Consider the following 57,671-nt stretch of genomic DNA (forward strand, 5'->3'; position numbering starts at 1 on the left):
CCAAGGGATCGCGCCGGTTTTACGCCTGGTTTACCTCAACAGCCATCTATCGCAACCACTTGCAGGATTTGGAAGAGAATTGGTCAATGCCGCTAAAATCAAAGATTGGCATCCTTACCATTTCTACGCTCATGATGAGCTTGCCTTTTTTTATAGTCGACAACAGGCTTGTGCACCTATTCCTGCTCATCCTGCTGGCTGTCAAATACTATGTTTTCCTCGTTAAGATCAAAACAACCAAATAGCTGCACAACAGGGGCCGTTTTTTTTTTCGGCTGGACCTCCCGCGGTTCAGTCAGGCCAATAGCGGCCGCCAGACCGGAATACCTACGGTGACGGGGACGGCTTGCCAGCTCCCGCCAATCCGTGGCGTACCTGCTGCTGGTACGTGCATCCGGCAGGAAAAGAGTTAGCTAAGTGAAACAAGAGAGGGTTTTTCAGCCGGGTTGCTTGCTCCCGGCTTATTGTCGTGTTCGTTATAAAATTGTATCCATTGCAATACCTGATCTAAAACGGGGATGAAATTTCTCCCGATTTCAGTTAATGAATACTCTACTTTGGGCGGTATTTCTTTATATATTTCTCTATGTACGATTCCATCACGCTCAAGTTCTCTTAGCTGTTGGGTAAGTATCCCTTGGGAAATATCGGGAAGCAATCTATTCAGTTCATTAAATCGTTTCGTTCCATCACTTAAAAACAGCAAAATGACAAATTTCCATTTGCCGGCGATTAATTTCTGGGCCAACAGCATCTGCTTAACTGTGACCGGACACAGGCCTCTGATGGCTGCTCTGGACATACGAAAAAACCCTCCCGGTACTTTTTATATTAGTATATCATATAATTATTGGTACTTGTGGAATAATTGAGAATACTATATTATTCTAATAACACCGGCTTATATAATTTACTGCAATCTGTTTTATGAACAAAAGGAATTCAGCTGATTAGCAAAGAGCTAAAGGCTAAGTTTATCGTCCGGCGATAACTTAGCCTTTAGCTCTTTTGCTGCAGGGAAGGGAGGTGTTGTAATGAGTGAGCGAAAAACCGTATTGCATATTGAAGGCATGGCCTGCAACGGCTGCCGGGGGAAAGTCGAAAAAAGACTGGCCGCAATTCCCGGGGTGACGCATGTCACGGTTGAACTGGCAGCGAAACAGGCAACCATCATTGGCTCGGCTGAGCCGGCTGTAGTTGTGAAGGCCGTAGAAGAACTTGGGTTCACGGTCTTATGTGAACTATAGGGCAATCAGCGCTTGGCTAACGGGCAGGTAGTGTTGCTGCCGCCTGCGGGCAGAGGACAAGGCTGGCCTAGGCAAAAACGGGCAGCTGGCGGCAGTAAAACCGGTGTGTTTATCGTTAGGGAAAGGGGTAGAAAAATGAGGCGAAAACAGGCGAAACTGTTGTTTTATGGTACGTTAACGATTGCTTTGTCACTGGGGCCGCAAGGGCTAGCCCTGGCGGCAGAGGCTGCGGGGCTGCAGGCTGAACATCAGGTTGATGAGGCTGAGCCGGTGCCGATGACGGAATTGGAAGTTGAGGAAAAAAGAAAGCAGGAACTGGCCCTTGGTCAGCCGCCTGACGCGGAAGGTATAACCAATTATGTGGTCACCCGCAGTTCCACCGGCAGCAAAACAGAGGCGGAAACGAAGGATATCCCCCAGACGATTACCGCAATCGGGCAGAAAGTCATTGCGGAGCAGCACGCTCATACAGTGGCCGCAGTACTGTCAAATGTCGCCGGTGTGAATACGGGTACTGGGGTGTGGAATCCCCATGACAATTTAAATCCGTCCTTCTCTATTCGCGGTTTTGAAGCCAATAACTATTATTATGACGGTTTGTACGATCCGTTAGGTGTCGGCGGCTGGACCGGCAACCTGGATCGCGTGGAAGTGCTGAAGGGGCCCAGTTCATTGTTTTTTGGCGAGCTGCAGCCCGGCGGGGTTATTAATTATATTACCAAAAAACCTGTAACGGAGGAAACCTATTCCCTCGGGCTGGAGTATGGTTCCCGGGGCAGCAGAAGCGTAAATTTGGATGCCTCCGTTCCGCTTACACAGGATGGCAAATGGTTGTCGCGGACGATTATTTCGACAGACCGCCTGGCGCAATTTCAAAAAGATGTCAACAATAAGCATTTCAATGGCAGTCTGATTGTGCAGGGCCAGCCGCGCAGCGATACTACCTATACGTTCGAGGCCCAGTATAATCATTACGATATTGCCGGCGGCTATACCGGCAGTTTGCCCGTTATCGGCACCATTGCCGCGCCGTACGGCCTCGTCCCCTATGACGCAAATTATTATGATCCCAGCCAGCGTCATTATTTTATCGGGCGGGCGCTCAATGCCAGGGTGGATCACCAGTTGAATGATATTTGGACAATTACTTCGGCGCTGCGCTACAGCAGCACCCACAATGACCGGAGTTACATCGGCGATGAAAGCTGGGTTGACGGCGATTATACGAGCGGAAAAATTGCATCTTATTATAGCTGGAATATTTTTAAAGCCGACGCTTATGCGTGGGATACCACCGCCAATGCCAAATTTACGGCGGGAGGAGTAGATCACCATGTGGCCCTGGGATATGAATGGTCCCGGTACAAGCAAACCTGGCCAATATCGGCCGACGCAGAGCTTACCCCGGTGGATTACCTCAATCCGGTATTTGCTCCGCGGCCTGCGGTGGAGGCAAGCCCCTGGCGCTCAACGTCCAGGTACCGGCACAGCGTCTATGTGTCGGATACAGCCGCTGTTTCCAACCGGCTGAAGGTCGCCGGCGGAATCAGCCATTCATCCTATACGGAGACCGTTGACGGCAGTGGCGGCAGTGCATCGGCCACGACCTACCGCATCGGCTCAACCTATGAGTCGGCACCCGGGCTGACCTGGTTTATTGGCTATGGTACATCGTTTGATTATAACGCGTCACGAAACATCAGCGTTGGCGGACAAATTATCGGCGTGCAAGCCTTCCAACCGAAAAAAGGCCGCCAGCTGGAAGGCGGCGTCAAATACAATATTAGCGATCAGGCCAGTATGACTTTGTCCCGTTACAACATCCAACAGACAAACATCATTGTCAATCTGGGAACTACTGCCAATACTGATTACCAGTTAATTGGCGAACAGGAGAGCCGGGGCTATGAACTGGATCTTAGCTACCAGCTGCAACCGGGCTGGAATTTGTTGGCGGCATATGCCAAAAATGATTCAACGGTGACCAGGAATCCGCAGCGTCCGGCCTGGGTTGGCAAACAGTTCGTGGCCGTGCCCAGGCAAACATTCAAATTGTGGTCAACTTACGAAATACAGGCCGGCGCCTGGAAGGGCCTGGGCTTCGGCGGCGGTATAACCCATGTGAGCAAACGGCCTTTCAACAATCTTAACACAATCTGGGTTCCCGGCTACAACGTTATCGATGCGGTTGTCTTTTATAAACCCGCTGCCTGGAAATATTCGCTGAATGTATACAACCTGACCAATAAAAAGTATTATGCGGCCCAAACCGGCGTGTCGGTATATGCAGGTGCACCCCGCAGCTTTACCTTAAGAGCGGAGAGGTCTTTTTGATCTTACCCGGCAGGTGCGGGGGGCGATACTCCGCTCCCTGTGATTGCCGTATCCACAGGCGGTTCATAATCAGAAAATCTTGTAGGATGGAGCAGAAATACAATGGGAAAGCATCCATATGTTAAGGCAACCGGTATTTCTTTACTGATACATATAGTGCTGTTGGCCTGCCTTCCAATCGTGATCAAACCATTTACCCCGGTTGCGGCTGTTGCTCCTATTGCAGTTGAATTTATACCGGCAACGGTGGCAGATACCGGTGATACCTTGCAGCAATTCAGTGCGGCCGCTGCGGTGCCAAAAGAGCAGCGAGAGGAAACAAAACAAGTGATACGGGAACGGGAAAAGAAGCAACCGCCCGCCAAAACGCTGCCTGACCGGCAGCCGCCGGCGCAGATCAGTGAGACAACAGGCGCGGGCGCTGTGGTTTCCTGGCCTGAGGGCGACGGCAGCGAAGCCGTTGTGGGTGATAACGAGGGCAAGCAGGATGACAATCACAATCAGCCTGTAAGCAGGACCCAGGCCAGTCTCGTTTCCGGCTCCCGTCCTGCCTATCCGCGCGACGCCTGGAAGGCAGGCTGGGAGGGCGTGGTGGTTGTGCGTGTACTGGTCGGCGCCGACGGTTCCGTTTTAAGCACCTCAATTCGTCACGGCAGCGGCTATGTCTCGCTGGATACGGCGGCTGCGCAGGCGGTAGAAAAATGGCGGTTTTCGCCCGCGCGCAGAGGCGAGGCCCCGGTGGAAAGTTTTTACGATGTGAAGGTAAGATTCAGGCTTGCCGACGGCAAATAAACCGGCGGCAAGCACCCAGAGAGGATGAAAAAGAATGTTGGCAATATTGATCATGGGCGGCTGGGTTATGGTCCCGCTGGGGCTTTGCTCTATTGTGGCCGGGTCCGTTATCATTGAGAGACTTTTATATTTTAGAAAAATCGGCGCAGCCAAGCAGGCGGAAGAGGTGGTTGGACTCGCCGGCAAGGGGAAGCTGGATGACGCCAAGCTGCTGGTCAAAGGCGGGAACGTCCCGCTGCTGAGAGTGTTGGCGGCAGGGCTGGAGAACCGCCTGACGGCAGCGAACGCTATGGCGGCGGCGGCAATTATTGAAATTGCCAAAATGAAACGGGGCTTGCCGGTGCTGGACACAATTATCACCCTGTCGCCGTTGCTGGGATTGCTGGGTACGATTATCGGCATGATTAGCTCATTCCAGGTAATGGCAATTGGCGGCATGGGCCAGCCCCATGCTGTAACCGGCGGGGTGGCGGAGGCGCTCATTGCCACAGCGACCGGAATTAGCATTGCCATCGTAAGTTTAATTCCTTACAATTATTTTTTGTCCAAGGTTGAGGCAGAGACTGAGGTTATTGAGTACCAGGCAACTAAGCTGGAGGTAGCGCTGGAGAAATTGCCAGGCGGGAGTGAGCAATATGAAGATAGCAAGAAATTCGCCTAAAAAAGCCCGGATTGAAATTATTCCGATGATTGATACCATGTTTTTTTTGCTGGTTTTTTTTATGATTGCCACATTATCAATGACTGCGCAAAGCGGCCTGCCGGTCAATCTTCCTCAGGCCAGCGGCATGAAAGCGGATACCCAGCAGGTATTCACTATTACCCTGACTAAAGAAAACCGGCTTTTTTATGAACAAGACCCGGTCGCCTCACCGGCAGACGCCGCACTGCGCCTCACGCAGCAAAATAAAGGCCGGCCGGTATCTGTCGTTATTAATGCCGACCGCAGTGTGGAGCATGGGCGTGTCATTGAGTTGATGGCTGTTATCCGTCAAGCGGGTATCACCAAAATAGCCGTTGCAGTTACCCCCTCTAAATAAGAGCATGGCAAAGGTGGACAAATTATGTTGAATTTTTTCCGGCAGGCATGGAAGATTTCCCGGGGGTTCTGGCAGTCGGAGGAGAAATGGTCTGCCCGCCTCTTGGCGGCATCTGTTATTGCTCTGCAAATGCTGAACGTATATGTGATGGTCAAATATAATGTCTGGCAAAATCAATTTTACAGCACGATTCAGGAGCTGGACAGCGCGAAGTTTTTTCAGCTTTTTCTTTATTGGCCGGTATTTACACTCATTTTTCTGGTCGTTGATGTAAACAAACTTTATTTGCAGCAAATGCTGGAGGTCAGGTGGCGAACCTGGCTGACCAATCATTATCTGCAGGCATGGCTGAGCAAGCGTACGTATTATCTGCTGCAAATTTTAGATTATGATACGGATAATCCTGATCAGCGGATCAGCGAAGACGTGCGCCTGTTTGTCTCTTATGTGCTGGAATTATCGTTTGGCTTATTCAGATCCACCCTTACCCTGGCTTCCTTTATTGTTGTTTTGTGGAATTTGTCCGGAATCATCGATTTGACTGTCGGTCCGTATGTGCTCAGCATCCATGGCTATATGGTCTGGGTAGCGATTATTTATGCCGTAGCCGGTTCATGGCTGACAGCAGTCGTTGGCAATTCGCTGATCAAGCTGAATTTTGTTCAGCAGCGCTATGAGGCTGATTTCCGTTTTAGTTTAATCCGGTTGCGGGAAAATGGTGAGGGCATAGCTTTTTACAACGGCGAGCAGCGGGAGCAGGCCAATTTTTCCAACCGCTTTCAGTTGATTATTGAAAATTTTCAAGCCCTCATGTCTGGCCAGAGAAGACTTTCTTATGTGACTTTATTACACTGGCGGCTCTCTTTTTTACTTCCTTATCTCATCTCCGCGCCACGCATCTTCGAGGGGAAAATGCAATTGGGCGGCCTGTTTCAGACGGCCACGGCTTTTACACAGGTGGAACAGTCTTTGTCCTTTTTTATCGATAAGTTTTATTCCATGAATGAAGCCTCGCTGGCGCAGCTGCAGGCGGTGCTGAAGCGACTGAGCAGCTTTGCGGAGCATATAGACAATCTACACGCAACGGCAAGCGGCAATTCCATTGCGATTACTGCTGCCCCCGGCGGGCTGCTGGGTGTGGCTTGCTTGGATATTAAGCTGCCCACCGGCGAATTATTGTTAAAAAACCTGGAACTGCAGGTACAACCGGGGGACAGGCTGCTGATTACGGGCGCATCCGGGAGCGGAAAGAGCACTTTGATGAAAACGCTGGCCGGCATCTGGCCCTTCGGTCAAGGCAATATCCATATTCCGGCCGGGGAAAGCATGCTGTTTTTGCCGCAAAAGCCTTATTTGCCGTTGGGTACCCTGCGTGAAATACTTGCTTATCCAGCAGCGGCGGATTTGTTTGCAGAGGAAAAGCTCTGTGAAATTATGATAATGTGTAAACTGGGGGAATTTATTGATTGTCTTAATGAGGACGGTAATTGGTCCCAAATTCTTTCGCTGGGCGAACAGCAGCGTATCGCCTTTGCCAGGGCGATCCTGCAGCGTCCGCAATGGCTGTTTTTGGACGAGGCTACATCCGCCCTGGATGAAGAGACCGAAATGGCGATGCACCGCTTATTGCATGAACAACTGCCCGGAGCGACAATTATCAGCGTGGGGCACCGCAGTACACTTATGGAATATCACCACAGAACCCTGAATATTACAGAAGCCGGCAGTTGGAAGCTTTCTGCCTGATGTTTAGAACGAGGGCAACAGAGAGGACAACGGGGCCGTTTCCTTTGTCACTCCTTCTTGCTTGTCCCCTGATTTTAATAAATCAATTTTTTTAAAAATACTTGCATTTCTCTCTGCTATAGGTAATAACCCATCTTTGACAGTTGGGAGATAAAAATAGTCTGAAACGCCTTGTATATAAGGCGTTTCAGACTATTTTAAGAAGCAAAAAAATGCGTACCTTTTATTGTTTTTTTGTAGACTTAAAAATTTTTTTCATTTGCTTTGTACCTACAATCTCATAATCGGTACGGAAGCCAAAAGTCTCATGTAGAGCATCGGTAAAATCGGTTCTGGTATAAGTGGGAACATACCCTTCTCCAGGAACGCAATAAAAATTCATGGTCCGTAGCTGGCTAATGATTTCGGTGCTTGTAAAATTTTCTTTTACCCTTTTTTCCAGATATCTGTAGATTGTTAGTGCTAAAAAACAGGTTGTAAAATGTGCTTTAATCCGGTCATCCCGGCTAAGATATACCGGTCTTGCCCTGAAATCGGATTTTAACAGGCGAAAACATTCTTCTATTTCCCAACGCTTGTGATTGATCTTAGTAATAGCAGGAGCATCCTCTTCGAGATTTGTGCAGACGGCATAGAAGCCATCATAAGCTTCTTCGTTTGCGATGATTTCCTGATCGATAGTGTAGAATTCATTTTTGGCAATTTCACCTTCAGTTGTCACATTTGTCCTTGAGATAAAACGCTTACAATCAGTCTGGCGGTGTTTTTTTAATGAGGAAGGATTTGATTCAAGCAGTTTACAGGCGCGTTCTATCTGCCGGCTTCGGATACATCGCTGGTAGTTTTGGTATTTGAAAGAGAAAGTAACGATGAGCTTCTGCTCTAAACCGTCTTCTTTTATCCAGCGCTCCTTGTAGAAGGTGGCGTTCTGATAGTTTTCTTTGGCCTCTTCGGACTGAGCTATTTGGGAAATATCAAACGCTCCCCTTACCTGAGGCAGAGACCAGCCCTCTGTAGCTAAAGCCCACTGCTTGAGATGTTTTTTCAGCTTTCTCACAGACTGAGTGGTAATAAAGGCACGGTCTTTCTTGTCATTGAATTTGCGATTATCGATGGAAGAGAGTCCGGCATCCGTACAAACAATAAATTTAGCCAGAGAGAAATCCGTAAGAATCTTTTTTTCTAACGGCTGTAGGGTAAGTTGTTCATTAGTGTTGCCGCTGTGAATGCAAAAAGCAAGGGGAATGCCATCCCCATCCATAAACAGTCCCATTTCCACAATCGGATTGGGCCTGTTTTCTTTGGAAGGGCCATACTGTTTATCGCCACTTTCCTGCTCAATTTCAAAAAAATAGTTGGTACAGTCGTAGTAAAGAATTGTATCATTGCGTTTTGAGACAGCCAGGCTATTTTTGTAAAGCTCAGCTTGAATAAAATCGGATTCTTTGGCAATGACTTCAAGAGCACGGTAAACATGCTGGATTTCAAAATCAGGCTGTTCCAGAAGCGTCTTGGAAAGCTGGCAGGTATTGAGCTTAGAGGCAGGAAATAGAATTCTGCCATAAACCAGCCTTGAGAGAATCGAATCAAGGGGAAACGAAAATTTATAGCGTTCAGAAATAGAGCGGCAAATATGATGAAGGTTTAAGTCATGGTACAACTGTTGGAGAAAAAGATAGCCACCATTGAAGGATACCTGGTCCCCTTTAGGGATAAGCTTGGACTGGGATCGCTTTATAAAGATATGTCCAGCTGCTTCTTTTTCCTTTTTAGTTAATTTATCAATATACGCTTTTGCCCACACATAAGGATCCTGCCCATTGAGCTTTTCCCGGAGTTCTTTTTCCGTGCCAAGCTTTTCAACGGTAATGGTCTTTTCTTTTTTATCAACATAAACTGTTTTTGTGACATAAAGGGAGGCGGAATTTTTGGAACGTGATACTTTCAATCGCATAAGCAGACCCCCAAACTACTTATATTATACCACATCACGCTATATCACGCAATATATAAGTGGGGATTTTGACAAAAAAATAAGCCTAAATCAAGGCTTCCAGCGTTTTTGGTATTATTCAACTGTCAAAAACCCGAGGACAACGGGGCCGTTTCCTTTGTCACTCCTTCTTGCTTGTCCCCTGATTTTAATAAATCAATTTTTTTAAAAATACTTGCATTTCTCTCTGCTATAGGTAATAATAAAAGAAAATTTATATACTGATGTGCTGATTAGCCAAAAAGACTGAAGGCCTGAAAGATATTTCTTATGAAAAATATTCTTTCGGCTTTTTTTATACCCGGGCATACCGAAAACAGCCCCTGATATGTGCGTTAAAATATTGTCCTGCTGACCCACCTGAATCTACCTGATTAACAAAGTTTTTATAAACAATGCTTGGTACATCAAAATACCGGTAAACAGTACCGCTTTTAAACTCAATTTCGAGTATCTGAGTTTCTAAATGATAACGAAATCTCGCAACTGTTGTTGAGCTCGCAATGATCCAACTCATGACAGCTACTCCTTTTTTACTTCCGACCTCTCATCCAACCGAATAGACGGATGGCATTGTAGTCTTCCCGGTTACTCACTGTGCCATACCGCCTCATCTGCCGTAAGCCGTATACGCACAGGAAAACCGGGCCTATTTGGCGACAGCTGTTCTCTATAAAAAGACGCAAAGGCTAGCTGCCTTTGCGTCTTTAAAATCAATTCCGTATTAGATAGTCAAATGCGCCCAAGGCCGCATTCGCGCCAGACCCCATAGCAATAATAATCTGCTTATAAGGAGTGTTCGTGCAGTCACCCGCGGCAAATACCCCCGGCACATTGGTCGCGCCATGGCTGTCTACAATAATCTCGCCAAAGCGGTTGCATTCTATTGTATCCCGCAGCCAATCGGTATTCGGAATAAGCCCGATCAGGATAAATACCCCCTGTAGTTCCAGGTGATAGCTTTCTCCGGTACTGCGGTCCGTGTAGGAAAGGCCATCGACCTTTTCCCTGCCGGTGATTTCTTTTGTTTGCACATTTTTTACAACCGTCACATTCGGTAAACTGTACAAACGCTGCTGCAGGACAACATCCGCTTTCAGGTCCGGCATAAATTCGAGCACAGTCACATGCTCCACAATGCCGGCCAAATCAATCGCCGCCTCTACCCCGGAGTTGCCGCCGCCGATAACGGCCACCCGTTTTCCTTTAAACAATGGGCCATCACAATGAGGGCAGTAGGCCACCCCTTTATTCTTAAACTCAGTTTCTCCCGGTACGCCAATACTGCGCCAGCGGGCTCCTGTAGCAAGAATAACCGCTTTACTTTTTACGACAGCGCCAGTTTCCAGTTCAATTTCCACCAGTTCTTTCTTCGTCAAACGCCGGCCGCGCTGCCGCTTCATTACATCAACCTGATATTCTTTCACATGTTCCTCGAGATTAGCCGCCAGCTTAAGACCTTCGGTATATTTTATACTGATAAAGTTTTCAATGCCCAGGGTATCCTTAACCTGACCGCCGAACTGTTCGGCGACAATCCCGGTGCGAATTCCTTTCCTGGCCGCGTAAATAACCGCGCTGGCTCCGGCCGGGCCGCCGCCCACAACCAGAATATCAAAGGGCTCTTTTTCTGCCAATTCGGACACAGCAGAACCATCGCTGAGTTTGGCGAGTATTTCCTCGATCTCCATACGGCCGCTGCCAAAAAATTCACCATTAAGATAGACCGCAGGCACCGCCATAACATTTTTCGCCTGCACTTCCTCCTGAAAAACAGCACCATCCACCATGGTATGCGTAATGTCCGGATTAAGAACACTCATAAGGTTCAGAGCCTGGACAACCTCCGGGCAATTATGGCAGGTCAGGCTGATATAAGATTCAAAATGATACTTGCCTGTAAGCCCTTGAATCTGATCGATTATCTTTTGCTCCACCTTCGGCGCTCTGCCGCTGACCTGCAGCAAGGCCAGCACCAAAGAGGTAAACTCATGTCCCAGCGGAATACCGGCAAATGTTATGCCGTTGTCTTCTCCCGGGCGATTGATACTGAAACTGGGCGTTCTTGGCAGCTCTGTTTTCTCGACTGTGATCAGGGGCGACATAGAGGCTATCTCATCCACCAGGGCAATCAGGTCGCTGGATACATCATCGCTGCCTGCACTCACTTTAATTAGCACATTCGCTTCCAGCAACTGAAGATATTGAGCTAATTGTTCTTTTATATCCTGGTCTAACAACATTGCAGCCACCTATTAAATCTTTCCGACAAGATCCAGGCTTGGTTTAAGCGTTCTGGTTCCTTCCTGCCATTTAGCAGGGCAAACTTCGTTAGGATTTTTCCTGACATACTGGGCTGCTTTAATCTTGTTAAGCAAGGTGCTGGCGTCACGGCCGATGCCGCCGGCATTGATTTCGACCGCCTGCACGATGCCGTCAGGGTCAATGATGAATGTCCCGCGGTCAGCAAGGCCCTGCTCTTCAATCAGCACTTCAAAGTTTCTGGCCAGGGTATGCGAAGGATCGCCAATCATTATGTAGGTTATTTTTTGGATCGTTTCCGAACTGTCATGCCAGGCTTTGTGGGTAAAATGAGTATCTGTGGAAACAGAATATACTTCCACATTCAGCTCTCTTAAAGCAGCATACTGATTTTGCAAATCCTCAAGCTCTGTCGGGCATACGAACGTAAAATCCGCCGGATAGAAGCATACTATACTCCATTTACCCTTTAAATCCGCTTCCGTAACTTCGATAAACTTGCCATTGTGATAAGCCTGCGCTTTAAACGGTTTTACTTCAGTTCCAATTAATGACATAATCATCTACCTCCAAATGTAATTTTACTTTATAAATTATTGTTTAGCTAACCGTCAAACAATAATTATTATTTCTTGATTTATATTATCACATATGTTTATTAAACGTCAATAGGTTTATGAAAATTTTGTAAGTGAAAATCATACAGCAGAAAAATCAGGAATCCTCCATCATCAAGGCCTGAGCAATTCCGTCACCTGTTCGCAATCGGGCAGAGAGCGATTATCAGATAAACACTGCAAAACCTCCTGCAGCCAGTGCCGGCGCAAATTTGTGCCTATAAAAACGCAGCTTGCTCTGGCCGCCGGTTCGCTGTCCATACCGGTAATAGCGTACGTTCGGCTCACAACATCAAAACGCAACACCGCGCCGCCGCATGGCAGGAAGCCTTTAGCCCGCACAATTCTGCCAAATACGCCAAATACGACTGCTTCTAAAAACGCAATCAAGTGGGTCGGAGAAGCCAAAGAGATCTCTGTTAAAGCAACAGATTCCAACTCCATAATATCCGTGCTTTCCGCTTGGCAAACCTGCGTGGGATCCAGAAAGTCCGCTAATAAGGAGCTCCACCAGGCTTTGGGCTGGCTGGCATAAGGGGAAAGTATCAGCTCGGTGTTTATATTCCGGCTGCGGATTTCCTGCGCTAACCGCTGCCGGTCCCGGGAATCGGCCTGTTCCATTTTAGTGACCACAATCCTGGCCGCCGCCGCCAGTTGATCTGTATAAATTTCACTGTAATTTTGCAGACACTCATCAAAGGTATTGCCGTCTAACAGGGTAATCGGTTTGAGCAAAACAATTCTTTCATATTGAATTTTTTTAATGTTGGCAAGGATATTGCTCAGCTTCGCTACTCCGGTCGGCTCCACAACCAGAAATTCAGGGTCGAGAGCATTGGCGATGGTGAGGACGGCGGTGGCAAAATCCTGTTTCATAGTGCAGCAGACGCAGCCTTCCGTCAGCTCATAGATATTTAGAGTAGTGGCTGAGCGCAGCAGGGCCGTATCAATGTTTTCCTGTCCGTAATCGTTTTCCAATACAACAAAGCTATGGTTTGTTTTTTCGGCCAGCATTTTAATGAATGTTGTTTTTCCTGCTCCTAAAAATCCCGCAACAATTAGTATTTTCATGTAAAGTTCCCTTTTCCTGTTTACTATACGCCTCATGCCTGCCAGCAATAAAAACAGAACAGTCAGCACCTGGAGGAATTCCAAAGTACCGACTGTTATTTTTGCAGGGTTCAGTCTGTCAGTTTAACTACAGGTTTAATCAAATCCGCCGGTTTGTCCCTCATCAGGAAAAGGGCCTCCTCCAAATGGTTCCAGCCCGCAAAGACATGGCTGGAAAGCAGTGAAACATCCAGCCGGCCGGCGGCTACCAGCGCGCCCAGTTTCTCCATACGCAGACGTCCGCCGGGCATCAGCCCGCCGTTGATCTGCTTATGCCCCATGCCGACACCCCATTCTACGCGGGGAATATTGACATAGCTGCCGGAACCGAGATAATTGACATTGCCGATTTTGCCGCCGGGCTTCAAGCTCTTTATCGCGGCATCAAAGGTATCGACGCCGCCGCCCGCAATCACGATCTTATCAACGCCTTTACCGTTTGTCAGCGCCAGAACCTGTTCTTCAATAGTTCCGTCTTTGTAGCTGATAAACCTGGTTGCTCCGTATTCTTTAGCCGCCGCAATACAATTGGGGCGGGTGCCGACCGCAATAATTTCGGCCGCGCCGCGCAGAGCGGCAGCCGCCACAGACATCAGTCCGACCGGACCAATGCCAATTACCAGCACAATGTCGCCGAACTGGACGTCCGCCAGTTCGACGCCGTGGAAGCCCGTAGGCACCATATCGGATAACATGCAGGCATCGACGACGTTAATCTTGGCCGGCAGCTGCGCCAGATTGCCGTCGGCATCGTTCACATGGAAATACTCAGCAAAAACGCCGTCCTTAAAGTTAGAGAATTTCCATCCTGCCAGCATGCCGCCGGAATGCATCGAATAACCGGCCTGAGCCTCCAGGGAGTTCCAGTCAGGTGTGATTGCGGGCACCAAAACCCTGTCGCCGGGTTTAAAATCACGTACCAGCGAGCCGACTGCCGTAACTTCAGCGCAGCACTCATGGCCTAAAATCATGTTATGCCTTTCGCCAAGTGCACCTTCCCACAGCGTATGTATATCGGAAGTACATATGGCAACCGCCAATGGTTTGCAGATCGCATCCAGGGGGCCGCATTGAGGAGCATCTTTCTCAATCCAGCCAGATTCACCGATTTTTAACATCGCATAGCCTTTCATGATTACTTCCTCCTAAAAATAGTTTTTATTGCTAAATTCACTATTCTAAATTTAATTTATATTATATCAATAATGATAATTGTTATCAATATGATTTTTTAAAACGCGGGCAAGGGATTTCTGTTTCAAGCTTTCCAAACCGTGTTGGCGATAGTCCCGTTTATTTTAGCGGGGACTGCCAACTTGTCCTTTTTTTTCACTTTTTTAAAAAATATCAGTCTTAATAACTGCATGATCCAGTAAATATTGGATTGCCTTATTTGCTTTTAAATCAAACAAAACTTTCTCAACTAGCGGACCAAGGTTCTTTTGCGCATTTTTCGTATCCATGCCGATACTCGCAGCAAAGGTTTTAATACCAGTATTTAATTCTTCAGCACTCACCGCAAAATCTTTTGCCTCAACAAGCTTCTCTAAAATGCAAATTGACTTGGTAATAATTTTAGCATCTTCCCATATTTTCTGTTTGAGGTTATCCGCAGTGCTGTTAACCATTTGCAGATATAAATCAATACTGCCGCCTTGTGCTTGCAATTGGTTTGAAAGCTCCGCCAACATTGCCTGGGCTCGCGGCCTAATAACCAAATCAGAAACAGTAAACGGAGATTTCGCCAATAACGCGTTAATAACAGCTTGTTTTTTAGCATTTTCAGCCTGTTGGGAGGCCATTGCCAGCAATTTATTTTTACTGTCTAACCGTAATTCCGCCAGACTATTCAAATTTGCTATTTCCTGAGCGAATTGATCGTTCAGTTCTCTCAGTTGAATGTTTTCCACTTTGTTTACGGTCACTTTGAATGTGGCGTTTTTGCCAGCTATTTGAACAATCGCGTGTTCTCGGGGGAAGCTGATTTCAACGTTCAATTTGTCGCCTTTCCTGGCCCCTACCAATTTTTCTGCAAAACCAGGGAAAAAGTTGCCGGAGCCAAGGGTTAATTTAAAATCTTTCTCCTTTTCGCTCATGGCGGTGCCTTGTACTGAGTATTCATAATCAATCGTTACGGTGTCCCCCATAGCTACCGCTTCATTCGCTTTATCGACTATTCTTTTATTGCGGAAACACAAGTTTTGCAGATACATATCAATGGCCTTTGCCGTTACTTCAGCAGCCTTTGGTACTTTGACCTCCAAGCCTTCCAGTTTTCCAAGGGCAATTTCAGGCTTAACCGGTACGCGGACTTTAACACTAACAGGTTTTCCTTTTTCTATATAACCGACTTCAATATCAGGTTCACCGGCAATGTTTAGGGCAAAATGCTTAATTGCCGCATAATATTCATTAGGAACAACAAACGCAAGCGCATCAGCCAAAAAGATTTCCGCTCCAAACTTTGATTCTAAAATCGTTCGGGGCGCCGCCCCGTTCCTAAAGCCAGGAATGTTATATTTAACAACATTTTTTTTGTATGACTTTTCAAGGCCTGCTTCCATTGTCGCTGCTGCAATTACGAGTTTCAAATGGGCTTCGCCGTACTCTACCTTTTCTAAAGTTGTATTCATGTATTATTCCTCCTTTAAAAATAGATTCCTATGATGTAAGCAATTATGGGGACATCATTTAGATATTGGCAAGCCCTTCATAGGACACCTAGCTGTGTCCTATGAAGGGCCGGGGTCTTAAGAAAAGCTTGTTTTAAAGTCCTTAATCTTAATAGAAGAACTCAATTTTAGATATATACGATTTGCCAAGGTCGCTTACGCCGCCAGTAAGCTTGCTATCCTTAATTTTGAGGTCTTGCATTCCAATCGTCCAGGTTACATTTTTAGCTATCGTGCTAGCCAGGGCTATAGATATACCTTTGATATTGTCAGTGCCTTTAATATAGGTTGGATACGTTGTCGTCCTTGTTGTAGCACTTACAGCTTGGCCGTCAAAGCCGCCAATACCGTACGGAACGGCGCCGGCCTCAACGCTGCGGTACGAAATCGACCAGCCAAAGTCGTTGACTTTCCTATAGTCTGTTAAAGGTTTGGCCTCAAAATAGGCCGGCGGCATTTTGGTGGCGTTCGTAAGTTCTACCGCCCAGCCCTTAGGACTATCGGCCAGGTGCGCTCCATTAACACCGTTAAGCTTAGTGGCAACATAGTCACTTATAAGCAGCAGTTTGTCACCCAGCTTGACATCAAAGCCTACAGCCCAGCCTTGCGAGCTTTTAAAACTATCACCGGTAGTGATATTCATAGAGCCGGCTACGGTGTTGCCGCTGGTGCCGGCAATATCAGACCAGTAATAACCGCTGGTTAGATTAAGCCTGTTGCTGGCTTGAAAAGTAAGTTGTGCTGCTGTAACGGTTTCAGCATCTCCGGCAGCGCTGTCTTTGAAAGCGTTTGCTGCAGTGCCATTACCAACGACATTATTAACTGAGCCGGTGAACCGGGTAGTACCGATGGTTTTGTCCAAACGTACGCCGTCAACACCAATCGCTTTGCCAAACAGGCCATGTGTAAAGGAATCATAGAAATAACGGCCCAAACGTATACGATCAAAGCCCAGCGTATCTTTGGCGGTCACTGCAGCGATATCGAGGGTCACTGCATTGCCGTCGGCAGCACCGTAATTACCCATTTTGCTAGTGGCATTCAACCGGGCTGTTATGGATATGTTCTCATTAATATTGCCATTAATCTTAATGCGTTGCCGAAACTCAAATCTATCAGAACCTTTAAGTTTTTCCATACCGGGGGCATTGGCTTCATTGCCCATAAAACGCAGCCGCGTTTCTCCGCTTATCCAAGTATTCGTTTTCGTTTCTACTTTCACTACCCTAACGCCCAGCTTGTTAAGTTCGCTGGCAAATTCAGCCGACAGCTTATCAATTACCTGCTGGTCGGCGTCGTTAGCTGCCTCATATTTGTCAATTGCTTTCGCCACAATAACAGCCATTTCGTAACGGGTAATCGTTTTGTCCCCTTTATAGTGACTGTCGTCGTAGCCTGTAACAATCCCGGCGTGGGCCAGTTTCGTTACGGCAGCATAGGCCCAGTGGTTGGGCGGAACATCATTAAAGGACTGGGCCAGCGCTGCTTGAGCGGTGCCGGGGGTCAAGGTAGTTCCGCTCAGGGTAATGGCCATAAGTGCCGCTGGTATGATGGCTAGCCATTTTTTTATTTGTTTCTGGTTTGTCATAAATAGCTCTCCCCTATTCCTACTATTTAACTTCTAGTTTTCTCCCGGTGAGTTTGCTCTTTTCCTCAATTCGAATTTTTGGACTTTGCCTGTTGCCGTACGGGGAAGCGCAGTTAAGAATTCGTAATAATCAGGAATTTTAAAATCAGCAATTCGCTCCGCCAACCACGCTTTTATTGATTCTGCGGTCATAGCTCCCTGCACTTTGGGAACTATAAACGCTTTTAGTCTCTCGCCAAGCAGCTTGTCAGGAACGCCGATAACAGCAACCTCAGCGATTAGTTGATTGGCTTCTAATACGTTCTCTATCTCCCGGGGATAGATATTCTCCCCACCACGAACAACCATATCTCCCTTACGGTCTGTCACAAATAGATAGCCTTCATTATCAAAATAGCCTACATCGCCAGTGTGTAAAAAGCCACCCGTCATAGCCCTTGCATATTCTTCAGGCTTATTTAGGTACCCTGACATTACATTGTCGCCTTTTATACAGATTTCACCAATTTGGTTATTGGGCAGTATATTACCATGGTCGTCTATTATCTCAATTTGCTGTTCAGGATAAGACATGCCGCACGATCCTTCCTTATAGCGGCCCAGGGGCGGCTCAACACAGCAGCCTCCACCGCCCTCGGTGAGGCCATAGCCCACCAAGAGATCAATATTATACAGTTCTTTAAGCCGTTTGCGCGTTTCAAGCGAAAGGGGACCGGCACCAGTATTGGCGTACTTAATCTTTACTTTGGATAAATCAACACCTTTTACATCAATCCGATTGAGAATATAGTCCAGCATGGTAGGAACAGCCATAATAATTGTTACCCCATATTTAATAACGGTTGGCCAGAAATCGTTAACAGAAAATTGGCGGATACAGAGAGCTTGCCCAGCATAGCTCATAGGGTAGGTAAACACACATAATGGGCAACAGTGATACATCGGCAGAATAAGCAGCATAACGTCATTGCCGGTTACGATTCCGCTTCTGTTTTGATCCCGGCATAACGACAGTCCGGCCTTATTGGCAAGTAATACGCCCTTAGGTCTTCCGGTCGTACCAGATGAATACAATAACAAAAATATATCCTCAGGCTTTTGCTTAACCAAGCACTCATCGGTCGAAAACTTATTTAAAATACCGACAAGAGTATCCTGTGCTATTGTTGGCTCATACTTATTTCCAGTCACTGCCTCGACGATAATTGGCTTAGTTCCAGCTTCCTTTACTCCTTTAAAAAATTCCGTCATGTAATCACTGCCAACAAAAGCTGCCTTTGGTTTTGCATCATCCAAAATATAAGAAATTTCCGGGCCTCTGAGCATGGTGGGGATACACATTGCAATTGCGCCGAGCTTATGAGCCCCCCACATGGCATAGTATATTGCGGGAGAATTCGCTATCATAACAGCGATGATATCTCCTTTTTTTACCCCCTGTTCTTGGAGATAGTTCGCAACCCTATTGGCCTGATCATTGGTATCTTTGTAAGTTAATGTCTGGTCGTAGTAATATACATGCGGAGCATTTGGAGTTTCATTTGCGCGTACAGTAAGCATTTGGGCAATACTCTCAAATTCCAGTTGCCGTCCTTTAAGATAAGGCTGTTGCTCTAATGGAATAAATGGTATTTTAGGTCGAATATTCATGATTTAGCCTCCATGATATCGTTTTACTTCATGTAAGCTACTCTTGTTAGAGCTTGGTTCAAAATTCTCATTGAGCCACGCTTGCGGGGGTGTTTTTGCCTTTTTTCTCCAGCAGTCTGTAGATAAAGGCTACGGCAATACCGATAATATTTAAGACCATCCCAATATAAAAGGCCTGCGTATAGATTCCATTACTGGCCTTTGCGACATTTGCGGCAATCATTGGCCCCAAATAAGCGGCAATGCCGAAGGCAACAAAGGTTACGCCATAGTTTACGCCGATGTTTTTCGTCCCATATTTTTCAGCTACAAGCGAGGGGAAAACGGCCTGAGCCCCGCCAAAACAGGCGCCGACTCCCGCACCGGCAACGCCGAACATAAAACTTGAAGTTGTGTTAGTCAGGAGGAAAAGCATACTGGCTGAGATCGCAAACATAATCGCCACCGTATTGGGTCGTCCAATTTTATCTGATATAAAGCCAAAACAAACTCGTCCAGCCATGTTAAACAAGGCAATTAAACTGACGTAAAAGGCTGCGGTTTGAGGATCTAACTTAAACATTGTCTGACCGATTGGTGAAGCATGAGCTAGAATCATAAGACCGGCCATTGCGGCTATGGCAAACATACAGGCCATAACATACCATAGAGGATCTTGCAGCATTTGTTGCCAATTCTTATCGTTGCCCCCCGGTTTACCTGCCGAAACCGGTGGTATCCAGCCCTCAGGCTTATAGCCGGCTGGAGCACCTTTGATAATTAGGGAGCACAGCATAATAATTACCAGGAAGGCGGCACCAAGAATTTTAAAAGTGTTAAGTACTCCGTAACCGATAATTAGTGAACTGGCAAGCGGAGCGACAATCATGGCTCCGGAACCATACCCGGCTGCAGCCAAACCAACAGCAAGTCCCCTTTTATCCGGGAAGAACTTGTTCGTGTTGGCGACATTGCCGGAATAAACGATGCCGGCGCCAACTGCGGCGACAACTGAAAATGTAAAATACAGGGCTTCCGGACTTGAAATAAATCCTGTCATAAATAAGCCTATACCCCACAGGACACCACCAAGAACGATATTAAATTTTGCTCCTTTGCGGTCTTGCAGCATGCCGCCGCAAATCATGACAATTGGGCCTGTGGCAAAGGTGATTGTAAAGGCTAAAGCAAGCGTTGTCCCGCTCCATCCAAATAGTTTCGCCAAGGGCAGGGCAAACACACTCCAGGCGTATTGGGCGCCGATGCAAATGTTAACGATTATAGTTGCAACGAGAATTAACCAGCGGTTATAGTTTGTTTTCATACCTTTCCTCCCATTATTCGTTTTGGTAATCGGACAGGCCGGGTTTAAGACTACCCGTTCTTGTCTACGCTGCTTTACTTGGTACTACTAACACCTCCTTGTGATCGAGAAAAACATTATGGCATTGGAGTGCTGAATATTTTCCTCAGGGATTTTTAGCAGCGGCAATATGGCTGGCCGCCTGCCATGTTGCCTAATATTAAATTTATGCAATATGCGTGCCATTAGGAAACACCCGTTATTTCTTATGCCTAATCAGTAGTGGGACACAATTCTTAAATTGTGAACTTAGATGTCCCAATTTGAATTGGTTAACTTACTGCCAATAAAACGTCATTACAATAGGGAATAGAGCCGTTTTGACAAAAAAATAATACCGCAATACGGTATTATTTTTTTAAAGCGTTGCGATAATTTCAGAACAGACACCAGGTATCATTGGTCAGAAGCGATTGTGCACTGGGTAGTAATGGCGGCTAAAATCAGGCTGGTGTCCGAACTGAACCCCGTGAGGAGCTGTTGTTCTATATCTGAAATTTTGCTACTGCCATCTGTAAGTCTTCTGCTAGCTTCGCTAAAGCTTGACTGGAACTTGCGATTTCCTCCATGGAAGCTAATTGTTCTTCTGCCGCAGCCGCTACTCCCTGCGCCTCACCTGCCGACTTTTTGCCCAAATCATCCATCTTTTTAACCGAATTTACAATAGTCTGGCTGCCTAAGGCCATTTGCTGCATGGCTGCTGAAATATCTTGCACTTGGTCTGATACCCCTGTGACCAAACCGGCAATTTCCCTAAAGGCAGAGCCGGCTGTGTTGACAACTTCAGCCCCTATTTTGACTTCCCGTGTGCCGCTGTCCATCGCCCCAACCGCCCTATCGGTATCTGCTTGGATTTCCCCAATAAGCTCAGCAATTTTTTTAGCCGCCGCCTGGGATTGTTCAGCCAATTTTCGAACTTCCTCGGCCACTACCGCAAACCCACGGCCTTGTTCGCCTGCCCTGGCCGCTTCAATAGCCGCGTTCAGAGCCAGAAGATTGGTCTGTCCTGCTATACCGGAGATAGTATCAACAATTTGACCAATTTCTTGGGACCGTTCACCCAGCTTTGTTACAACCTGAGAAGAAGCGTTAACTGTATCTTCAATTTGACTCATCTGCTGTACTGCTTGCTCTACAGCTTTATCACCGTCTTTTGCCCTTTGGACCGCCTGGGCCGAGTGAGCGGCTGCCTGGTTGGCATTAGCGGCAATTTGCTGAATACCGGTCGCTATCTGTTCCACAACAGCGCTGGTGTCATCGGCGGCAGCTGATTGCTCGCCGGCTCCCGCAGCAATATTAGTAATTGCTGCGGTAATCTGACCGGCCGCCTGAGCTGATTGCTCTGAACCAGCTGTGAGCTCCTGGGAAGAAGCCGCTACCTGCTCTGTAGCGCTACGAATTTTTTGAATAAGATTACGCAGGTTTCCGGCCATTTGTTGGAAACTGCGGCTTAGCCGGCCGATCTCATCGTTAGCGTTACTATCCAGTGTTATATCTGAAATATCACCTAAAGCAATTCTGTGAGCGGCAGTTTCCAGTTCACGCAGGGGCCTTGTCATACTGCGCGCGCGCCAGGCAATAATTAAACCCGTCAAAACCAGAACTACTATAATTGTCACCAGCGAAATTACCATTAACGACGCAACTGCTTTTGTCACTTCAGCAGTAGGAACTTTCACCGCCAGCGACCAGCCTGTCCTCGGTACAGGCGCGTACGCCACGGTGGTGGCAATACCTCTGTCATTGTATTCGGCCAGCCCTTTTTCCCCTTTGACCATACGTTCAAAAGCAGCCTTTATTGCAGAACTTGCCTCTTTACTTTCAAAAACATTAGCCTTTTGAGCCATTTCCTGGTTCGGATGAAGAATGATTAAGCCATTTTCCTGCACCATAAAACCGTAGCCGGTCTCTCCCGCCTTAATCTCAAGCACCTTTTGGTTAATATCCGCTATACTGATCGCGCCAAACAGTACACCGTTAGTTTTCCCCTCCCCCCTGACCGGCACTGCTAGTACGATCTCCAAATCGCCAGCGGGAGATATAATCGGATCAGATACGCTGGGTTCACCTCTCATCGCCTTTTGAAACCAGCCCTTTGCCCCAAAATCAAGCTTAAATCCTTTCGCATCAATTGCTTGGCCATTTCCTGCTACATACCCTATAGTAGCAAACTTAACCATATTTTTTTTGACTTGTACAAAAAAAGGGGCCATCTCTTCCAGATTGCCACTTTGAACTACCGGCGCCTTTGCTATCCCGTCCAGATGATAAATCCCTTTCTCCAGCCAATCACCAATACTAAGTGCGGAATATTCCGCTAGAGTTTCCATGTTTTCTGTAATTTCTCCGGTAATAATTGTACGCGCTCGCCAGTAGTTGCAGCCACTCAAAACACTCATTGCTGCCAGAAAAATAACGAGAATAGTAACCGTTAGTTTCGTTTGAATACTTTTCATCTTAACCTCCTGTTAATTATGGAAAAGCCTTGTTTTATGCCTCATCCCCGGACTGTCAGACGCTTTAGTTGTACTATCCATGCGAACAAGTTATACTTCCAACTGGATAAAAAGAACCTTTTCTAAAGCGCTGTCTTAGTCAAATCCTCCCTTCCACCGCGCCGATATTCGGCTTTTCGCATAATTCAAGTTGCAATTATTGTGCCATGATCCCAACCCCCATAATAGGTTTACTTTATTCTTCGCCGGGACATAATTCTTCAATTATGGCATAGCTTGTCTCAATTTGATTAGGCAGCGCAGCCCATCAACCCCGTATCGGACTTTCACCGGCAAGCACTTGCTACCATAGTGGGCGCACTGGAAAAAACCTCAGAGGTTCGTCCTCTGAGGTTTTTTCTAGTAATGATTATACTAAGCGGCCTGTAATTTGAACCACAGACTGTAATTATAATTCATCATTGGGCTGCAATCCGTATTGCTTTATTTTCCTATAAAGAGTGGACTTACTAAGACCTAATATTTTCGCTGCATAGCGAACATGGTTATTGGAATTATCGAGAGCTTTTTTAATGACCTCTTTTTCCATTTCTTTGACGGAAAGATTAACTGTCAGCGCCTCATTACCGGTTATTGATTCTATTTCCTCTACCGTTGTTTCGATTACCTCTTTTGCCGGCAGGACAGGAGTGGGAGAAGCGTTTACTATTTCATCCGGAAGATGTTCAGGATAGATAATACCGTCAGTGTTCATGCACACCGCATAGGAGATTGCGTTACTTAACTGGCGAATGTTCCCGGGCCAGTTATACTGCAATAATATATATTTCGCCGCGTTGCTTAAAATAGGTTTATCGATAGACTCCGCATTAGAGTAAGTAGTAATAAAGTGATCCATCAGTTGAACAACGTCTGAGCCTCGTTCCCTTAATGGTGGTATATTGAGCTTAAATACGGATATACGGTAGTATAAATCCTCCCGGAATAATTCTTTCTTAACTAGTTCTAACAGATTTTTATTCGAAGCGGCAACCAAGCGGAAATCAACAGGAATGTAGCGGGTACCGCCCAAGCGCATAATCATTTTATCTTCCAATACCCTAAGCAGGACGGCCTGAAGCGCTACAGGCATATCGCCAATTTCATCAAGAAAGAGCGTACCGCCGCTGGCTTGTTCAATTTTCCCGGGTTTGCCGATGCGTTCGGCGCCGGTAAATGCCCCTGGCTCATAACCAAATAATTCGCTTTCGATTAGATTTTTGGGAATTGCCGCACAGTTTACGGCTATAAAGGGGCCATCCGGCCTGCTCTCATTATGGATTGCCTGGGCAAAGACCTCTTTGCCTGTTCCGCTTTCCCCTTGTATAAGTACATTAAAATTGTAGCGGGCAAATCTTTTTGCCAAACTTTTTAATTTTAAGGATTGGGGAGAAGTGCCTACTATGTTTTCAAACGTAAATCTCGTTGTAAAACCATTGCCTGAATACCCTTTAAGTGTTTGGTTAACTGGTTTAAGCGTTATTAAGTAACCTATATTATTATTATTATAATTCTTTATTGGCTGGATCAGGCCCGAAAATAATTTTTGCTTTGTTTTTTTAATACTAATATTAGTATTTATACTGGGTTTTTCGGTCTCGAAAATAGACTGGACAAAAGGCTTGTTTTCAATAATGTCGCTAATCTGTGAACCTACAAGTTCTTGGGGAAGATGCTTGAATATTGCATCGGCAGCTTCGTTAGCTTTTGTAATCACCCCGCACTCGTTAAGCATAATCATAGCATCTTCTGTGCCTGTAAGCGCAATATGAAACAATTCCTTATTTACTGAAAGCTGAAACTCCTTCTGTATTGTTTCCGCCATAATAACAGCAAGGCCCAGTGAATATGGATTTTGACGGTCAAAGCGCGGGCTGCATATAGTCAGCGTTCCTTCCAGATTGCTGTTCGCGTCAAAAATAGGCGCAGATGAGGCAGAAATATTATTAAATATTCGGCAGAAATGTTCGGGTCCGCAAAGCTGAATGGGAGTCCTAAAATGTATACACAGATCATGCGCACAGGTTCCGATAGTTTCCGCTGTCCAAATTGTACCCGGACTAATGCGGAACTTATTTTTCCCCAAAGCGTGAACAACACGAAGAATAAGGCCATTTTCATCGCTTAGGAAAATATAGGACTCAATAAGGGACAGCATATTTTCCAATTGGGAGATATAGGGGCTTGCGGCTTGAATCAAAAAGTTTTTTTCTTTAATTCGGTTTTCGAAAGAAACTGCATCCATAAGGGGCGGATTACTATAAACTAAAGGGTCAAGACCATTTTCACTTGATCTTATCCATGACTCTACTATTTCCGGCCGAACCAGGCTAACTTGAGCTGGCGTAATTTTTTTTTGGAGCAAATCCATTTTCTGCTGCTTAATATTCTCTATAAGAATATTATTCTCGGCATTAATGCGTTGAGCATTGATATTATTTAAATTTTGTATAATGGGGCTGATTAAATATTCCAGAGGTTGCATAATGACGCTCCCTTTCTTACCTGTACTTTTCTCCTGGTTTCCTTATCCCCCTATCCATTGGCAAAATTGTCGTATTTATTTCAGTTTTCTTTCTATTTTATCGCTGGAGTGGCTGCAAATAAAAAATCAGCTTTGCCAAATTCAGCTTCCTTTCAACAGGGAGTACTTGAAAAATAACCTGGCAGTTCCTCCGGTCCGCAACTGCCAGGTTAAGCCGTCCGCCCTTTGTGTTGCTTCCAACCGGTATTCTTGGTAATAAACCGTATGTCTCTAAACGACACAACACAACTCCAAGCAGGCCGGCTTGTGCATGTATGGCTTGCAGAATCGAGATGCAAAAAAGCAAAGGAAGTCCCCCGGAAGGACTTCCTTTGCTCAAAGGCAGGCATGAAAATTACTTCTCACACCCTTACGGTCATCACTTCCCCCTGAACTGGAAATGATGACTCGGAACTCGCTCTTCATCTATAATGTTCTATTTTTCATTATGGGATAAAATACTGCTTTGTTTGATAATTCTATTCTACGGGCCAAGTCAGGCTATTGTCAAGATATTATTAATCAATTTGGGACACGGGTATGTCACAATTAAGAAATTATGTCCCAGCCTAGCTAAATAAGGCGCATATTTTTGGGGTTTGACCTATGGCACAATACTTGCATCAAATTATATAGTAAGCCGCACGGTTCGCATTGCTATTTGGCTTAGGTGTATTCCCGGTTATTATCAATAAAAATTAACTAGATAAGGGGTGGTTCATGTCAGTGAAGCGTGGTTTTGTTTTGAGGAAAAAATAAAATAGAGAGGACATGATGAAAATGAATCGTTGGGAAAAGCTTGAGCACAAGCCAGCGCCATTGTTCGCCCCTGCTTTTGGACCACTTGCGGGAATAAGGGTATTGCTCAATGGAACGGTTGTGGCGGCTCCCTTCTGTGCTACGATGATGAGTGACTTTGGCGCCGAGGTAATTGCGCTTGAACGGCCCAAAGTAGGCGGCGATCCTGCCCGCCATCAGCGACCGCAGATTGCGGAAGGAAACAAGCATATCGGTGGCGGCTGGGTGCAAAACTCCAGAAACAAACTAAGTTTCGCACTGGAGACCAACCTGAATATACCGGAATCCAGAGAAATCTTTTTGTCCCTGATTAAGAATTCTGATGTTTGGATTGAAAATATGGTTTGGATTGACAAGCTGGGTATCTCCGACGAAATGCTAATGGAGGTCAACCCCAAATTAGTTATCTGCCACATTAGCGGTTACGGGACTTCTGGCTTTGGCGGTGATCAAAGACAAATAAACCGACCCGGCTATGACCCCTTGGGGCAATCTGAATCCGGGTGGGCTTTGCTGCAGGGTTATCCTGACCGTGAGCCCTACTATGCGCAGCAGTATATAGGCGACTACCTGACAGGTTTAATCGCAGTCAATGGCATCCTGATGGCTTATATGAATGCGCAAAAAACCGGCAAGGGCCAAAGCATCGATGCTAGCTTGACTGAAAGCTGGATGAGGCTGATGGATGACAACTTTGTACTCTGGACCACTAGCCAAACCCTCAAACACAGACAGGGGATTATGCAAACCGCTTTCCAGCCGGCCGGTGTTTTTGAATGTGGAGACGGAGGCTATATTAATCTTGGTTCCTATGGCAAAACAGCTTACAATAACGTATTAAAAGGCTTTGGCATCGACTCGGAGAAATACTCCTACGAAGAATGCAGCAGCTCACCTGAAGCAGTTGCCAGTCCGTTGGGCCGTGAATTGGATGGTATTTTCAAAAAATTCTTCAAGGAACATACGGCCCAGGAAGCAATAAACATCTGCATTGACAACAAGATCTCAGCAGCACATATTAAAACCGCTGAGGAAGTTTACAATGAACCCCACTGGCACCTGAGAGGTGACTGGGTAAAATACACCGATCAGACGCTAAACAAGGACGTTGAAGCCTTTGGTATTATACCCAAGCTCTCAGAAACCCCGGGGCAGGTATGGCGTGGCGCCCCGGCCCTGGGCCAGGATACTAGCAGGGTACTTACCGAACTTCTTGGCTACAACGAAAACGAAATTGAAGCCTTAAAAGGCAAGGGGGTAATTGATTAAAGCATTGTTTTTAAAAAACAGCTAATAGCAGCGTACAGCAATGAAGGGTTGGCAGCGGCATAGTCGCTCCAACCCCGTTTCTTTATTCTATATTATACTGCAGTAGACAAACATGGCTAAAAATTCGCAAGCATAATTAATTTGGGACACATGGTTTCACAAATAAAAATGTTTGTCCCAAAGCCCAGTTTGACTGGCGAAAACCGGGGTTTTATCGTTTGGCACAATACTTGCAACATTAAAAAGAATGTAGAATGCATACTGCTCTTTTGTCGACTGTGTAAGCCTGTGAAATCAAGAGATTTCCACAGAAAATCATGTAACTTATAGAGAGGAGTGAAATAGCATGTGTTTTAGACCGCCTGAAATAAAAAAGCCGATAATATGTCCGGCCTGTGGGGCGAGGAACCCAGGGATCAATACAAAATGCAAGAAATGCGACAAGCCACTACCTGTTGAGTCTAAATAAAGGAATACTTGGCATCAGCCGGGGAACCCCCCGCTGAGGTTAGTGGGAGAGTGAGTATTTAAAGGAGGTGACCCAAAGCGCGCAGGATAGTCACACAGGAATTATTTAAAACCTAAATTTTCAAAGGAGGAAGCTATATGTCCGGAAAAGAATGGCAGTGGCAGGAAGGCGAATATACGGTAACCCGTTCTACTCATTGGTCAGGACCGGGTTGTCATGATGGATGCGGCCTTCTGTATTACACAAAAGATAACAAATTAGTAAAGGTCGAGGGCGACCTTGATAATCCCTATAACATGGGCAGACTATGTATGCGTTGCCTGAATCAGGTTGAAGCCTATAATAGTCCCCAACGTCTGAAATGGCCTTTAAAGCGGGCAGGTGAGCGCGGCGAAAACAAATGGGAACGCATTTCCTGGGACGAAGCTTACGATATTATCGTTGAAAAAGTCAAAGGTATTCAAGCAGAATTTGGTGGAAAATCAATCATCGGCATGGAAGGTACTGGCAGAAATATTATCTGGCAGGTACCTTATCTGACCTATGCTGCATTTGGCAGTCCAAACTATGTGCTGGGATTCCTAAGCGGCGATTCCTGCTATCTGCCCCGAGCTGCGCAGCAGGCTGTTATGAATAGTGACTTCTTCGTTTGTGATACTGCACAATTTTTTGAAGAGCGCTATAATAACCCCGAGTTTAAGTGCCCGGAAGTGATCGTTATCTGGGGTAATAATCCTATCATCAGTAATGGCGATGGATTCTTTGGCCACTGGATTGTTGATGAAATGAGAATGGGAGCTAAACTCATCGTTGTCGACCCTCGTTTGACGTGGTTGGCAGCCAGAGCCGACTACTGGCTGCAGTTAAGACCGGGAACTGACTGTGCGCTGGCGATGGGTATGCTGAATGTCATTATCAACGAAGATCTTTATGATCATGACTTTGTTGAAAACTGGTGTTCAGGATTTGAAGAATTACAAGAACGGGTTCAGGAATATCCGACTGACAAGGTTGCTGAAATTACCTGGGTTCCTAAGGAAATTATCGAAGCTGCCGCCCGGCGTTACGCTACTGCCAAACCGGCAGCTATCCAATGGGGTCTGGCTATTGACCAGCAAGTTACCGGTATTGCGACCGCCCAGGCCGTTAACAGCTTATGGGCGATAACCGGAAATACAGATGTTCCGGGTGGTAACGTCATTGCCAAGAGCGGGTTCAATGTTGATGATGGATATAGCTGCGGTTACGGCTGGCTGCCTAAAGATGTCCAGGAAGCGCGCTTTGGGAATGAGAAAAATCCTCTTAAAAAATATGGTTTGGCTTCAACCGCCCATGGGGATACAGTCCTCGAAGCCATTGAAAATGGCGGCCAGCCCTACCCGGTTAAGATGTTGTGGCTGCAAACCACCAATACCTTTGCCAACATGGCATCTGAGGCACCAAGAGTATATGAAGCAATGAAAAAAGTCGAATTCAATGTAGTCGTTGATCTCTTTATGACCCCGACTGCAGTTGCTTGTGCAGATATCGTCTTACCTGCAGGCATGAGTGCAGAACGCGATAGTTTCAGAGCATGGTTTGCACCGCTGCGTGCTATCACCAAGTTAACGCAGTATGAGGAATGCAAATCCGACGAGCAGATTATTCTTGACCTTGGTAAACGTCTGCACCCCGCAGCGTTCCCGTGGGAAACTGTGGCAGACTGGATAAACTGGAAAATGGGCAATGACAAAGACAAATATCCGGATGCCTTCAAGTATGAATGGTCCGAAGAAGGTAAAAAGTTCCGGGAAAGAGGTAATACGAAAGGTCTTACTTATTCGGAACTTAAGGAAAAGGTTTATATTTACCCCGAATGGCAGTACAAGAAATATGAAAAAGGCCTTCTGCGCCGTGATCGGCAGCCTGGTTTTAATACTGCGGACGGCAAGGTCCAATTGTATATTGACCTGTTTGACGCATTTGACGTTGATCCGCTGCCGGCTCATGTTGAACCCCCGGAAAGTCCCTACTCAGATCCTGAACTATATAAAGAGTATCCGTTAATTCTAACTTCAGGTGCACGTTCATGGGAATTCTTCCACTCTGAACATCGGCAGCAGCCGACTATGAGAATGTTCCATCCTCAGCCCTTGGTAGAAATTCACCCTGATACTGCTAAAAACTTGGGTATTCAAGAAGGAGACTGGGTGTGGATCGAAAGCAAGCGTGGCAGGTGCAAACAAATCGCCACATTAAAGGCTGCTATTGACCCCAGAGTAGTAAGTGCTGAGCATGGTTGGTGGTTCCCGGAAAAAGAAGGCGCCGAACCGAGCCTCTTTGGAACATTTGATTCCAATATTAATAACCTCACCTCCCAGTGCCAGAACGGGCCTACCGGTTATGGAGCACCCAACAAAAACTTGCTTTGCCGGATTTATAAAGCGACGGAAGAAAATAGCAAAATAATGCCCAGTGAGCAAGTCACCAGAAGAGGAGGATGGGAATATGTCAGAGCTCAACTGCCAGAATAAAGAGACTAAAGGAAAAGCCGCCGCCTTTCCCGAAGCCAGAGAAGGCTTGGAACGCCTGCTAAAATCAGAGGATACCTCTGGTTACGGCCTGTTAATTGACTACGAATATTGCACAGGCTGCCACGCTTGCGAAGTTGCATGCATTAAAGAGTTAAATCTTGGTCTTAATCAGTATGGCATCAGGCTGCTGGAAGATGGACCCCGGAAGCTGGCGGATGACAAATGGGATTTGAATTATATTCCGTTCCCAACATCGCTATGCGATCTGTGTAAGGACCGAACCGCTGAGGGCAAGATACCCAGTTGCGTGCAGCATTGCCAGGCGCTGGTAATGAGTTACGGCCCTGTTACGAAACTAACTGAGAAAATGGCCAGAAAGCCCAAAATGGTATTGTTTACACCTAAATAAGGTCTGGCTGGGGTATATGCTAGTGGTTTACCCGGAGACAAAGAGGATTTTCCCCTTTGTCTTCTTCAGGTAATCATTGTAATTTGTAATTAAGGAGGAATGGAAATGCAAATTACTGAAGAAGACATCATGAATGCCAAAAAGGCTTTCGAAACTAAGGAAGAACTTGCTGATGAGGCAACCGCAATCCTTTATGCCAAGGCCTTAACACGAAACAGCAAAAAATTTCCTGAATTACCGCAAAAAGTTAAGTATGTTGCGTTAAAGCAAGAATCAGGTAAGTATATTGTCGACTGGAGATCAACAGAAACCTGTTCTGCGGAAGGCAGGCCTTAAGAAATCAGCTAACCATTTGCCTGATATCGAACAAAAGGCAAGCTACAACCTTAGTAAAATCACAATGTCATTAACTTAAGGAAACCAAAAAGAAGAATCATAGATAAGGTGAAATCTCAGCCTTCCTACGTTTCTTTCTTTTTGGTTTTTTAGAGTAGTAACTAGGCTGTATTTTAATCCGGGCACCAATCTAATTCGCAAGGAGGGATGTGCTGAATGGGCACGTGCTTAAGCTGTAGCGAATGTGGAAGATGTAAAAATATCAATAGTAAAATTATAAAATGTCCAAATTGTGGTCGCGCTAATCTTAAGGATGAGAAGATTTGTAAAAGATGTGCCGTAGCACTTGAACCTAATAAGGTTTTAAAATAATTCTGTGTAGAGCCACTAAACAGTACCATTTTAAAACTACTCTAATACCTCTATTTACACAAAACATGTTATAGCTATGGATCGCTGGATCTTATAAAATCCTTGCCGCTTGGTTGAGATCACGCAAAAGATCCTGGCAGTCTTCGAGTCCGGCGTGGAAGCGTAAAATATAACCATCGGGCAGGGGTGTAACTTCGCGCTTGGCATGCACCGGCAATACAAGCGACAAATGCCCGCCCCAGCTTTCAGCAACCCAGAACAGGTTCAGGGCATCGACAAAAGCCTCGACCTGCTTTGCCGGCAGATCTGGCCGGAAAACGACGCTAAAAAGACTATTGCCTTGGCCGAAATAACGCAGAAAACGTTCGTGATAAGGTGAGGTAGCCAAAGTCGGCGACAGGACGCCGGTGACAAACGGCTGTTGCAAAAACCATTCGATCAGCCGCGCTGCGGTGCCGGCGTGTTGATTGAGACGTTCTTCGGTCGAATCAATTCTGTGATAAAGTCGCGAACAAGTCGTTGGTGCAACCGCGCCATTACCGGTTGCGCGCAATTCAGCGGCGATGATCCGCAGATCTTGTGGGTGCTTGGCAATAACAATCCCCGATGGCGTATCACCATATCCACCTTCGTATTTTGTCGTCGCTTGCACAGCAATGTCGATGCCATGTTCAAGAGGTTGAAAACGGACGTGGCTTGCCCAGGTATTGTCCATAACAGTACGTAACTTGGCATTTTGCGCTATAGCTATCATGCCATCGATGTCGGGGATTTCGAAAGTACCGCTGCCCGGGGCCTCGATATAGACAAGCAAGTCTTCGCGTAATGGATACTCGCTACGCGCTTTTAATAAGAGCGGGCGAAATTCATCGGCCGAAGCCCCTGCTGGATAACGGATTTGCTTTATGCGCCGCCGGTTCAGAAACCGGAGCATGGGCCCGTATACATTATCAGGAATAAGAACCGCTTGCGGGGAAAACGCGTCTACAGTTGTTGCAATCGCGGCTAAGCCCGATGGACAGATGACGGCTCCATGACCTTTATGCAAGGCCGCAATTTTTCTACACACAGCGTCAGCTTCAGGGGTCAGCGGCACGCCATATTCCGCGCCGCCATAAGGTGCTCTGCCGCATTTGTCTGCTGTGCGATAGGTCTCAAGCTTGGGAAACAAAACGGAACTCTGCCCCCAGGAACCGGTTTGCGAAAAGCGGGCTGCATCGCCAAGGCCAGCTGGATTTGGATGTCCGCAAACCGCATAGGGATCGGCAACAGGATCATGTAGAAGTCGTGTTTTTGGCGAACAGAGCGCAAGAAACGCACGTCTTGCTTCGCATTTGATTGAAGCTTCTAGTATTTTGCCTTCCACAGGAATTCTCCTCCAAAGTTTATCGTATAAAGCCATAGTTCTTTAAGGTAATATCTAATATTCGCTATAATGAGAATAGAGATAAACACCAACGGCAAAAAATACACCGCCCAGGCCGGTCAGAATCAGAGCCGCTTCCCATGCCTCGCCGCTCCAGGCGTTTGCCCGCAGCAGGGTATTGATCGCGCCGATCGGGAACCAGCCGGCTAAAAAGCTCAGCCAGGCGGGCAGGTTTTGTATGGGAAAAAACGAGCCGCCAAAAAAGGTCATCGGGGTAATAAAGAAGCTGTTCACCAGTGAGATATCATCAACCTGTCTGACCAGCATGCCCACAACCAGTCCCAGCGAGCTGAAGCAGAAGCCGCCCAGCAAAACACCGGCGAACCAGGTGCTGCTCTTGATGCCGATACCAAAGGAAATAAAGCCGACAACCAGAATCAAGCTGCCAAAGATGGCGGCACGGCTCATGCCGGCCAGGACAACACCCCAGGCGGCGGCAACATGGGATACAGGGCTGAGAACCAGACTGTGAAAATGGCGAAAATACAAGCGTCCGGCGCTGATTGAGGAAGCAGTCTGCTGAAAGCCGTTAGTCATGACTGTCATGCCAATAATGCCGCTGGCGAGAAAGGGCAGATAGCCGCCCTCAACGCTCACTCTGCCGTCAAGCCCCAGGCCAAACGCAAAGAAATAGATAAACGGTGAAATAATGGAGGGAAAAACATAACCCATGCGGCCGATCTTTTTCCATAGCAGCAACATCTCCCTACAGTATACCGCGTACCAGCCCATCAGTCGATTTCCCCTTTCGCCAATTGAATAAACAATGCTTCCAGCGCTTCTTCATTACTGGCAGCGCCGCCATAGCGCCGCTGAATTTCCTCAGGCGTTGCCACCAGCGCCAGCCGTCCGGCCTTGAGGAGAGCGATATGCGCGCAAAGCCTGGCCGCTTCTTCCATATAGTGAGTCGTCAGCAGCATTGTCTTGCCCGCTGCCGCCAATTCCTGAATGATCTGCCAGATCTCCTGCCTGACATCGGGATCTAGTCCTACTGTCGGCTCGTCCAACAGCAGCAGCTGCGGTTTGGGCAGCAGCGCTCTGGCGATCAGGACGCGGCGCATCATGCCGCCCGACAGCCTTCCTACCCGCTTCTGCCGCATTCCCTGCAGCGAAAACGCGGCAATGGTCTCCTCCACCCGCTCGTGCAAAGATTCCAGACCGAACAAACGGCCATAGACAGTTAAGGCCTCGGTTACAGTCAGTTCCCGTTCCAGATTGGATTCCTGCGGCACAATGCCGACAAGCCGCCGCAGCTGCGGTGTCTGCAGCGCGGCATTAATGCCGAAGATAGTCACCGCACCGGCAGTCGGCCGCACCAGTCCGGCGACAATTTTCATCAGCGTGGTTTTACCCGCGCCGTTTGGGCCCAACAGGCCGAAAATCTGCCCGGCATCCACATTCAAGCAAATATTATCAAGCAGTGTGTGTTCACGATAGCGCTTGGTCACTCCTGCCAGGCTCAGGGCGCAGGCGGAATCAGTAGTAAAGGCTTTCATCGGTTTCTGTTGCAATGTCGTTCTCTCCAATATACTTTTATTATCATTGGCAGCCGTATCCGACTGACTGGTCCATGGCGTCCTGGATGTGCCGGACATAAGCATCCTGGATTGCCGGGTTTTCGCCCAGACCATTTAGCTTTACCTCCACGTCAAAACCGGCGGCAGCCAGAACGGATTTGGCCGAGCCTTTTTCGTCGCCGTCCATATCATTACGGACATGGTTGCCGGCTACCAGCATAAACGGCTGCAGCCTCACTTTCCTGATACCGGCGCTCCGCAATTGCCCAACTACCCGCTGCAGCGAGGGAAACCCTTCCACCGCATAAATAAACACGTTCTGCTTGCCGGCATCCTGCAATTTTAGCTGCAGGGCAGCGTAAGCCGCGTTGGCAGGATGACGACCGCCATGTCCCATAAAGACTACCGCCGTATCGGCGCCAGCCGTTACGTCCAGCGCTTTGATCACCGTCAGGTAGTCATCAGGCTGCTCTTCCTGCCCCAGATAATAAAGCAGCGGTCTTCCCAGCGCCAGACGGCGGAATTTTTTAGAATCAGTGTATTCATTGACGATGCCGCAAATCTTTTCATATTCCTCGCCGGCAACAATATGCAGCGGCTGAACGTAAACCTCGCTGAAGCCCTCTGCCAGCAGACGTTCAAGAGCCTGCCGCTCATTGTCGACAATGATGCCGTCACGTTCCGCCAGGCGGCGCGTGATCATACGGGAGGTAAAGGCGCGACGCACCTCATAGCCGGGGAAGGCGGCGCGCATTCTATTTTCAACGCTTTCAATGCAGGCTTTACGGGTATCGGCGTAAGTGGTGCCAAAACTAACGACTAAAATCGCTTTTTTAGCAAACGCTCCGAAGGTCTGCTTCATAGCTCAATCCTCCAATTCATCTGTTATAATTTTTCCTGCGGCAACCATATTTATATCACCGCTAATCCTGGCGCCGTCCAGCTGTAGGACGTTGCCACGGTGACGGCCTAACGGCGCACCGGCGAAAACCGGACAAAGAATGGGGACTGCAGCGCACAAAAAAGAGGACCTCAATCCACATTTGCAAGGGGTTGAGACCACTGTTTGCCGTTACCATTGATACGGTCCTCTAGATCCGGTCGCCATTAATTCAGTTTTATCTGCATTTCAGAATAACCTTCGAACTGCGTCAACAGCCCTGCCAGCGCCTTCTTAACATTCGCCAGGGTTACAGCCGCCGGGTTGTGCCGGTTCGTTAAATGAAGTTCAAAACCAAAGATTTGTTTATCATTGGCTACAAAAGCGCGATTGTTGCCAACGTTAATAAGTGATATAACCTTGTTTTGAAACAACCGATGGGCAATCTCTTTGTACAAATCCATATTATTGCTTACAGGTTCTTGGGTTACGATTTCAATAGAAAAAATTCGGGACGTTTCATCGCACGCAATACACATTGCTGTCACTTCCTCACCTTAATGGCTGAAAACACGGGGCGTACTCAACGGTTTCGCCATCCATATTGTAGCATAATCGAGAATCGCCTTTCAATACTATTAATACTATAACGGTGTCTTCGAAAGCCATACTTAGCTGCTATATTAAGAAGTCCAGGCAGGTAACACCCACTACAGCCTAAAGGCAGAATAGCAAGCTCCCAGGCAAAATTCCTCCAGCCGCTAATTTATGGTATGATATAGGCAGTACTCTTTAGCAGATTCTATATTTTGACGGAGTTGTTCAATGATAATATAAAGACAATATTTGAAACTAGGAAGGGATTAGGATGAAGATCGGTTTTTTTGACTCTGGCATTGGCGGCTTAACGGTCCTTGGTCACGCTTTAAAAATACTACCGTTTGCTGAATATATTTACTATGCTGATATTGAGCATCTACCTTATGGGGAAAAGACAAAAAGCGAAGTGAGACGATACGTCCAAAAGGCTATGGATTATATGGCTGAGATCAAAGTAGATGCTGTAGTGATTGCTTGCAATACGGCAACAAGTGTTGCTGGCATGAAGTTGCGCAAGAATTATAGTTTCCCGATCATTGGCATGGAACCGGCGGTAAAACCGGCAGTTGCTTATTGTAAAGAAAGAGGCAAAAAAATATTGGTATTGGCAACTAGCCTTACTTTACGGGAGGAAAAATTTCATCAATTAATTCATAAACTGGATGCGGCTGAAATGGTTGATACGATGGCGTTAGGCGGCTTGGTAAAGTTTGCCGAACAGTTTGAGTTTGATACTTTGGATGTAAATCAATATTTGCAAAAGGAATTGGCCCCATTAGCGCTGCCTGATTATGGTGCTGTTGTCCTTGGGTGCACACATTTTCCATTATTCAGCAAAATTTTACAGCAATCGTTTACCAAGGACACTGTTTTTTTCGACGGAGGTGTTGGCACCATAAATCATTTGGCAGATATATTAAAGCAAAAAGGAGTGGCTTCTAGTTTTGATGATAAAATCAAATTTGTAACTACAAATGGCAAACTCCCACCCAGTGATGTCGATTATAAAAAAATATTACAAGCTTATTTGCATAACATATAAAGGTCATGCTGCACCCCCGTTAGGGGTGCAGCAAACTATGTTTATATCTTCTTAACAAACTCTGATTTCAGCTTCATAGCTCCAAAACCATCAATGTGGCAGTCAATATTATGATCGCCCTCAACCAAACGTATATTCTTAACCTTCGCCCCCATCTTTATGGCCGAAGAACTTCCCTTTACCTTAAGATCTTTGATCACACTTACAGAATCACCATCCTGCAGCACATTCCCGTTCGCATCTTTGACAGCTTTTTCCTGTCTTATTACCGTTTCTGCCCCTGCCTCCCACTCATGACTGCATTCTGGACATACCAATAGGATTCCATCTTCATAAGTGTATTCCGAATTGCATTTTGGACAATTTGGCAATTGATTCATGATTGTATTGCTCCATTCTGTATTTGTTTTATATAATCGAAAAATGGCTTTTCGTCATTACTTACTACGTTTCTCCATAGTAAGGTGCAGCTTCAGTATACCAGCAAACAAGCTGGGGGACAAGAAACCCCAGGAGCGCAAACCCACCCTTGTGCTTAAATTGCTTGCCCACAAGCTTGCTACCGGGCCTCCCAGCCCGGCAAATGCAGCGCAAAAGCAAGAGCATCCGCCACCGCATAAGGCAGCATGGAGCCGTGAGTTTTGTCAACCTGCTCCTGAAAACTTACGTGCAGGCCGGCTAGTCCCCCTAAGTCGGCGGCGATCTCCCTGCCTGTCAGCCCGGAACGAAACCTCGTTAGTGAGGCGGCGTCAGCTTTAGAGATCCCTGCCCGCAGGGCCTGTTTGCCGGCAGTCTCTAGCAACAGGCGCACAGGCGCTTTTGCATTCCTTGCCTGTTCGCTCTCCATGAAGCTGGCGTGCTCTGTCAGAATCGAACCGCCATTCCACCATATTGACGGGTCGGCGGCCACATAAGCTTGGAACGAGGCCGGCGAGGTATATAGGATATGCAAAACAAGCAAGCCAGCCAGGGAATGCCCGAATAGGATCTGCTGGTTGCGGTCGATCGGCGCAATCCTCTCAATAACCGGCTTTAGCTCCGTTTCGAGGGCCGCAAAAAATGTGTCACGGCCACCCGTTGCAAAGGTCCCCCTGCCGATAGCCTCGATAGGGATCAGGTCCGGCGGGGTAGGCGGGGTGAGATCAAAGTAGCGCCGGCCGACGTCGATACCGGCATCAATCGGATAACCGATACCAACGGTTACTACGGGACAGGAGCCTGCAGCCTTCTGGGCAGCCTGCATCATCGGAAAAGTCAGGTTTCCGTCCAGCAGGTATATCACCGGATAACCATTGGCGGGCACGGGGCCAACTGGCACCGAAACGAAAATACGATAGTTGCCGCCATGCTTTTGGAAGTAAAGATCAAAGGTCTTAAGCTGATATTCAGTCCGTCCGTCCACTGGGGAACCGGCACTATCGGCCGCCAAACCAGCCGCGGCTGCCGGTGTCCCAACCTGATTAAAGGCCTCTGCCTCCCGGTCAAAGGTGCTTGGGCACATAAGCAAAAGAAAAATAGCGCCAACCAGGCTTTTCCACTTGTGAGTTCGATACCGGTATTTCATCGTTAACAAGACTCCTTTTCCTTTTATCTCAGGCGGCACCACTTGGCCTGCCGCAGGGGGAGACAGGCACCAGCTATATTCTAAGCTGATCTGCTTTATGTCATTTTACGCCATTTGCGCCGTTCAATAACATAGAGCAAATGACACATCGCTTTCCTATGATACTGCTTCGTAAATTCGCCTGCCACTTCCATACCCAATTTCTCCGCCACTTGGCGCGAACGCAGATTGGCAGGTCTAATCTGGGCAATTACTTTCTCTGTCTGCAGCGCTGCAAATGCATATTGCACAGCAGCCTTCGCCCCCTCCAAGGCATAGCCCTTACCCCAAAAACGCCTGTTCAATATATATGCCACACCAATATAAGGGACACCTTCCACCATTTCCTGCAGCGGGCCAATCACGCCAACCAATTCCTGCGTATTTTTAGTTATTGCGGCGAAATAACTAAAACCTTCGTTATCATAGCGATCAAGATTTTCCTCAATCCACTCCCGGACCTCAGCGTCCGAGAAAGCATGCTCCCAGGCGTACATGACTTCCCTATCCTGCAGGATTGCACATAATTCCGCAAAGTCATCCCTAACTATTTTACGAAAAATCAGCCGTTCGGATTCGATCATCCGGTCCAATTTGGCTCACCTCATTGCCGGCATTGTAATTGGCTTTTTATAAAAGTGATTGTTTTATTGATTTCAGGAATTTTCTCTAGCTTATCAGTTTTATTTTTATGCCGGTAATAACTGAATAATTTAGCTCCATCCAGCTTTCCCTGGGAAAACAGCGCCACATTTAATTTGTCTATCAGCCAACGATAGCGAGGGAAAATATGAAAGTGGCAATGACTTGTTTCCTCTCCCAGGTTCATATATACACCTTTTCAACATCCGGCAGCTTCTGCAGGATATACATTATGGTTTTTGTCCCTCTGGCCATTGCCACCAGCTCTGTATCGGTTAACTCCTGATAATCAGTGACATGCCTTATTGGTGAAATAATGATATACCCTGGTATATTGACATCAAGACAATGATGGATAATGATGCTGTCGCTCTTGTAAATCAGCCCCCCGGCGGGATCTTTTTCCCTTCAATAACGCGGCAAGTTGTGCACATAACCGTAGCTCCTTGTTACATATACCTTTACCTTTTATTCGTATTTTACCATAGAGCCAAATTTTACTATGATTTTATTATATCATAGTAACCTTGAAGCTTTGTTTGAGGCTAGTTATATCAGGTTATTTTTTAGTTGTTTTCGCACAGCCTGACGTCCCCAATTGTCCCTATACCACTTCTGCTTTTTTCTCCCGGATTTCTTGCCCATTCTTTACCTCTGGAAAATTATAGCATTCTTTCTTGCCGGAACAATACCCTGTCCCCATGTTTTCTAAATGATATTTATTTTTCGCACAAGTTAACTACCGGAACTAATACTCTGCAACCGTCTTTTGCAGAAGTCAAAAAATAATATTTTGGTGCAAGGTCATATGCAAATCTATATCCATACAATTCCGGCTTGTAATTTTGAATGGCATTATCCATTTCAGAATGCGCGCCGCCATACCAGCTTTCATCCTCATAAGGCGCACCCTGAAACCATAGCATTGTTTGTCCAGCCAGTTCAATGATGTCGCAACCTTCCGGAATAGACGAATTATAGTCCAATGGCACTTCTATGGCACAGCCAACTTTCGAAGTTCCTTCGGTTATTAAATATTCCGGCAAAATAACAAACGAAACTTTATCTATACGGTTTGGTACTTTTTCTAAAGTGTCCCAAATATCACACCCGATTTCATCGCAATAAGTAAAATAGTCAGTAGACAAAATTCCGCGCTTAATAATCAGTTTACGGGCTGGTTTTGTGAAGAAAGTTGCGGTAACTGTTCTTACTTCACTCATAGTATTCATTCCTTTTGAACGCAGTAGTAGGTAGTAATAACTCATAGGCGTTGGCGCCGAATAGTTGTTGGGAAAACATCTTTTACGATAATTTTGCGGCAAAACCCCAAAATGCCTGTTGAACGCTTTTGTAAACCCTGCGTGTGATTCAAATCCTGAATCACACGCAATTTCTAATATGCGTTCTTTATTATTGGAATCAATTAGCTTTCCGGCAACCATGGCCAGCCTTAAATCTCGTATATATTCGAAAACTGTTTTATTCAACAACTCTTTGAATATCCGCAAAGAATGTCTTTTGGAATATCCTGCTTCGGAGCATATATCATCAATGGTTAATTCATTATTAATATTTTGGTGAATATAATCCTGCATACGTATTACAGCTTTTATCGGCTCTGTTTCAGTCATTTCCTACCTCCACTATAAGTATACAGCATAAATATTATAATTTCTCGAACTGCATTGCCATTTTCACCTAACAACAAGGGGTGGGACAAGGGAACAGGTTCATTGTCCCCAACAGATTCCATCAAGCACACTCTTCGATATCCTGTTATCCTTGCTAACTGCCTTAACAAGCTATCCGTCTATGTCCGTATTGGTGGGATATTCTCGATAAAGCTGTGGAACAACCAACCTGTCCCCTTGTCCCTTTCCATGTACATAATTACAAATTCGATCCTGCATAACTGTGCATGAATTGTCGGATAGATAGAATTGTTTTCTGCTATTCTAGTGATGTGAGGAGGTCATAAATATGCTTGACAAAATGAATGAGGCCCTACGATATATTGAAGAAAATCTAGCTGGTGATATTGACTTTAAAGAAGTAGCTAGACAGGCTTGTTGCTCGGAATATCATTTTAAGAGAATGTTCTCTTTCCTGGCCAATGTTACGTTATCGGAGTATATTCGCCGCCGGCGCCTGACACTTGCCGCATTTGAGCTTAATAATAGCGATATAAAGGTCATTGACGTCGCTGTTAAATTCGGCTACAATTCGCCAGATGCGTTTACAAGAGCTTTTCAAATTTTGCATGGTCTAACACCGTCTGAAGCTAAAAGCAAGGGACAGGTATTAAAGGCCTATCCCCGCATGACCTTTCAGTTGTCAATTAAAGGAGGTAACGAAATGAACTATCGCATCGTAGAAAAAAAAGCTTTTCACATCATTGGCATCAAAAAAAGAGTTCCTATAGTTTTTCACGGGATTAACCCTGATATTGCTGCTATGTGGCAATCATTAGATACTGAGACTATAGCTAAACTAAAAAGCCTTTCAAACATTGACCCTGCAGGGCTAATTAGCGCATCTACAAACTTCTCCGAAGGCAGGCTGGAGGAGAAAGGCGAACTTGACCATTATATTGGCGTAGCGACAACTAAGGATTGTCCTGACAACCTGATGCGACTGGAAGTACCCGCGTTAATGTGGGCCGTATTTACAGCAGTTGGGCCCTTTCCTGAGACACTTCAAGATGTATGGGGACGCATCTATTCTGAATGGTTACCTTCCTCACACTATGAATTAACGGAAGGACCAGAAATCTTATGGAACGAGCATAAAGATGTAACCACACTGAATTTTAAAAGTGAGATATGGCTGCCGATTTTGAAAAAATAGTTAGGCGAGACAAGGGGACAGGTTCATTGTCCCAATAGATTCCATCATTCGATATCCCTGTTATCCTTGCTAACTGCCTTAGCAAGACATCCTTCTATGCCGTATTGGTGGGATTTCGACATATTCTCGATAAAGCGGAGGGACAACTAACCTGTCCCCTCGTCCCTCCCCCCCTATTACCTCTAAAAACTCCCTGCCGGCTAGTCATCTGTACTTGCATTTTACTGCAAACAGGCTATAATTAGAAATAGGTGGAAATTAAAAAGGTCGACGTGACCTGAAAGTGCGCCAACACTTTCAGGCCCGCGCAAGGTGCCGTAACACCTACACGTAACAGCCAAGCTGTCCACGACGACATTTCTATTATACACCGTGCTTCTGCCGCCGCACAAGCGGGGAGCGCGGGGTTAATAGCCGTTGCCGCCGGCGCCGCCGGGCTGTGAGTGCGACTGGACGCAGCAAAGGATTTCGACTATTCTCAGCAGCTGCTGAGCAGCAGCGGCGCAAACAGGGATTACCGGTTTGTGGTCGCCTTGTTGTTCAGGCCGGATATGCCGGCTTATTGGCGCTGAATATGTAACAGAAATCGAACCAAGACGCATGTGTAGGGTAAACCCTTTGCATGCGTCTTTTTAATTTCCCCCTGTAAAAAAGCTGACGGCTATACGGCCGCAGTCTGAATATAGGGGGTATATATATGTCTGACCAATTAACGGCATCCGGCTCAGCTTCTGGCCCGGGGCTGGTGTCCGCCCTGCCGGCGGAGCGGGACTGGGCGCCGCAGCAGCCCGGAGCCGAACCGGACGACCGGCTTATGCTGCAAAGCATCTTAAACGAGACCTTTAATCAGTATATCTTTACCAGGGTGGACAATATCCTCAAACTGGCCGGCACCAACGATGCCGGCTACAGTAAGACGGTCAGTAAGGTCGGCGCCATTCTGGACCGGCTGCTGGCCCTGGCCGGGGAACTGGAGGGCCAGTATCCGGAACTGCTGGAGCTGGTCATGGATTTCGAGTCGTTCACCGCCCTGGAATCGGGCCAGTCGGCAGAAATCGCCTACAAGCAGGGCTTGCGGGACTGCAGCCAGATCCACCAGGAGTTTATGACCTTCCTGCAGCAGCGCTAGGCTGGAAGTCCAGTGCATAATTCCTCCGATTAAGCGTCTAATGAAGGATAGCGGGCAAAATAGCCCGCTATCATTCATTAAAGGAAAAGTGGCCCCCTTTTCCTATTTTCGCCCGCTCAGAGCCGCTTTCCTGGAACTAAATAATGCAGCCAATCTTGTTGTTTAAGATTTTAACAAACGTTTTGCGAATAAAGGTATCGGAATAGAATTTCTCGCACAGTTCTTTTAGCTGCCGGGGAGTAAGTCCGATATCTTCTGCCAGCACTTCCGGAAATTCCTGCTCTGCCAAAATATGCTGAGCGATTGCCTGGGTGCTGGTAAATAAACCAATATGCAAAATGGTGCTGCCACCGTACCAGGTTTCGTTAAAACGGCGGCAAAAATGCTGCAAAGCCGTACGGCAAGCACTTTCATTCAACTCCCAGCAGCTAACCAGCTCTTCTATCGTTGACAGCATTGCCGCTGCATCTTCCCTATTCAGCTGTTGAATGGAAGCCAGTAGTTCCTGCGTAGATGCAATGGGAATTAACAGTTCCTCATTTTCCTCATACATAATAAAATAGAAAGCCAGCGGTACGTATATGTACAACAAGAACCCCAGTAATGCTTTACTGTCAGGATAGCACGCCCAGTTATTATCCAGGGTCTTTCTAGGATAATCAATGAGCGTCGTATTAACAAATAAAACCTGCTGAGGATCAGCCTTATCGTCAAAATGACTTTGCCATACATCCCTTTTTCCGGCTAACGTACCTTCCCAGTAATAGTGGCTATTGTATTTGCACATGATAACACCTCACAGGGTTGATTGTCTGTACTTAGCGCGAATACAACTCGATAATATGAATTTCATTGACTTCAATTGGCAATTCTTCCCGATTGGGCTGGCGCAGCAGCGTTCCGCTAAAATCGTCGTAGTTCTTCTCAATATAGGGCAAATTAAAGGATCTGAGGTCGCGAAAATTGCTGACAAACATTTCGTTGTTACGGAATTTCTCCTGCAAGCTGACAACATCACCTACTGCAACAGCATAGGACGGAATATCAACGCGTTTCCCATTGACTTGAATGTGGCCATGGTTAACCATTTGGCGCGCTTGTCGTATGGAATTGGCAAAGCCGATACGGTAGACCAGATTATCAAGACGGCATTCCAGCGCTTTTAATAGGACAAGACCGCTGACGTCCCGGCTGTTCAGGGCTTTTTGCATATACCGGGCAAACTGTTTTTCCAGTACTCCATAATAAGCTTTCAACTTTTGTTTTTCCAGCAGCTGAATGCCGTAGTTAGAGATTTTTTTATTAATTCGCCTGCCTGCTTTTTCAAGGCGGTTGAGGGCTTTAGGGTGACCGCAGATGTTTACGCCAAAACGGCGGCAAAGTTTAAACCGGGGCTTTGTTTGAGTTGCCAAAATACAATCATTCCTTTCGCAAAAGCTGTTTATTCTTAGTTATATGAACTGGCTGACCTACATACTTTAATAAGTATAACATCATTGATAATGATATTCAATATCATTATCAATGATGTTTGCATGCTGTGAGCTGTTCTTCAGAGACAGGCTTAAAACAGACTTTTGGAGGTAGAAGCATCTTCCTGCTTAAAAAGCCATAAAAATACCGACTTTGGCAAGTAAAGAGGACTTTACTCAGCATTGGTGTAGACTCGCAGGGACAGCTCGCCTGAGTACCTTAATCCTATTTTTTTATACTAATATTGCTTACCAGAAAAAATATAAGTTCCTACAATTATTTTGCAGAACTTGCTGTATTCCAGCTGGAAACCAAAGGATACCCTGCTTATCTGCAAGGGAGAATTGTGCAAACAACCGGTCGGTGAATATCTTCGCCCGGGCACTCATCTGCCCCATGTAAACCGGCGGGCCGAGAACAAGAAATTCACACCTTAGACTATTTTAATGCATATTCCACTGCGGCAACGGCATGCAGCCTGGTTGTATCAAAAACCGGGATTTCAACATCGGCCTGCCTTATCAGCAAAGGGATTTCCGTACAGCCTAATACAACTCCCGCTGCCCCGTTTGCCGCCAGCTTATCGATGATGGTGGTAAACCGCGTCCTGGAATCAGGCCGGATCATTCCCTGGCACAATTCATGGTAAATCACATGATGAACGAATTCTCTTTCCGCTTCATCGGGAATCACTACGGTTATATCAAATTTTTCTTGCAGGACCTGCTTATAGAAGTCTTGTTCCATCGTGAATTTAGTCCCCAGGAGGCCAACCTTTTTCATTCCCTGTTGGGCAATGGTGTGTCCTGTTACTTCGGCAATATGCAATACCTTGATGCCGGCTCGCGTCTCTATGTCAGCTGCCGTTTTGTGCATCGTGTTCGTACAGATAACCACAAAATCAGCACCGCCGTTTTTCAGCCTGGCAGCGGCAGCTACCATGATATCGGTCAGTTTGTCCCAGCGGTTTTGATGCTGCAAGGTTTCTATTTCCTCAAAATCGACGGAATACATCAGGCATTGGGCCGAATGAAGCCCGCCCAGCTTCAGGGCAACCGTTTCATTGATCAGCCTGTAATATTCCAGTGACGACTCCCAGCTCATACCGCCGATCAATCCGATTGTTTTCAAAGTACACCATCTCCTTTGTTTGCTGCCACCAGGGACCAGCAGAACCGCCCCGTACGGGCTGTTTGGTTAAGCGTATTTCTCAATGACACACCATGCTAAAATTCTATAATGTCTGGTTTATAGCCTCAGGCAATTTTTCTCCATTTAAAAATTTGAAATTGTCATCATAGGACGATGGTCGAGTAGAGGCCTATCTCGCGACGGCCCCCCTCACAGAACCGGACTTGCCCTATTAAGGCATCCGGCTCTTCATAGCAGCATTTACTTACGCTTAGCCATAGCTATTGTTTGGCCAACTCAGCTATCCTTGTCAGTTTTGTTTCCAATGGTTTCTCTGCCTCTAGTGCAGCCATTGTTTCTCTTTCCAAGGGCTCTACTATGTTACGTCCTTCCCTCCGCAGGCATTACCCTGCTTCCTTGGTACTACTACGTAATCCGACTCCCTGCCACTTATTTGGCTTCCTTGTCTTCAACTTGTCGGCCATACTCCTATCGGAGAGCGGCAGGGTCTCCCAAGTTCACACGGAGTAACAGTGTGTAGCATGCCAAGACCTTCGATCCCGGGGCGCCGGGCTTAGCTCGCCTTTATCGCTAAACTCGGTATTGTCTTCTGCTCGTCCCATGCATCGACCTTTCCCATTAGGGATTTCGGGATTCTACATCTTCAGCTTGCGCTTTCGGCCTACTACCTTTCCTGCCTACGCTTAGACCTGGCGTTACCGCTTCAGTCCCAAGGCTGGATACTGGGTGACTGGCTAGGCCTTCCCAGGCGGGATTCCCACCCGCTATACTCCGTGTGCTTCTTGGCGCACGGGACGTTCCTTTTTTGTCAACTTTTTTGCCACAACACCCCGGGAGATGCCGGTCACTCTCTCAATCTGGCGAATCGATAATCCCTCCTCTTTTAGTTTTCTTAGCATGGTATCACGCTCGGCTTTTTCCCATGAACCGATCTCGTGCGGTTCGCACCCATTCGTATATTGCATGATTCTGCGACGAATCTCCCTATCATCTATACTTTGTTTCCCTAAAGGTTCAAACCTATCATCAGTCTCAATTTGATGTAGTCGGATCCATTCATCACGCCCGGTTAGCTCTAGCGCAAACCCAGTATCAGTTAAAGATCCGCCAAATAAATACTCTCTATAACTACTAAACGGGTATTCTTCCAGTTTATTTACTAGCCCCGCTTTCACCGGATTCTGATGTATATAGCGCTGCAACGGAATAAAATATTCGTCCACTTCTACCGGTACGCTTTTATAACGACTCGCTATCAGCGCTCCGCTACGTTGATACTTGCGGTTAAAGTACATTGCGTATTTGGTCAGTAGGCGTTTCATAATCAGCGATATATCTCCTAGACGCTTTTCCCTCACAAGAAGATGAACGTGATTACTCATTAAACAATAGCTATTCAGCTCAAATACAAGGTCGACTTTCAAGTTCTGTAATGCCGTCAGAAAATAAATATAATCACTCTCGTCTTCAAATATGTGTTGATGATTAATTCCACGAAATATGATATGATAAAAGCCGCTGCTGCTTAACTGGCGCGCCTGCCTTCCCACTTATCATCACCTCTGGTTCTATTATAACAAATTCTTGACAAAAAAGGAACGTCCCCATCGTCCTTTTTCGCACAGTCTGACGTCCCTAATTTGTCATTTCCATTTGTCATTTCCATTTGTCATTCATTTGTCGTTTAAACAAGATAGTGTTGCATTATCTAATTGAAAGGCAACTATGATTAATTCTTGTCGTAGGATTGAATTTATCAACCAGACTCTCAACAATGATTTTGTCGGATGCATTCGTCTTTGGCCCAAGGGTAATCTCCATGTCCTTAATCTTATTTTCGTCCAAGTTAAGATCAAGTGTAGTAAATGGTAAAGACAATGCCCTTAGTCTGTCCAAAAGATTATGATGCTGCCGAGGATCAGTGACACTAACCAAATCAGAAATTTTCCATGGACAGATAAATAGTCTATATCTCCATTCCTTCTGAAATTGCCATACTACTTTTTTAAATTTACCCAAGGGCCAAATTATAACATTTTTTACCTGTTCTCCTCCATAATTAGATTCCGAGTAAACAGTTGGAAATAGTTTATCGTTATCGTCTGTATACTGTACTCCTACAAGAATATCTTTGAATGGAGGATTTACTACATACCCTTTATTAGTATAGTAAGTCCATAAATCTACAAAACTTTCTATCCTTTCCTCAGAACCAAATTGTCCTTTCTCCAATATATACTCCTTGAATGGGTAAATAGGCAGCTTTATTCTTACCCCCCGCATGTCAGGGGTATACATCTTCCATAGCGGGATTGACTCACCCACATCATCTGTCCAACAACTCACAAAGCAAAACCGGCCTAAATTCCCGTAGTCACCTGTTCTTTCTTCATCAAGATCATCAACTTGATTTAAACTACTAAATCTTATTGTCCTGTTGCTAAGGATTAACGCGAGCGAATTGATACTAGTATAATGATACAAATAACTGGGATCTCTCACTGCAATCCCTCCTCAAGAATATGTTGATAATAGAAACGCCTTTCTTTGCGGCTTGCCATGGTCCCCCAACTCAGTGATGATAACGTCCGCGTCCCCATAACAGCAAAAACGTAATCAGCGCAAACCGCCCACTGTCGCAATGGACAAGGGGACAGGTTCGCTGTCCTTTCTCAATATATCATAATCTAGGACTCGCAGGGACGGTCTCCCGATTCTAAGAGTTCCATTAGTATCACAACTAATAATTTACCATAAAAACACAAAGTTCCTGCAAATTATTAGAATTCTGCAGGAACCCAACTATTTATTTGTATTATAAGTCATTTTTCATCGTCACCAATGATACGGTTCTCCCCGGCTGATCTTAAACGCCCGGTAGATCTGTTCTACCAAGAGCAGCCGGATCATCTGATGGGTAAATGTCATTTTGGAAAATGACAGCCGTTCCCGGGCGGCGGCAGCCAGTTCAGAGGATAAGCCAAAGGCGCCGCCGATGACAAAGGTGATGTCGCTTTGTCCGTTTAGCGCCAGACTGTCAAATTTGGCAGCCAGTTGCTCGGAGGACAGGGCCTGGCCGGCCACGTCCAATACAATGAGGTAGCTGCCCGGACGGACGGCTTTTAAAAGGCGCTCACCCTCACGGGTGAGCGCCTGTGTTTTCTCGGCGGCCGAGGGGTTGTCAGGCATGCGTTCTTCTGCAAGCTCGATGATATCCAGCTTGCAGAAGGGAGTAAGCCGCTTTAGGAATTCCTGAATCCCGGCTGTGAGATATTTCTCCTTGATTTTACCGATAGCAACAATCGTTATCTTCATATTATTGACCAGGCATTTCTTCTAAGAGAACATTGATTGTCTGGGTCTGGTTGTTTCTTTTAATTACTACCTCAACCTGGCCGCCGACCTGCTGGCTGTCAAGGACGGCCCTTAATTCGGCGACACTGTTGGTTTCGGCCCCGGCAACCTTCAGGATAACGTCCCCTTCGCGCATGCCGGCCTTATAAGCAGGACCGCTCTGCGCCACTCTGGCCAGATAAACGCCTTTTTCGAGGTTAAGCTCATACCCGTACCTGGCGGCCGTGGCCTGGTCCAGCGCACCTACCCCCAGATAGGCCCTGATAACCCGGCCCTTGTCGATCAGGGACTGGAGAATAGGCCGGGCGCTGTTGATAGGGATGGCAAAACCAATACCCTCCACTCCGGACAGGGCAATCTTGGCACTGTTGATGCCTACGACCACACCATCGGCATTAACGAGGGCCCCGCCCGAATTACCGGGGTTAATGGCCGCATCGGTCTGGATAAGTTTGAAGCGGCGCTCGCCAATATCCAGGGAGCGATTAAGAGCACTGATGACACCGGTGGTCACGCTGCCTTTAAACTCCAGCCCGAGCGGATTGCCAATGGCAATCGCCGGTTCGCCGACCATAAGCGAATCGGAATCTCCCAGGGTGGCAACAGGCAGGTCATTCTCGTCAACCTTGACAACAGCCAGATCTGTCGCCTGATCGACACCAATTACCTTGCCTGTCAGGGTGCGGCCGTCGGCCAGGGACACGGCCAGTTCCTGGGCGTTTTGCACGACATGAAAGTTGGTGGCTATGTACCCCTTGGAATCAAAAATAACACCTGAGCCTGTCCCCTGTTCAATAAGAACTTTGCGATTAAAAATATCCCGGGCAAACGCCTTGTTCGTAATCCCAACCACTGCCGGCCCTACTGATTGCGCGGCCCGGACGATGGGGGTATTGCGGGCATCCGACAAACTGGCCTGCGCAGTTGGCGGCTGCAGGGCTTGGAACGGCGACCCGGCGGTATCAGGTTTTTTAATTTTATCGGCAGCAGTCCCGGCACAGCCTACCACGAGGATAGCGCCAATAATCATACTAATGAGTGATACTGCGATGTAGGGAGTTATCTTCCTGAACCATTTCATACAATCGCCTCCTGCTTATTGTGAGTAAACCCGGAAATTTTTTCAGGATAGGTAAGATGCAAAGTAATATCCTGGCCGAGTTTGCAGCCCTGGGCAGTTAAAATATTCGCTACCGTATCCTCAGCCAGTTCAGGCCGATTATTTTCCCGGCTAAGATGGGCTAAAAAAACATCCGTATGGGCCTTACGGTCGAGTCTGGCCAGCGCCCAGCCGGCATCGGTATTGGCAAGGTGACCGCGATTACTCATAATACGTTTTTTTAAAGGCCAGGGGTAGCTGCCATTTTGCAGCATATCCAGATCGTGATTAGACTCTAAGACCAGGACATCCGACAATGCCAAAGCGTCCTTGACTGTCGGCGTTACGAAGCCAAGATCGGTGGCGACACAAACCTTGGTATTCCCTGCATAGAGCCGGAAGCCTACCGGGTCGGCCGCATCATGGGAGATCGGGAAAGGTTCTACCTTTACGGTACCGATATCAAGGCTGTCAGGCAAAGCCTGGCAGCACTCATCAGGCAGTGCGGCCCTGCAGTACAGGGATTTCCAGGTGTCCGGCCGGGCATAGGCGGGCAGGCGGTACTTTTTGAGCAGTGTCTGTAACCCGTTGACATGATCACGATGCTCGTGGGTAATAAATACAGCATCAAGATCTTCCACATTAGTCCCAATTGCTGCCAACGACTGTTTGATCCGCCGAGTACTGATACCGGCATCAACTAATAGCTTAGTATTATCCATTTCGATAAATACAGCATTGCCTGTACTGCCACTGGCCAAAACATGAATTTGCATAATTACCTCTTCCGAAAATATCAATCCTTTAAAATAAGTATTTATTCGACTAAATACCCCGCAAATCCTCTTTACCGTACTGAAATGAAGGCTGATTATTGGAGTTCTGCAGGCAATTTAGCGGCAACAGCAGTCTGTATGTCAACAGGCAATGCATTTAGCAAAATAGTTTTAATTTCGCTGAGGCGGGCGGCCGTTTTCGCCTCAAACCGCAGTGTAAACAGAGGCTCTGTAACCGAAGCCCGGATCATGCCCCAGCCGTCGGCAAATTCAATCCGCACACCATCAATCAAATTGGGTTCGTATACGGCAAGCCTGGCGGCGACCTGTTCCAGCACGGCTGTTTTATCCGCCCCCTTATAGGGAATACGGATATCCGGTGTCAGCAGATAATGGGGAATGACAGCCACTTGTGCCGACAAACTGCCCCGGTCAGCTACCAGCTCACATATTTTCAGCCCGGAGAACATGCCATCATCATAGCCCAGGTCCCGAAAAAAGAAGTGGCCGCTGATTTCACCGGCAAACAATGCTTTCTCCCGGATAAATGCAGCTTTACTGAAAGTATGGCCGGCCCGCGCCATAACCGGCCGGCCACCGGCTTCAATCACCGCTTCCGGCACTACCATGGAGCACTTGGCATCATAAACGACTGCACCTGTTTCGCGGGCAAGATACGCTTTGGCGATCAGCACCATAATCGCGTCATTATCAATTGCCCAGCCGGTTTCGTCAACAAACCCGACCCGGTCGCCATCACCATCAAAGCCAATCCCCAGCGCAGCTCCATGGAAACGTACGGCCTCGCCGAGTGACACCAGGTTTTCAGCCAGGGCCGGATTCGGGGGATGGCTGGGAAAACGCCCGTCCGCTGCACAATTTAGTTGGATTACCTCATAGCCCAGCCGCTGAAACAGTTGGGGAGCAATGGTGGCTGTTGCCCCATTGCCGGCGTCAAGGACAACTTTTAGACGGCCTGGCCGGGCTTTGCCGGCAGTGTGCGCAATATAATCAGCAATAACAGGCCGTTGAACTACAGAGCCGTTGCCCTGGGTGCGAACATTATCTGCCACCAGCTGTCCGATTTGAGCCACATCCGCTTCACTAACCGGCTCCGGGCCAAGGATCAGCTTAAACCCATTGTACGGAGCCGGATTATGTGAGGCTGTTACCATGACGCCGCCGGTGGCGCCGGCGGCTTTAACCGCATAGTAAAATACCGGGGTAGCCACTGTCCCGATATCAATCACCTGACAACCGGACTCAGCCAAACCATCAATCATGATCCGCTGCAGACCGGGGGTAGATAAGCGGATATCACCGCCTACCACCACTGTTTGGCCGGTAAGTTTAACCCCTACCGCTAAGGCTATACGCCTGGCCATTACATCAGTTAGGTCTTTACCGGCTATGCCGCGAATATCACACGCTTGGAAGATGCTCATATTTGTCCCCTTTCCGATATATAGCTAGAGACTTGGCATAAGCCAAGTCTCTTATCTCCTAACAAATATTGTATCATGCCCGGTGGCCGGCTTCAAGCCGCCGGCCATAAGGCAGTTACTTTTTAAACAGGTGTACGGCACAGGTGAAACAGGGGTCAAATGACCGGATAACGCGTCCGGCTTCAATAAGTTCCCCCTCGGCTGCGATAGGCGTCCCGATCAGCGCCTGTTCGACAGGACCACGCACTCCCCGGTTGTCGCGAGGGGAGAAATTCCAGGTTGTCGGGGTAATTATCTGATAATGGGTCACCTTATTATGCTTATACTCCAGCCAGTGTCCGAGCACCCCCCGCATCGCATCAGTCAGCCCCACTCCAGCCCCGCTGTCCGGCTGGGTGTATCTTTGAAAGCTGGGTGTATCAGGCACAATTGCCGCTACAAACCCCTGCGCTAATTTGCAGATCTTGAGTGTTTCCCTGGCCCGGGCAATCAATCTGTCCATGACAGATACCCCGCGCCGGTAATCACCGCTGATAAAACCTCTGGCCAGCGGACCGCATTCCACCGGCAGTTCTTTATAGCGCGGCGCCTTGATCCAGGAATAAGCCTCCGGTTTATCCCGGTTGGGCCCGGGGCCGGCCTGAATGGGAGCATGGCCGGCACCATCGCCGTTATACCAGCTGTAACGAATCTCTTCAGCAAAATGATTCACATCCAAGGTCTCAGGCTGGCCCTGATTAATAACCAAGCCTGCCGGAAAAGAGCGGTCGCCGGTCAGAGGCGCGGGAAACATACCCACAGAAATGAAGTTGCCGTAGCCGGCACCGATCGAATAGTAATCCTGATAATATTCGGCAATCGTCAGCACATCGCTGATGTGGACGTTCTCCACCCATTCCGTAATTTCTTGCAGAATGCTGCTATAGGCCATAATACGTTCCCCCGAGGCCTGTTCCGTTACCCCGGTCGGCAAAATCGTCTGCTGCATCGGTGCTTTAGCACCAAAAACTGCCATGGCCTCGTGGGCCTGTACCGCCTTGCGAGCAGCCTGCTTGGCATGCTGCAGGAGCTCTTCGCTGACCTTCGGCGGCAGGCGGTAATCAGTCTGGGCGCGCGGTACATATGGCGGAATATCAGGACCTTTCACATAATCATAAAGTACTAGTACATAAAAATGCCGCAGGTTGTTCTGAATAATATCGGCAGCATAAATCAGGTTGGTCAAATGTTGTCCGGTCGGGGTCGGGTGAACCCCGAACGCTTGCTGCTGAGCCATGCTTGCGGCTATCGAGTGGGCTGATGAGCAAATCCCGCAAATGCGCTGGGTAAACAGGGCGGCATCCCGCGGATCGCGATTCAGCATCATACTTTCCATCCCCCGGAATAGATGCGCGCCCAGCCAGGCGTCGGTTACTTTGCCAGCCTGCACTTCAATATCAGCCCGCAACGGCTCATGAATACGTGTAACCGGAAATATTGTCTGTACAGCCATATGTAATTACCTCCTGTGCTTTGGCCCCGGCCGGAAAAAATCAACCACTTTTTTGCGGAACGTTCTGGGCAGTCTGCGCTTGACCTTATTTTTCGCCAGGCTTTTGCTCTCACTGATCAGGGCATTTTGCTGACGGATAAGGTCATCCAGTTCCTGTTTAAGTTGTTCCAGATTTTCCGGCTGGTCCGTCTCCTGCGGTTTAGTGCCTTCAAGCCAATTTTTGCCGACCCGTCTGGTCATAACCCCGGTAATAAAGTGAACACCGGTTGCGGCGGCTCCCAGGCCGACAGCGGCGGCACCAATTTTTTTTACATTAAGCGCACCCAGAGGTGTGTGCACGTCTGGCAGATGTTCATAAAAAGGCATTGTGCTATCTGGAAAACCGGGACCAGCGCAGCCAATGCAAGGGGCACCGGCCCTAACCGGCCAATTAACGTAATGGTTCCATTGGCGTTTGGGACAATCGGCATGGGTAACCGGCCCTTTACAGCCTACTTTGTATAAGCAGCCTTTTTCGCCGGGAAAAGCGGCAAAAATACCGTCTTCATACTGCTGACGGCGCTGGCATAAATCGTGAATCGTCTGCCCAAAAAACATTTTTGGACGGTTATAGCTGTCCATTTGCGGCAAGCCATACATCAGCAGGTGGCTGAAGGTACCTGTTATCCAATCGGGATGGCTTGGGCAGCCTGGTATATTAATAACCGGTTGTTTGATGACATCCCATACCCCCTTGGCTCCGCCGGGATTAGGATAAGCGGCGGCCGGACCGCCAAAACAGGCACAGGTGCCGACGGCAATGACATGTTTGGCCCTAGGAGCAAATTCCCTAAGTGCCGCCAAGCCTGTAACCATTTCGTTGCCCCGCAGGAAAATATGGTTAAACCGTCCATTATCAGCCGTCATTACCGAGCCTTCCACAACAATCCAAAAATTTCCGCTTTCTTGTTCCACCGTATCCATTAGGGCTTGCACTGCCTGCTCACCCTGGGCGGCATTAAGCAGCCAGTGATACCGCAAATCGATCATATCATGGAGTACTTGATAAAATGTTGGATTTACGGCATTATCCAAAGAAACGGAATTGCCGGTGCAAGACCCGAGTTCCAGCCAGATTACAGGTGGCTTCGTCAGCTTGCGCTCGGCAAAGGCCTGACGCATGATTGGCAGCAGCTGCTCTGTCAGACCGGCGGTTAGCGCCGCCGACATACAGAGCTTGAGAAAATCCCGCCGGCTCAGCATATAGTCCCCCCCTTAGACAATAATAAAGTTAAAATTCCCAGATATATGCAAAAGAATACGCCTTACGGCGTATTCCCTTTAATTTGCAGCCTGTTTATATTCTTTCATAGTGCCCTTGGCCCATTGATTCACCAGGGCTTCAAAGGTGGCAATATCTAGGCCCAGTGTCTTTTCGATTGCTTTATCCATCTTGACACCAGCCTTCAGGTAATTGAGTACCTGCCCCAGTTTGGCATCACCATATACCTCGGCTATATAACGCACTGCCGCCAATGACTGACGATAAGCCAGGGCCTGATTCGGCAATTCATCGAAGTCAGCAGTTAGCTCAGCCATTGTATACAGCTGACCGGTCAGCTGGTTACCGGCAGTTATCCACTCATAACCGTTAATCCGGTATTCCATATATTGAGCCAGACCTTCTGTAAACCAGCGGCTGTAATTGCCTCTGGCCATATAATCAAGCACCAGATGCGTATATTCATGCGCAATCGGTCCGGTAGTAATAAACTCTTCTGCCGATTGAGCATTTTTCATCCAGGCTTTGGGTGACAACACCTGAATCACCCCGCCCCAGTAGAAGCCCATCGCGCTGGCATCGCCGGCCCAGCCATATGCTTTTTTCATTGACTGGCGGTCCGGATAGATCAGGACCAGTATTTTACCGCCAGGAGCATAATTAAGCGCTCCTGTGACCGGCTCAAAGGCAGCCTCAGCTGCTTTGGCTACCATGTCGGCCATATCGGCATCAGCTTCCGTATATTTGACGATAAAATGCGGTGTTTCTTTCGCCGGCATGTCTCTGGTCTGATAATCAATTTTGAACTGCATTGCCTGCCGTACCAGAGGGTACAGCCACATTTGCGGACGTCCCGGGACAATGCTTAACAGCATACTCGCCAATACCAGAACAACCACTGCCGACACACCGCCAGGAATCATTTGCATAAAATTTCGCATGATTTGCTGCCCTCCTTTCGAGCAAGTAAAGGACATTATACCATGCGCACAAGTTTACTTCTACAGGTTTTTTATGTAAATTAGATTTAACAGCTGCAACAAAAAAGAGATTGTCTCGTTGGTCGCTAGCAATGATACGGCCTTCCGCCTCATCGCTGGCACCAGCAAAACAATCTCGGTTCCTGCCTGTTAATAACTTCCGCTTACGGGTTTGTTGCCGCCCGCAATAGTAATACCGGCACTTGTTCCCAGCCGTGTTGCCCCGGCCGCAATCAGTTCCACAGCCTGCTCGCGGCTGCGGATCCCCCCGGAGGCTTTGATACCGATGCTGTCACCCACAATTTGTTTAAGCAGCTTAATGTCGGCAACCGTCGCTCCGCCCGGCCCAAACCCTGTTGATGTTTTCACAAACCGGGCCCCGGCTTCAACAACCGCGTTACCGGCCCGGCGCTTTTCATCATCAGTTAATAGCCCGGTCTCAATAATCACTTTTACGGCAGCACCGTCAGCGGCTTCGACTACCTGCCTGATATCGTCGGTCACAACGTCCCAGAGTCCGGCCTTTGCGGCACTAATGTGGATAACCATGTCCAGTTCATCAGCCTTCTGCAAAACTGCTTCCTTCACTTCCATTACTTTGACTGCCGTAAAGGTCGCCCCCAGCGGAAAGCCGACAACAACCGCAGTTTTCACCCTGGTACCAGCCAGGTGATGAGCAGCCAGCCCGGCGTAAACAGGATTTACGCACACCGCCGCAAACTTATGCAGTACGGCCTCTTTACACAAGCAGATAATATCCTCAATTGTACTCTCAGGCTTAAGGAGAGTATGATCAATATAGCTTGCTAAATTCATGCTGCTTACGTCCCTTCACCTTTTAACTGGCTGCTGAAGCCTTCCCCTGACAAGCAGGGCACACACCATAAAAATAAAATTGCTGGCCCTGTAGCATATATTGAGTCTGTGCTGATACCTGACCGACAAAATCGGAAGAATCAATACCGTGCAAATCATCAACCCGCCCACAAGTCAGGCAGCGGACATGAGGATGATTAGTGGTATCGGCATCGTAACGGAAACTGTCTTCCCCGACATTAAGTACCTGGACCAAATTAAGTTCCTTTAGAATCTCAATTGTCTTATATACGGTTGCCAGGCTCATCGTCGGATACAGGGGCTGAAGATCATTATAAATCATTTCAGCACTGGGATGGGATCTGGTAGCCGCCAAGGCACTATAAATAGCTAATCGCTGGGGCGTAACTTTGAACCCCTTATCTCGTAGCAATGAGGTAACGCAAATGTCCACTAATCTTCGCCTGCCCTTATAAAAATTACCAGTGGAAAATAGTTATCGGATAGTTCTTGTTTAATTTTACTCTCGTCATTGAGTACTGTCAAGGGAATTTTA

The 57,671-nt window shown here is 47.2% G+C and carries 50 protein-coding genes and 1 riboswitch (1 of these 51 only partly in view); of the genes, 14 read left to right on the forward strand and 36 right to left on the reverse strand.

Features of this window, described 5'->3' with window-relative positions; translation table 11 throughout:
* Positions 1–245 carry the 3' portion of a YbaN family protein gene (locus tag SPTER_RS20300; protein ID WP_144352062.1) on the forward strand. Its footprint begins 115 nt before the window's first position, so 245 of the gene's 360 nt are visible here — the last part of the coding sequence; the start codon falls outside the window, past its left edge; its stop codon occupies positions 243–245.
* A gap of 164 nt (positions 246–409) precedes the next feature.
* Here SPTER_RS20300 and SPTER_RS20305 read toward each other — a convergent pair whose 3' ends face one another.
* Complete coding sequence (locus SPTER_RS20305) at positions 410–802, reverse strand: winged helix-turn-helix transcriptional regulator (protein WP_144352063.1); 393 nt, start codon at positions 800–802, stop codon at positions 410–412.
* A 232-nt stretch (positions 803–1,034) separates the two neighbouring features.
* Here SPTER_RS20305 and SPTER_RS20310 point away from each other — a divergent pair, with 232 nt between their 5' ends.
* The 6 genes from SPTER_RS20310 to SPTER_RS20335 all read left to right on the forward strand — a co-directional run bounded on the left by SPTER_RS20310 (position 1,035) and on the right by SPTER_RS20335 (position 7,159).
* Positions 1,035–1,247, forward strand: a complete 213-nt coding sequence (locus SPTER_RS20310) for a heavy-metal-associated domain-containing protein (RefSeq protein WP_144352064.1) — start codon at positions 1,035–1,037, stop codon at positions 1,245–1,247.
* Between the two features lie 135 nt (positions 1,248–1,382).
* The gene (locus SPTER_RS20315) at positions 1,383–3,581 is read left to right on the forward strand and encodes a TonB-dependent siderophore receptor (protein WP_144352065.1); all 2,199 of its coding nucleotides are present in this window, start codon (positions 1,383–1,385) and stop codon (positions 3,579–3,581) included.
* 102 nt (positions 3,582–3,683) lie between these two features.
* Positions 3,684–4,373 (forward strand): energy transducer TonB, encoded by a 690-nt coding sequence (locus SPTER_RS20320; protein ID WP_144352066.1) that lies wholly within the window; start codon positions 3,684–3,686, stop codon positions 4,371–4,373.
* 34 nt (positions 4,374–4,407) lie between these two features.
* Positions 4,408–5,034: a MotA/TolQ/ExbB proton channel family protein gene (locus SPTER_RS20325; protein WP_144352067.1), complete on the forward strand. Its 627-nt coding sequence runs from the start codon at positions 4,408–4,410 to the stop codon at positions 5,032–5,034.
* Positions 5,009–5,413, forward strand: a complete 405-nt coding sequence (locus SPTER_RS20330) for an ExbD/TolR family protein (RefSeq protein WP_144352068.1) — start codon at positions 5,009–5,011, stop codon at positions 5,411–5,413. The genes SPTER_RS20325 and SPTER_RS20330 overlap by 26 nt, the downstream gene beginning before the upstream one ends.
* Before the next feature lie 24 nt (positions 5,414–5,437).
* Positions 5,438–7,159, forward strand: coding sequence for an ABC transporter ATP-binding protein/permease (locus SPTER_RS20335; RefSeq protein WP_144352069.1), 1,722 nt, complete (start codon positions 5,438–5,440; stop codon positions 7,157–7,159).
* A gap of 223 nt (positions 7,160–7,382) precedes the next feature.
* Here SPTER_RS20335 and SPTER_RS20340 read toward each other — a convergent pair whose 3' ends face one another.
* From SPTER_RS20340 to SPTER_RS20395, 12 genes are all read right to left on the reverse strand, one after another.
* Complete coding sequence (locus SPTER_RS20340) at positions 7,383–9,113, reverse strand: IS1634 family transposase (RefSeq protein ID WP_144350283.1); 1,731 nt, start codon at positions 9,111–9,113, stop codon at positions 7,383–7,385.
* A gap of 334 nt (positions 9,114–9,447) precedes the next feature.
* The gene (locus SPTER_RS20345; protein WP_144352070.1) at positions 9,448–9,669 is read right to left on the reverse strand and encodes a KTSC domain-containing protein; all 222 of its coding nucleotides are present in this window, start codon (positions 9,667–9,669) and stop codon (positions 9,448–9,450) included.
* Positions 9,670–9,865: 196 nt separating this feature from the next.
* Complete coding sequence (gene ahpF / locus SPTER_RS20350; protein WP_144352071.1) at positions 9,866–11,395, reverse strand: alkyl hydroperoxide reductase subunit F; 1,530 nt, start codon at positions 11,393–11,395, stop codon at positions 9,866–9,868.
* A 12-nt stretch (positions 11,396–11,407) separates the two neighbouring features.
* The gene (gene ahpC / locus SPTER_RS20355; RefSeq protein WP_144352072.1) at positions 11,408–11,971 is read right to left on the reverse strand and encodes an alkyl hydroperoxide reductase subunit C; all 564 of its coding nucleotides are present in this window, start codon (positions 11,969–11,971) and stop codon (positions 11,408–11,410) included.
* 174 nt (positions 11,972–12,145) lie between these two features.
* Positions 12,146–13,102: a CobW family GTP-binding protein gene (locus SPTER_RS20360; RefSeq protein WP_170233348.1), complete on the reverse strand. Its 957-nt coding sequence runs from the start codon at positions 13,100–13,102 to the stop codon at positions 12,146–12,148.
* A 110-nt stretch (positions 13,103–13,212) separates the two neighbouring features.
* Complete coding sequence (locus tag SPTER_RS20365; protein WP_144352074.1) at positions 13,213–14,274, reverse strand: NAD(P)-dependent alcohol dehydrogenase; 1,062 nt, start codon at positions 14,272–14,274, stop codon at positions 13,213–13,215.
* A 204-nt stretch (positions 14,275–14,478) separates the two neighbouring features.
* Entirely contained in the window at positions 14,479–15,774 is a 1,296-nt protein-coding gene (gene tig / locus SPTER_RS20370; RefSeq protein WP_144352075.1) for a trigger factor, read from the reverse strand.
* 148 nt (positions 15,775–15,922) lie between these two features.
* Positions 15,923–17,401, reverse strand: a complete 1,479-nt coding sequence (locus SPTER_RS20375) for an S-layer homology domain-containing protein (protein ID WP_144352076.1) — start codon at positions 17,399–17,401, stop codon at positions 15,923–15,925.
* Positions 17,402–17,434: 33 nt separating this feature from the next.
* Positions 17,435–19,051, reverse strand: a complete 1,617-nt coding sequence (locus SPTER_RS20380) for a class I adenylate-forming enzyme family protein (RefSeq protein WP_211367348.1) — start codon at positions 19,049–19,051, stop codon at positions 17,435–17,437.
* 67 nt (positions 19,052–19,118) lie between these two features.
* The gene (locus tag SPTER_RS20385) at positions 19,119–20,354 is read right to left on the reverse strand and encodes an L-lactate MFS transporter (RefSeq protein WP_144352077.1); all 1,236 of its coding nucleotides are present in this window, start codon (positions 20,352–20,354) and stop codon (positions 19,119–19,121) included.
* 524 nt (positions 20,355–20,878) lie between these two features.
* Complete coding sequence (locus tag SPTER_RS20390; protein WP_246105375.1) at positions 20,879–22,849, reverse strand: methyl-accepting chemotaxis protein; 1,971 nt, start codon at positions 22,847–22,849, stop codon at positions 20,879–20,881.
* 448 nt (positions 22,850–23,297) lie between these two features.
* Positions 23,298–25,373, reverse strand: coding sequence for a sigma-54-dependent Fis family transcriptional regulator (locus SPTER_RS20395; protein ID WP_144352078.1), 2,076 nt, complete (start codon positions 25,371–25,373; stop codon positions 23,298–23,300).
* A gap of 350 nt (positions 25,374–25,723) precedes the next feature.
* Positions 25,724–25,838: riboswitch (molybdenum cofactor riboswitch) on the reverse strand.
* Between the two features lie 354 nt (positions 25,839–26,192).
* On the opposite strand from SPTER_RS20395, the gene SPTER_RS20400 reads away from it, so the two are divergent.
* The 4 genes from SPTER_RS20400 (at position 26,193) to SPTER_RS20415 (ending at position 31,206) form a co-directional block, all read left to right on the forward strand.
* Complete coding sequence (locus SPTER_RS20400) at positions 26,193–27,479, forward strand: CoA transferase (protein WP_144352079.1); 1,287 nt, start codon at positions 26,193–26,195, stop codon at positions 27,477–27,479.
* Positions 27,480–28,085: 606 nt separating this feature from the next.
* Positions 28,086–30,461 (forward strand): molybdopterin-dependent oxidoreductase, encoded by a 2,376-nt coding sequence (locus SPTER_RS20405; protein ID WP_144352080.1) that lies wholly within the window; start codon positions 28,086–28,088, stop codon positions 30,459–30,461.
* Positions 30,436–30,870 carry a 4Fe-4S dicluster domain-containing protein gene (locus SPTER_RS20410; protein WP_144352081.1) on the forward strand — a complete coding sequence of 145 codons (435 nt, stop codon included), beginning with the start codon at positions 30,436–30,438 and terminating at the stop codon, positions 30,868–30,870. The genes SPTER_RS20405 and SPTER_RS20410 overlap by 26 nt, the downstream gene beginning before the upstream one ends.
* A 105-nt stretch (positions 30,871–30,975) precedes the next feature.
* Positions 30,976–31,206 (forward strand): hypothetical protein, encoded by a 231-nt coding sequence (locus SPTER_RS20415; RefSeq protein WP_144352082.1) that lies wholly within the window; start codon positions 30,976–30,978, stop codon positions 31,204–31,206.
* Positions 31,207–31,669: 463 nt separating this feature from the next.
* On the opposite strand, the gene SPTER_RS20420 is transcribed toward SPTER_RS20415, so the two are convergent.
* From SPTER_RS20420 to SPTER_RS20440, 5 genes are all read right to left on the reverse strand, one after another.
* On the reverse strand, positions 31,670–32,944 hold the full coding sequence (locus SPTER_RS20420) for a trans-sulfuration enzyme family protein (protein ID WP_144352083.1): 1,275 nt from the start codon (positions 32,942–32,944) through the stop codon (positions 31,670–31,672).
* A 54-nt stretch (positions 32,945–32,998) separates the two neighbouring features.
* Positions 32,999–33,736 carry an ABC transporter permease gene (locus SPTER_RS20425; protein ID WP_144352084.1) on the reverse strand — a complete coding sequence of 246 codons (738 nt, stop codon included), beginning with the start codon at positions 33,734–33,736 and terminating at the stop codon, positions 32,999–33,001.
* Positions 33,736–34,635, reverse strand: a complete 900-nt coding sequence (locus SPTER_RS20430; protein WP_246105376.1) for an ABC transporter ATP-binding protein — start codon at positions 34,633–34,635, stop codon at positions 33,736–33,738. Before SPTER_RS20430 ends, SPTER_RS20425 begins: the two co-directional genes overlap by 1 nt.
* Positions 34,544–35,383, reverse strand: a complete 840-nt coding sequence (locus SPTER_RS20435; RefSeq protein ID WP_144352085.1) for a sirohydrochlorin cobaltochelatase — start codon at positions 35,381–35,383, stop codon at positions 34,544–34,546. Before SPTER_RS20435 ends, SPTER_RS20430 begins: the two co-directional genes overlap by 92 nt.
* A gap of 245 nt (positions 35,384–35,628) precedes the next feature.
* Positions 35,629–35,940: a hypothetical protein gene (locus SPTER_RS20440; protein WP_144352086.1), complete on the reverse strand. Its 312-nt coding sequence runs from the start codon at positions 35,938–35,940 to the stop codon at positions 35,629–35,631.
* Between the two features lie 329 nt (positions 35,941–36,269).
* Between SPTER_RS20440 and murI the strand changes: the two genes are divergently transcribed.
* Entirely contained in the window at positions 36,270–37,043 is a 774-nt protein-coding gene (gene murI / locus SPTER_RS20445) for a glutamate racemase (protein WP_144352087.1), read from the forward strand.
* Between the two features lie 41 nt (positions 37,044–37,084).
* Here murI and SPTER_RS20450 read toward each other — a convergent pair whose 3' ends face one another.
* The 4 genes from SPTER_RS20450 to SPTER_RS20470 form a co-directional block, all read right to left on the reverse strand.
* Complete coding sequence (locus tag SPTER_RS20450; protein WP_144352088.1) at positions 37,085–37,423, reverse strand: zinc ribbon domain-containing protein YjdM; 339 nt, start codon at positions 37,421–37,423, stop codon at positions 37,085–37,087.
* A 179-nt stretch (positions 37,424–37,602) separates the two neighbouring features.
* Complete coding sequence (locus SPTER_RS20455) at positions 37,603–38,607, reverse strand: alpha/beta hydrolase (RefSeq protein WP_144352089.1); 1,005 nt, start codon at positions 38,605–38,607, stop codon at positions 37,603–37,605.
* A gap of 95 nt (positions 38,608–38,702) precedes the next feature.
* Positions 38,703–39,230: a GNAT family N-acetyltransferase gene (locus SPTER_RS20460; RefSeq protein ID WP_170233409.1), complete on the reverse strand. Its 528-nt coding sequence runs from the start codon at positions 39,228–39,230 to the stop codon at positions 38,703–38,705.
* A gap of 777 nt (positions 39,231–40,007) precedes the next feature.
* A complete protein-coding gene (locus SPTER_RS20470) occupies positions 40,008–40,922 on the reverse strand; it encodes a helix-turn-helix transcriptional regulator (protein WP_144352091.1) in 915 nt (304 codons plus the stop codon).
* Between the two features lie 349 nt (positions 40,923–41,271).
* Here SPTER_RS20470 and SPTER_RS20475 point away from each other — a divergent pair, with 349 nt between their 5' ends.
* On the forward strand, positions 41,272–42,138 hold the full coding sequence (locus SPTER_RS20475) for an AraC family transcriptional regulator (protein WP_211367350.1): 867 nt from the start codon (positions 41,272–41,274) through the stop codon (positions 42,136–42,138).
* A gap of 697 nt (positions 42,139–42,835) precedes the next feature.
* Positions 42,836–43,267, forward strand: a complete 432-nt coding sequence (locus SPTER_RS20480) for a hypothetical protein (protein WP_144352093.1) — start codon at positions 42,836–42,838, stop codon at positions 43,265–43,267.
* 136 nt (positions 43,268–43,403) lie between these two features.
* Here the strand turns inward: SPTER_RS20480 and SPTER_RS20485 are convergent, their stop codons facing one another.
* The 14 genes from SPTER_RS20485 to perR form a co-directional block, all read right to left on the reverse strand.
* The gene (locus SPTER_RS20485) at positions 43,404–44,054 is read right to left on the reverse strand and encodes a hypothetical protein (protein ID WP_144352094.1); all 651 of its coding nucleotides are present in this window, start codon (positions 44,052–44,054) and stop codon (positions 43,404–43,406) included.
* 31 nt (positions 44,055–44,085) lie between these two features.
* The gene (gene rpsD, locus SPTER_RS20490; protein ID WP_144352095.1) at positions 44,086–44,679 is read right to left on the reverse strand and encodes a 30S ribosomal protein S4; all 594 of its coding nucleotides are present in this window, start codon (positions 44,677–44,679) and stop codon (positions 44,086–44,088) included.
* A 499-nt stretch (positions 44,680–45,178) separates the two neighbouring features.
* Positions 45,179–45,871: an aspartate/glutamate racemase family protein gene (locus SPTER_RS20495; RefSeq protein ID WP_144352096.1), complete on the reverse strand. Its 693-nt coding sequence runs from the start codon at positions 45,869–45,871 to the stop codon at positions 45,179–45,181.
* A 785-nt stretch (positions 45,872–46,656) separates the two neighbouring features.
* A complete protein-coding gene (locus tag SPTER_RS20500; protein WP_144352097.1) occupies positions 46,657–47,442 on the reverse strand; it encodes a transposase in 786 nt (261 codons plus the stop codon).
* A 154-nt stretch (positions 47,443–47,596) separates the two neighbouring features.
* Complete coding sequence (locus SPTER_RS20505) at positions 47,597–48,394, reverse strand: hypothetical protein (RefSeq protein WP_144352098.1); 798 nt, start codon at positions 48,392–48,394, stop codon at positions 47,597–47,599.
* A gap of 333 nt (positions 48,395–48,727) precedes the next feature.
* Positions 48,728–49,207 (reverse strand): 23S rRNA (pseudouridine(1915)-N(3))-methyltransferase RlmH, encoded by a 480-nt coding sequence (gene rlmH / locus SPTER_RS20510; RefSeq protein ID WP_144352099.1) that lies wholly within the window; start codon positions 49,205–49,207, stop codon positions 48,728–48,730.
* Position 49,208: 1 nt separating this feature from the next.
* The gene (locus SPTER_RS20515) at positions 49,209–50,327 is read right to left on the reverse strand and encodes a S1C family serine protease (RefSeq protein WP_144352100.1); all 1,119 of its coding nucleotides are present in this window, start codon (positions 50,325–50,327) and stop codon (positions 49,209–49,211) included.
* A complete protein-coding gene (locus SPTER_RS20520; protein ID WP_144352101.1) occupies positions 50,324–51,121 on the reverse strand; it encodes an MBL fold metallo-hydrolase in 798 nt (265 codons plus the stop codon). The genes SPTER_RS20515 and SPTER_RS20520 overlap by 4 nt, the downstream gene beginning before the upstream one ends.
* 95 nt (positions 51,122–51,216) lie before the next feature.
* Positions 51,217–52,566 (reverse strand): phosphomannomutase/phosphoglucomutase, encoded by a 1,350-nt coding sequence (locus tag SPTER_RS20525; RefSeq protein ID WP_144352102.1) that lies wholly within the window; start codon positions 52,564–52,566, stop codon positions 51,217–51,219.
* Between the two features lie 115 nt (positions 52,567–52,681).
* Positions 52,682–54,058, reverse strand: a complete 1,377-nt coding sequence (locus SPTER_RS20530) for a nickel-dependent hydrogenase large subunit (protein ID WP_144352103.1) — start codon at positions 54,056–54,058, stop codon at positions 52,682–52,684.
* Positions 54,059–54,064: 6 nt separating this feature from the next.
* Complete coding sequence (locus SPTER_RS20535; RefSeq protein WP_144352104.1) at positions 54,065–55,300, reverse strand: hydrogenase small subunit; 1,236 nt, start codon at positions 55,298–55,300, stop codon at positions 54,065–54,067.
* 78 nt (positions 55,301–55,378) lie between these two features.
* Positions 55,379–56,260, reverse strand: coding sequence for a peptidase MA family metallohydrolase (locus tag SPTER_RS20540; RefSeq protein ID WP_246105377.1), 882 nt, complete (start codon positions 56,258–56,260; stop codon positions 55,379–55,381).
* A 189-nt stretch (positions 56,261–56,449) separates the two neighbouring features.
* Positions 56,450–57,115, reverse strand: a complete 666-nt coding sequence (deoC, locus tag SPTER_RS20545) for a deoxyribose-phosphate aldolase (protein ID WP_144352105.1) — start codon at positions 57,113–57,115, stop codon at positions 56,450–56,452.
* 22 nt (positions 57,116–57,137) lie between these two features.
* Positions 57,138–57,569, reverse strand: coding sequence for a transcriptional regulator PerR (perR, locus tag SPTER_RS20550; protein WP_144352106.1), 432 nt, complete (start codon positions 57,567–57,569; stop codon positions 57,138–57,140).
* Positions 57,570–57,671 lie beyond the last annotated feature (102 nt).

Source organism: Sporomusa termitida (assembly GCF_007641255.1).
Classification (GTDB): domain Bacteria; phylum Bacillota; class Negativicutes; order Sporomusales; family Sporomusaceae; genus Sporomusa; species Sporomusa termitida.

Bases quoted from the DNA above. Each gene is read 5' to 3' on its own strand.
- SPTER_RS20305 (WP_144352063.1), bottom strand. From the start codon at position 802: ATGTCCAGAGCAGCCATCAGAGGCCTGTGTCCGGTCACAGTTAAGCAG.
- SPTER_RS20310 (WP_144352064.1), top strand. From the start codon at position 1,035: ATGAGTGAGCGAAAAACCGTATTGCATATTGAAGGCATGGCCTGCAAC.
- SPTER_RS20315 (WP_144352065.1), top strand. From the start codon at position 1,383: ATGAGGCGAAAACAGGCGAAACTGTTGTTTTATGGTACGTTAACGATT.
- SPTER_RS20320 (WP_144352066.1), top strand. From the start codon at position 3,684: ATGGGAAAGCATCCATATGTTAAGGCAACCGGTATTTCTTTACTGATA.
- SPTER_RS20325 (WP_144352067.1), top strand. From the start codon at position 4,408: ATGTTGGCAATATTGATCATGGGCGGCTGGGTTATGGTCCCGCTGGGG.
- SPTER_RS20330 (WP_144352068.1), top strand. From the start codon at position 5,009: ATGAAGATAGCAAGAAATTCGCCTAAAAAAGCCCGGATTGAAATTATT.
- SPTER_RS20335 (WP_144352069.1), top strand. From the start codon at position 5,438: ATGTTGAATTTTTTCCGGCAGGCATGGAAGATTTCCCGGGGGTTCTGG.
- SPTER_RS20340 (WP_144350283.1), bottom strand. From the start codon at position 9,113: ATGCGATTGAAAGTATCACGTTCCAAAAATTCCGCCTCCCTTTATGTC.
- SPTER_RS20345 (WP_144352070.1), bottom strand. From the start codon at position 9,669: ATGAGTTGGATCATTGCGAGCTCAACAACAGTTGCGAGATTTCGTTAT.
- ahpF (WP_144352071.1), bottom strand. From the start codon at position 11,395: ATGTTGTTAGACCAGGATATAAAAGAACAATTAGCTCAATATCTTCAG.
- ahpC (WP_144352072.1), bottom strand. From the start codon at position 11,971: ATGTCATTAATTGGAACTGAAGTAAAACCGTTTAAAGCGCAGGCTTAT.
- SPTER_RS20360 (WP_170233348.1), bottom strand. From the start codon at position 13,102: ATGAAAATACTAATTGTTGCGGGATTTTTAGGAGCAGGAAAAACAACA.
- SPTER_RS20365 (WP_144352074.1), bottom strand. From the start codon at position 14,274: ATGAAAGGCTATGCGATGTTAAAAATCGGTGAATCTGGCTGGATTGAG.
- tig (WP_144352075.1), bottom strand. From the start codon at position 15,774: ATGAATACAACTTTAGAAAAGGTAGAGTACGGCGAAGCCCATTTGAAA.
- SPTER_RS20375 (WP_144352076.1), bottom strand. From the start codon at position 17,401: ATGACAAACCAGAAACAAATAAAAAAATGGCTAGCCATCATACCAGCG.
- SPTER_RS20380 (WP_211367348.1), bottom strand. From the start codon at position 19,051: ATGAATATTCGACCTAAAATACCATTTATTCCATTAGAGCAACAGCCT.
- SPTER_RS20385 (WP_144352077.1), bottom strand. From the start codon at position 20,354: ATGAAAACAAACTATAACCGCTGGTTAATTCTCGTTGCAACTATAATC.
- SPTER_RS20390 (WP_246105375.1), bottom strand. From the start codon at position 22,849: ATGAAAAGTATTCAAACGAAACTAACGGTTACTATTCTCGTTATTTTT.
- SPTER_RS20395 (WP_144352078.1), bottom strand. From the start codon at position 25,373: ATGCAACCTCTGGAATATTTAATCAGCCCCATTATACAAAATTTAAAT.
- SPTER_RS20400 (WP_144352079.1), top strand. From the start codon at position 26,193: ATGAATCGTTGGGAAAAGCTTGAGCACAAGCCAGCGCCATTGTTCGCC.
- SPTER_RS20405 (WP_144352080.1), top strand. From the start codon at position 28,086: ATGTCCGGAAAAGAATGGCAGTGGCAGGAAGGCGAATATACGGTAACC.
- SPTER_RS20410 (WP_144352081.1), top strand. From the start codon at position 30,436: ATGTCAGAGCTCAACTGCCAGAATAAAGAGACTAAAGGAAAAGCCGCC.
- SPTER_RS20415 (WP_144352082.1), top strand. From the start codon at position 30,976: ATGCAAATTACTGAAGAAGACATCATGAATGCCAAAAAGGCTTTCGAA.
- SPTER_RS20425 (WP_144352084.1), bottom strand. From the start codon at position 33,736: ATGGGCTGGTACGCGGTATACTGTAGGGAGATGTTGCTGCTATGGAAA.
- SPTER_RS20430 (WP_246105376.1), bottom strand. From the start codon at position 34,635: ATGGTCTGGGCGAAAACCCGGCAATCCAGGATGCTTATGTCCGGCACA.
- SPTER_RS20435 (WP_144352085.1), bottom strand. From the start codon at position 35,383: ATGAAGCAGACCTTCGGAGCGTTTGCTAAAAAAGCGATTTTAGTCGTT.
- SPTER_RS20440 (WP_144352086.1), bottom strand. From the start codon at position 35,940: ATGTGTATTGCGTGCGATGAAACGTCCCGAATTTTTTCTATTGAAATC.
- murI (WP_144352087.1), top strand. From the start codon at position 36,270: ATGAAGATCGGTTTTTTTGACTCTGGCATTGGCGGCTTAACGGTCCTT.
- SPTER_RS20450 (WP_144352088.1), bottom strand. From the start codon at position 37,423: ATGAATCAATTGCCAAATTGTCCAAAATGCAATTCGGAATACACTTAT.
- SPTER_RS20455 (WP_144352089.1), bottom strand. From the start codon at position 38,607: ATGAAATACCGGTATCGAACTCACAAGTGGAAAAGCCTGGTTGGCGCT.
- SPTER_RS20460 (WP_170233409.1), bottom strand. From the start codon at position 39,230: ATGATCGAATCCGAACGGCTGATTTTTCGTAAAATAGTTAGGGATGAC.
- SPTER_RS20470 (WP_144352091.1), bottom strand. From the start codon at position 40,922: ATGACTGAAACAGAGCCGATAAAAGCTGTAATACGTATGCAGGATTAT.
- SPTER_RS20475 (WP_211367350.1), top strand. From the start codon at position 41,272: ATGCTTGACAAAATGAATGAGGCCCTACGATATATTGAAGAAAATCTA.
- SPTER_RS20480 (WP_144352093.1), top strand. From the start codon at position 42,836: ATGTCTGACCAATTAACGGCATCCGGCTCAGCTTCTGGCCCGGGGCTG.
- SPTER_RS20485 (WP_144352094.1), bottom strand. From the start codon at position 44,054: ATGTGCAAATACAATAGCCACTATTACTGGGAAGGTACGTTAGCCGGA.
- rlmH (WP_144352099.1), bottom strand. From the start codon at position 49,207: ATGAAGATAACGATTGTTGCTATCGGTAAAATCAAGGAGAAATATCTC.
- SPTER_RS20515 (WP_144352100.1), bottom strand. From the start codon at position 50,327: ATGAAATGGTTCAGGAAGATAACTCCCTACATCGCAGTATCACTCATT.
- SPTER_RS20520 (WP_144352101.1), bottom strand. From the start codon at position 51,121: ATGCAAATTCATGTTTTGGCCAGTGGCAGTACAGGCAATGCTGTATTT.
- SPTER_RS20525 (WP_144352102.1), bottom strand. From the start codon at position 52,566: ATGAGCATCTTCCAAGCGTGTGATATTCGCGGCATAGCCGGTAAAGAC.
- SPTER_RS20530 (WP_144352103.1), bottom strand. From the start codon at position 54,058: ATGGCTGTACAGACAATATTTCCGGTTACACGTATTCATGAGCCGTTG.
- SPTER_RS20535 (WP_144352104.1), bottom strand. From the start codon at position 55,300: ATGCTGAGCCGGCGGGATTTTCTCAAGCTCTGTATGTCGGCGGCGCTA.
- SPTER_RS20540 (WP_246105377.1), bottom strand. From the start codon at position 56,260: ATGCGAAATTTTATGCAAATGATTCCTGGCGGTGTGTCGGCAGTGGTT.
- deoC (WP_144352105.1), bottom strand. From the start codon at position 57,115: ATGAATTTAGCAAGCTATATTGATCATACTCTCCTTAAGCCTGAGAGT.